This window comes from Campylobacter sp. CNRCH_2016_0050h (assembly GCF_025772605.1).
GTDB classification, from domain to species: Bacteria; Campylobacterota; Campylobacteria; order Campylobacterales; family Campylobacteraceae; genus Campylobacter_D; species Campylobacter_D lari_D.
In genome coordinates, this window is sequence record NZ_JAKMSK010000003.1 from 57,672 (window position 1) to 115,342 (window position 57,671).

The window sequence follows — 57,671 nt, forward strand, 5'->3', positions numbered from 1 at the left end:
TTCTTTACTTAAGACAAAAGATGAGAAAAAATTATCTTTTCCTAAGTGTTTTCCACCATCAATTAAGGTTTTTACATCGCTATAATAGCGTATTGGATAACCATAATCCCACCAAGCAACGACATAATCTTCTCTTTGAGCTTTATTTTTTAAATCATTTAAAATACTAGCTTCATAAGAAGTAAAAACAGTAGAGGATTTATAATAATAAATATGCATTAGAGCAGGACTTATACTAAAAAATGCAATGAGTATGAGCAAGATGTTTTTATTTTTTAGATTAAGTTTGATTTGTTTTTTTTCTAAAAAATTAAAAAATGTATATAAAAAATACCCAAAACCCAAAGCCATCACAGGAACTGCATAAATGGTAAATCTAAGCCCAGCTCTTAAAGCCATAAAACCTAGTGCAAGCATAGGTAGAGCCAAAAGCATACTTTTGTGATCTTTGCAAAGCAAGATAAAACCTATAAAAGAAAGGACAAATACTAAAACACTGGAACTAATTCTTTGCATAAATACTTCAGGATCGATAGTATTTACTTCCATAATAGTTTCATTAACATTAAAATACATAAAGGCAGCATCTTTTAAATTTTGCACATCAGAAGCTTTAAAAACATAAAATTTAAGTTGATATAAAACAGGATCTAAACCACCACTTAAATGTAATATCAAAATGCTAATAAAAATCAAAGCCCAAACCATATAAAAATTAATTTTTTCTTCTTTAAAGGCAAAAATAGCAAATAACAATACAATTAAAGCAAGTTTATATTGCCATGCTAGCATACTTAAAGCTATGATCACTAAAGCAATAGCTAGATAAAAAATCTTTTCTTTTCTATGAAATACTAAAGTATAAAGACCAAAAAGTCCTATCATGGCAAAATTTAAAGAATAACTTGATGGATACCACCACAAATAAATCATGATAAAAACCGGACTTAAAAGTAGGGTAAAAATGTCTTTATTAATAGTTAAGCGTATAAAAGTAAGCAAAACAAGCATTGGTAAAACTAACACTAGCATATCAGTATCATAATACCCGCTCATAGTGCGGTTATAATAACTATTTGCAATGCTTCCAAGTAAGGCTGCTATAAAGCCATAAGTAGTGAGTTTATACTCTCTTGCGATTAATATAATAGGCACAACAATCAAAGAAGCAAAAAAAGTACTCATATATAAAATAATACTTTCAAAGCTAAAAGGTAAAATACTATAAAGCCAATAAGTTAAAGTAGAAAGTGAGCTTCCAAAATAAGATAAGTCATTAGGTTGATGAAAACCTGCTATCATATCTCTTGCACCTTCTGCAAAAGCATAGCCATCATTAGTAGTAATCATGAGTTGATCATTAAAGAAAAACTCATAAAACTCACTTGCCCAAGCCACCCAGTATAACCTACACAAAACACTAAAAGCAAAGGCTATAAGGATTAAAATACAGGTATATTTTATAGAATTATTATCAGTGAAATTTTGTCGTAGTTTCATTTTATGCCTTGTTGAAAAATTCAAATAATTGCTTTGCTACGCTAATTTTATCAAATTCTTTTGCACGCAAAAAAGCCTTTTGTCTATATGAAGCTTTTAATGCTTCATCATTGCACATTTTTTCTAAGCCTTCTTGCATGGCTTTTTCATCATCTACTTTTACTAAAAGTCCAAACTCATCATCTAAAAATAGCTCCCTTGCCCCACTTTTATGATCGGTACAAAGTACGGCAGTATTACAAGCTAGGCATTCGATTAAAACATTGGAAAAGCCTTCAAAACTTGAAGCAAAAGCAAAAAAGTCACATTTGCTCATGTATTTATAAGGATTTTTATCAAAACCTAGTAAAAAGATTTTGTCTTTTAAATTTAAAGTTTCTATTAAAGCTAAAAGCTCATCTTTTAAAATGCCCTCGCCTAAAATGACTAATTTTAAATCAGTTTTAACTTTTGCATAAGCTCTTATAAGCATAGCATGATTTTTACCATGATCAAGCCTACCAACACTTAATATAAAAGGATCTTTAAAGTCTATTTTTTCTTTAGATTTTTCTATAATGTTTTCTAAGTCTATGGCATTGTATAAAATATCGCATTTTTTAGCCTCTATATTGAAATTTTGTATTAAATCTTCTTTGTTTCCTATAGAATTTGCTAAGATTAAATCTGCTTTGTTATAAAGTTTTTTAATAAGAAATTTATTGATAAAAGAATTTAGATTATTATGTTTATAAATCACACTTGGAGTAGTGCATTCATTGATAATAAGGGTTGACTTAAGTCCTAGGGATTTTGCCATTAAAGCAATATAATTAGGTCTATTTAATAATACAAATTGCAAATTGATTTTTAAATCTTCGCAAAGCTTTTTGTATTTCATAGCTAGCAAGGGTAGTTTTAAAAATTTAGCTAAATTACTTTCGCTTGGATTTGATTTTTCAAGGTAGTGGATATTAACTTCAGGAATATCATATGATATTTTGTCATTCATTAAAATTAAATGTATTTCATATTTTAAATTTAATACAGGCAATAGCGTAGATACAACCCTTTCAGCACCACCACTTCCTAAAGAATAAATAAAAATTGCTAGTTTTTTCATTTTAAACCCTTACTTCTTTGATTAAATCAAGCCATTTTTGTGCTACATTGGCCACTTCATAATCTTTACATCGTTGCTGTGCATTAAGCGCTAGTGTTTTTCTTAAATTTTCATCTTGCATTAAAAGTGCGAGTTTTTCGCTTAAAGCTTTTTCATCATCTAAATCTACTAAAAATCCATCTTTTCCATCATCAATTAAATCTTTATGACCGCTTGTGTATTTAGTGCTAATGCGCGCTACTTGATAATATAAACTTTCAAGCAAAACTGTTGGCAAGCCTTCTATGAAAGAGCAAAGGCAGATTATTTTTGCTTTTTTATAAAGATCTTGCATATTTTCAACTTTACCTAGAAAATTAACTTTGATATTTAAATTCTTGGCTTTTTGTTCTAAATCTTGTCTTAATTCTCCGTCACCTGCTATGAAAAAGTTGTATTGTTTTTGTAAATTTGTATCTAGCCTTGCTATGGCTTTTAAAAACATAGAAGCATTTTTATTATGATCAAGTCTGCCTACGAAAATGACATTATTTTCTTTTTCTAAATTTTCTTTAACAGGGCTAAAATGACAAGGATTTGGCATATTGATAACTTTTTTAACAAAGTTTTCATAGTAATTTTTATCATCATTACTTAGCACGGTTAAAGCATTTGCATGAGGAAAACTTATACGGCGTAAAAACTTCCAAATTTTAGATTTTAAATAAGTATAAGAGCTATGTTCGCTAATGATTAAAGGTGTATTTAAACCTTTGTTTGCCCAAATGCAAGCAATATTAGTTGTATCTAAAAATGAGATAAAAACATCGCTTTTGTGGTCTTTAAGTGCTTGTTTTAAGGCTTTGAATTTTTTAATGCGTGAGGCTATTTTATTATAAAGAGTGGAAAAGTCAAACTGCTCTAGGGTAAAAAGTTTGATTTTTGGCTCAAGCTTGTAAAAAGAGTCTTCTTTGTGAAATTTAATAATATTTATTTCATGATTTTTGCAAAGTTCATTAGCTAAAGTGACTAATACTCTTTCAGCACCGCCTGAATTTAAAGTAGCTATGATGAAAGTGATTTTCATACTTGTTCCTTCAAATGCCCATGTTTTACTTCAAATACTCTATCACAACCTTGTATAGTTGAGAGCCTATGGGCTATGATGATGAGGGTTTTATCTTTTGAAATTTTATAGATTTCTTCCATGATTTTTGCTTCACTTTCTTGATCAAGAGCACTAGTTGCTTCATCTAAAACTAAAATTTCAGGTTGTTGGTAAAGCGCTCTTGCTATGGCTATTCTTTGTCTTTGGCCTCCACTTAAAAACGAACCTGAATCACCTACCTTAGTATGCACTCCATCTTCAAGTGAATTTACAAAGCTTTCAAGATTAGCTTGTTTGATTACCTTATGTAAAAGCGCTTCATCTACTTCTTCTCCAAAGCTAATATTTTTAGCAATAGAATCATTAAAAAGATAAATTTGTTGAGGTATGTAGCCAATTTTACTTCTAAAACTTTTTATATTGCTCTCATCAAGCTTAATTCCATCTACAAAAATAGCTCCATCGCTTGGTTTTAAAAGCCCTATGATAAGATCAACTAAAGTACTTTTACCACTTCCACTTTTACCTATAAAAGCGATTTTTTCATTTTTCTTAAGCTCAAAATTTAAATTTTTAAATAAATTTTTCTTGCCCTTATAAGCAAAGAAAAGATTTTTCAAAACGATTTTTTCTTTAAAATCAATACTTTCATCGCCTAGCTTTTCTTCTTTTTCATTGAGCATGTTATAAATAATATCTAAAGAGTTTTTATAATATGTGATTTCATTATAACTTGTGATGATACGATTAGCACTTGGCATAAGCCTATAAAGAGCCACCACAAAAATAGTAATAGTTGCTAAGATAGAGGAAATATCACTTTCATATCTTAAAACTAAATACACCACGATAAAACAAAGCATACAAAAACCTATACCTTCAAGGTAAATTCTAGGAATGCTTGACATGCTTTCATTGCTAATATTTGCTTTGGCAAAAAGCCCACTTTGAATTTCATAAAGCTTTTGTGTGCTTTGTTCTTTGGTTTTGAGTTTGATGATTTTAAGGTTGTTTAAATTTGCATTTAAAATTTCAAAATAATTTTTCATTGCCTCTTCTCTAGCTATGGAAGCTTTTTTTACCAAGGGTGAGAGGATTTTAATCAAAATAAAAGCATTTAAAAGTAAAAAAGCACTTAAAGCTAGGGTGATTTTATAGTTGATAATTAGCAATAAAGTATAAAGTAAAAACACCACAAAGCTTTCACTTAGCATAAGTAAAAAAGCACTAATTAAAGTGCTTAAATGAAATACTTCTTGAGTAATAGTTTTTAAAAGTTCTGATTGATTTTTGTTAGTAAAATTTTCATATTCAAGGTGTAGGTATTTATCAAAAATACGACAAGCAAGGCTGTGGTAACGCCCTTTAGAAAAACGCGCAAGCAAATGAAAATAAAAGGCATTTAAAAAGGCTCTAAAAATATAAAAGGCGATTAATATACAGCCAAAATAAGCAATAATCTTATAACTTGGTAAATTTAAATACTCATATACAGGTTGAAAATAGGAGCTTTTTTCTAAAAGCTCAAAATTACTCGCCACTGATACAAAAGGCATGATCAAAGAAATAGCAAAGCTTTCTATAAATCCTATAAAAATAGAAAAAATTAGCAAAGCAAATAAAAATTTCTTATCATGGGCATTGAGTATGAAAAAAAGTTTTTTTAACACTGTTTTTCCCACTCATAAGCACTTTTACAGATTAATTCTAAATCATCATATTTTGGTTTCCAATTAGTTAGGGTTTTGATTTTATCAGCATTTGAAATAAGCACAGAAGGATCCCCAGCTCTTTTTGGTGCAAGTTCTACTGTGAAATCCACCCCGCTTACTTTTTTCATAGTTTTAATAACTTCTTTTACGCTAAAGCCATGTCCATAGCCTACATTGAAAATATTACTTTCATTATTTTCTAGGTATTCTAAAGCAGCTAAATGCGCACTTGAAATATCATCAACATGGATAAAATCTCTAATACAAGTGCCATCTTTAGTATTATAATCATCGCCAAAAATATAAAGCTTTTCTCTTTTTCCTGTGGCTACTTCAGCAGCAACCTTGATAAGTAAAGTAGCTTTTGGATAGCGTTGACCTATAGGATAACTCATGCAAGCACCTGCTACATTGAAGTATCTTAAAATGCAATATTTAAATTCAGGATTAGCCATATTAGCATCTTGTAAGACTTTTTCGCTCATTAGTTTGCTTTGTCCATAAGGATTAATCGGTGCTAATGGACTTTGCTCATCTACGATAGGAGTTTGTGGCTCTCCATAAGTAGCTGCGGTTGAAGAAAAAATGAATTTTTTCACACCTGTTTCTAAACAAGTTTGGATTAAGTTGCTTGTGTTTGCGGTATTGTTCATATAGTATTTTAAAGGATTTTCCATACTTTCAGGAACTTCAATACTAGCTGCAAAATGCACAATTGCATCAAATTTTTCTTCTTTGAAAAGTTTTTTAATCCCAGCATAATCGCTTAAATCTTGCTCAAAAAACTTAAAAGGTCTGATTTTAGAAAGTTCATCCAAACTTTTTTTGCTACCTTTTGAAAGATTATCTAATACACAAATTTCATGATTTGTTTCTAAAAATTGTTTTAAAGTATGAGAGCCTATGTATCCTGCGCCACCGGTGATTAAAATTTTCATTTTTATCCTTTTTGTGATATTTAATAATAGTTATTTTAATATACTTTTCTTAATTAATTTAAAACTTGCTCTTTTCTTTTTCTATGGCCTCTAAAAATGGCTTTTGATAGCTTTTATCGCTATGTTTTTGCAAAAGTTCTTCTTTGAAATTTTCTAAAATATTAAGATAATCTTCTTGGGTTAAATTACCTTTAATGAGTTCGTATTTTAAAAATAGCATATAGGTGTTTAACACATCACTTTCGCAGTATTCGTGAATTTTTTCTAATTTGTTTTGATAAAAAAGTTCTAATACTTCATTTCCATGCACATCATATTTTCCAGGAAGTCCTGCCATAGCACAAAGCGTGTCAAGTCTTAAGCCTTTTTGACCAAAACTTCCTAAAGATTCTAATAAATCACAATGTTTATTTTCTACAAATTTGCTTTTGTAGTTATTCCATTTATCGCTTGCGTCCAAATAAGCACTTGCGTTGATATTGTATTTTAATGCTCTTATAACAAGCAAAGGCATGTCATAGCTTTTGCCATTAAAACTTACAAGGCGGGGTTGGTGTTTATCTATGAAGTTAAAAAACTCTTCTAGCATTTGTTTTTCATTTTCGCCTTTGATTTTATTGACTTTGATGAAATTTCCAAATTTATCTGCAATCACTGCACAAATGCTTACAACTTTATGAAAAGGTAGGGGTAAAAATTCACTTCCACTTTCTTCTTTTTGTCTTTCTAAAGCTTGCTTGCTAATGCTTAAATCATCGCCATTAAAATCATAAAGATGTTTTATCAATTCTGCATCAGGAATGCTCTCACAATCAAAAACGCAAATATATTCTTGCATGATAAACCTTTTTTTAAAAAAATCTTTGTTAAAATCATAACAGAAAATTTAAAAATAAAGTAGTATATGAAAATAGGTTTGGTTAAATTATCTGCACTTGGAGATATCATCCATGCGGTAATTGTTTTACAATTTATTAAAAAGCATTATCCTAAGGCGAGTATTGATTGGTTTGTAGATGCAAGATTTGCAGGATTATTGCAAGATCATCCAATGATCAATGAAGTTTATGCCCTGCCTTTAAAAGATAGAAAATTCAAAGAAGTTTTTGCTATGCTTTTTGAAGCTAGGCAAAACAAATATGATGTTGTGATTGATTTGCAAGGTTTGATTAAATCCGCTTTAGTGAGTAAATTTTTATGTGCTAATACTTTTGGTTTTGATCAAGAAAGCATAAAAGAAAGCTTTGCGAGCAATTTTTATGCGCATAAATTTGCGTGTAATTATGAAGAAAATATTGTCGTGCGTAATCTTTCTTTGGTGGCTTATGTTTTAAATGAGCATTTTGATCATAGTGATATAGAATTAAAACAAAGTTGCTTTAGTATAGATGATGAGTTAAAGGAAAGCTTAGAGCAAAGATTATCTTTGAATGAAAGTGCGCCTAATATACTCATACATGTAGGATCATCTATGCCAAATAAAATTTACCCAAAAGAGCGTTTGATACTACTTTGTAGAATGCTTTTGGAGCATTTTGCTAGTGCAAAAATCATACTTGGCTGGGGCAATGTAGGGGAATTTAATTTTGCTAAAGATATAGTTTTAAATTTAAAACATTTGAAAATAGAACTTGCGCCAAAATTAAGCTTAAGCGAGCTTTGTGCTTTAACTAAGGCAAGTGATTTGATTATCGGAAATGATAGTGGGCCTACTCATTTGGCCTTTGCACTAAACAAGCCTTCTATAACGATTTTTGGTGCTACTCCTAGTCAAAGAAATACCTATGAAACAAATATCAACAAAACAATCAATGCAGGTAAAAAAATACTGCATTCAAAACATATAGATAAGAGTGATTTTTGCATACAAAATATCGATGAAAAAGATATTTTTAAACTTGCTTGTGAGCTTTTAGAAAAATGATAAATTATGTATATCTAAGCCTTTTTTATATACTAAAAGCTCTTGTGAAGATTTTACCTTCAAAGCTTTTAAACTCTTTTGCAAATTTGGTTGCTTTGATCACTTATAGGCTTAATCACAAACACCGCAAAATCATTGACACAAACTTAAAAATTTGCTTTCCTGAAAAAGATCAAAAATGGCGTGATGAAACTAGTCTTAATATCTATAAAAATTTTGCTAAATTTGGGATTGATTTTATCAAAAATCAAAATGCAAGCAAAGAGGAAATCATCAATAAAATTTGCTTTGATGATGAGGAACAAATTTTAAATATAATGCAAAGTAAAAGACCCTTGATCGTAATTACGGCTCATTATGGTAACTGGGAGCTTTTGGCTTTGTCTTTTGGGGCTAAATTTCAAGGAATTTCCATAGTTGGAAGAGCACTTGATAGCGTGATAATGGATAAAATTTTAAGTAAAAATCGCACGCAATTTAATATAGAGCTTATAGAAAAAAAGGGCGGGCTTAGAAAAATGCTAAAAGCCTTAAAAGAAGGTAGATCGCTTGGAATTTTAACCGATCAAGATGCAGTGGATAGTGAAAGTGTAAAAATACAATATTTTAACCAAGAAGTAAATTTCATAGCAGGTGCAAGTGTACTTGCTAAAAAAACAAATGCTATGATTTTACCTTGTTTTGTGTATCAAAAAGATGAGAAATTTTTTGTAAAAACTTTTAAGGCTTTAGACGCAGGTAAGGCAAGCATAGAAGAGCTTACTAAGTATCAAGCAAAGTGTTGTGAAGAGATGATTAAATTTAAACCTGATGAGTATTTTTTCTTTCATAAGAGATTTAAAAGATATAATCATGAGTTGTATTTATAGGATATAAAATGGATTTAAAGCAAATTAGTGTGATAATGATTGTTAAAAATGCTCAAAAAACCTTAAAGGCTTGCTTGGAATCTTTGCAAGAATTTGGTGAGATTGTTTTAATAGAAAATGATAGTAATGATGATACTTTAAAAATTGCTTATGAGTTTAGTAAAAGCTATAAAAATATCAAGATTTATCAGCATAAATTTATAGGTTTTGGACCTTTGAAAAATTTAGCCATAAGTTATGCTAGCAATGATTGGATTTTTAATATTGACGCAGATGAGCTTGCTAAGAAAGAATTTTTACAAGAATTAGGGCAAATTGAGCCTAATAAAGAAGATATTATAGCCTTACCAAGAGAAAATTTATATAATGGAGAGTGGATTAAAGCTTGTGGGTGGTGGCCTGATCATGTAATGCGGGTGTTTAATAAAACCCATACTAATTTTAATGAAAATTTAGTACATGAGAGTTTGATTTTACATGAAGATAGTAAAAAGATTAAGTTGCAAAATGGTTTGAGACATTTTGCGTTTGATGATATCGATAGTTTGCTAGATAAGCTTCAAAAATACTCTAAGCTTTGGGCTTTGCAAAATTTACACAGAGAAAGTAGTGTTTGCAAGGCATTGCTAAGAGGAATTTGGACTTTTTTTAGAAATTATGTTTTGAAAAAAGGGATTTTTTATGGCTATAAAGGCTTTATCATAAGTACTTGTAATGGTCTTGGGGCCTTTTTTAAATATATGAAATTGTATGAGTTAAAAAAACAAAACCCAAAAACTTGTGCTTTAATCATCACAACCTATAATCAAAAAGAAAGGCTTGCTTTGGTGCTTGATAGCGTTAAAAACTTAGAGCCTTTACCAGATGAGGTTTTAATAGCTGATGATGGAAGCAGGGAAGATACGGCTAAGCTTATACAAGCTTATCAAAAGGATTTTCCTTGTAAGTTAGAGCATATTTGGCAAGAAGATGAGGGATTTCGTGCTGCGGCAAGCCGCAACAAAGCGATTAGAGCTTCAAATAGTGAATATATTGTTTTAATCGATGGTGATATGATTTTAGAAAAAAACTTCATTAGTGATCATTTAAAATTTGCTAGTTTAAAGACTATTTTGCAAGGCTCAAGAACTATTTTAAATGAAAATGAAAGCAAAGAACTTTTAAGCAAAAATGATTTTAGTTTGACATTTAATAAAAAAGGTTTTAAAAATCAAAGAAATATTTTTTTAGCTAAATGTATATATAAATTTTCAAAACTAACTAAGAAATTTTTTAAAAAATCACAGCTTGTTAAAGGTAGTAAAACTTGCAATATGAGTTTTTATAAAAGTGATTTTGAAGCCATTGAAGGTTTTAATGAAAAATTTATAGGTTGGGGCAGGGAAGATAGTGAGTTTGTAGCTAGATTTTTATTTAATGAGGGAGTGTTTAAAAGGCTTAAATTTAATGCTCTGGCTTATCATATCTACCATGAAGAAAATAGCAAAAATATGCTTGAAATCAATCATCAAATTTATCTTGAAACTATAAAAAATGAAAAAACAACTTGGAGATAAGGCATGAAAACCGTAGGCGTAGTAATCCCCATATACAATGTAGAAAAATATCTAAAAGAATGTTTAGATAGTGTAATCAATCAAACCTATACTAACTTAGAAATCATACTCATAAATGATGGTAGTACAGATGAAAACTCACTCAATATTGCAAAAGAATATACTCTAAAAGATAAAAGAATCACTCTTTTTGATAAAAAAAATGGTGGTTTAAGTAGTGCTAGAAATGTAGGTATAGAATTTTTTTATGGTGAATATGAAATACAACATATTGAACAAGAAAATGAATTAAATATTTTTAATATTACTGGTAATAACCCGCAAAATATTTATAAAATTTATAAACATAAAAATGCTTTAGTAGATGATAAATTAGAAATTCCAAAGATTGATTATATTATCTTTTTAGATTCTGATAATTATTGGGAGTTAAACTGCATAGAAGAGTGCGTTGCGAGAATGAAAAATGTAGATGTATTATGGTTTGATCATGCTTGTATTTATGATGATGGCATAGAAGATAAAGGTCAAAAGACAAGGATGAATATATTTAATTTTACTCAAGAATGCACTATCACTCCAAGAGACTATGCTAAACAGGCTATAAAAGTAGGTTCTAGGGATATTTCATTTAGTTGGGGCGGTATGATAGATTTTTCATTTTTAAAACAATTAAAACTTAAATTTATTAACAAAATTATCAATGAAGATATTTATTTTGGCATGGTTTTATTTAGCTGTGCTAGTAATATTTATATTTTTCCTAAAAGATTGTATTTGTGCCGTTTGAGAGCAAATAGTATATCTAATCATGACAAAAAAGTTACAAGGGCAAATGTGTCAGAGTATTTTAAAGACTTATATGAATTTTTTGGAGAAAATGCTAAAGAGGCAAAAAATTATTTAAAAGCAGCAAGTAGGATGATAACAGCTTTAGAATTAATAGAATTTTTTAAAGATCAAAAAAGTGAAAATGTATTGGCTATAAAAGAGACATTTTTGCCTTTTTATGTAAAAAAAGCTTTGATGATTAAAAAATTTAAAAAAGATCCTTTAAATTTAAAGGAAAAATTACCTATAATTAAACCTTTTATCCAAACAAAAATTCCTTATGATCTTTGGAAAATTTGGCAAAAAATAAAAAGTATTTTTAGATAAAATCAACTTTGCATGATGATTTTATCTATCATTGAATCTTTTTTTATAGATTTAAAATGCGTGAGTTTGTGTAAAAAACTTTGCTTTTGAATTTCTTCCCAAAGAGTTGGATTAAATTTTTCTTTGGCGCTAAATTGTAATAAATGGCATTCTATATCGCTCATATTTTTATAGGTATCATTTACAAAGCCATGTTTTTTTAAAAGTTCAAAGATAATTTGAAAAGTAAAATAATAAAAGTTATTAGAGTTTTTCTCATTTAACCAATAATATATAAGTATGTTTTTCATAGCTTGGATATTTTTGTGATGAGATTTTGAGATTATAAAACTATTTAGCATTTTAACTTTAAAATCATCATTCCAGTTAAAATATCCATAAGAAAAATACCCACTTTTGATAAATTTTTTCAATTTTTCTTTACTAGGTTTTGTTTTTGATCTTTCAAAGGTAAAAAAATCTTTATTACAAAGTTCACTAGGAATTTTAGAGCTTAAAAATATACTTGCATCACACCATATACCTCCATAAGTTGTAAGCAAGCATACTCTTAAAAGATCTGAAAAAAAAGTTATAGTTTTTTCTCCAAAAAAATTATTTTCTAATTTTTCTATAACATATGGTGGAAAATCAAGATACTCTTTTATATTATCTTTATCTAAAATGATGATTGTGTAGTCATCTTTCATTTGACTTTGCACTGAATTGAAACATTGTTGTATCATAGGTGAAGCTTGATTTTTACCTTGATACCAAAATTGCCAAATAATTTTATCGTTTTTAAAATGATGTTTTTTTTCAAAATCAAAATGAGGAATTTTTCCTTCTAAAAAAGGATTGACATAGTTGTTTAAAAGATAATTAGCCACTTTAGGGTGTTCTAACTTATATTGAATATGATTTCTTAATTTTCTTCTTATTGATTTTATGGGTATAAAATTACATAAATTATTACATAAATTCATGATTTTAAGTCTTTATGTTATGCTTTCAAAAAATCAATCAAAGGCTCTATATATTCATGGTCTAAATTATAATGTTCTAAACATATGTTTTTTATTCTGTTTCCACAAGCTTGATTATAACTATATATAAGATTTTTATTTAATTCTTTTTTGTTTAAATTTGTATTCCCTTTATTTTTGAGGCAATTAATATATTCTTCAAAGCAGATAATAAAACAAGGATGTTTTGCTATTTTTTTTAATAAATCTTCAAGTTCACCATTATCTTTATTATTTGGTAGTAAAAATATTTTTATTTTTTGTAAATTTATTAATTGCTGTTCTAAATTAGTTTTGGTTTTTTGGTAATCATTATCCGCATCAAAAACTATATAAATCTTTTCAACTCTTTTATCATTTATATCTGATTTAACCAATTCTAAATTAGATAAAGAAAAGTTGTTGCTACCTACAGATATAGTTTCAAATTCATCTATTTTAATTTCTTTGCATAACGCATCTAAGAAAAATTTATCACTTTTTCCTTCTACATAAATTTTAATCATTTGCACTACTTTCTAAGCTCTACACCGTTATCTAGCAATTCTTTTAGCTGCTGGAGTTGGTAATATTTACAATAAACATTTTCTTCGTATTTGTATATATTAAAGATACCTAGATCTGTAAATTCTTTTTCATTTGTTACTTTTTCAACAATAGATAAAAATTCTAAGCTATGGGTAGATATAAAAATCTGAATATTAGTGTTTTTATTAAATTCTATTAAGGATTCTATAAGTTTTTTAGTTGTTTTATAATGTAAACCATTTTCTATTTCGTCTATAAGAATATAATTTGCTTCATTGGAAATTAAAGCACATATATAGTTAAAAAATTTTATAAAACCATAACCAAAGATTTTAATTGGAACTTTTTGATTAAAATTTGAACTTTTTATAAGAATTTCCCCGTTGATTTCTTCTACATCTTTTATGCTTTTATCAAAAATTTGTAAATATTTGACTAATTGTTCTTCTTTATTGTCAGTGCGGATATTTCTTAAGAAGTGAATAGATTCAAAAGAAAATACATTAACAGGAAGATAAATAGAATTATTTTTATTTAGATATTTTTTAGCTTCATATCGTCTTTCAACAACACCAGTTCTTTCTGTATCTTTTATTTCTTTTATTGTTAAAGTATTTTTTTGTTCTTTTGTCTTGTGTTTGTATTCAAAAAGTATTTTTGTATCCTCGTTTTCGTTTAAATTATCTAATATAGAAACTACTAATTCCTTCTCTAGAGAAATTTTCAACGATGATAAGATATCTTTATTTGTTCTCGTGGATATAAATATTTTTTTATTCAAATCAAAATTATTAAATAGATATCTAATATTTTTTTTATTTAACGGAAAATTTCTAAATGTATCATAACTGTAAATTAAATTTTTTATGCAATCTTGTGATAAGGCTAAATAAATAGCTTCTAAAATACTTGATTTACCACAATTGTTTTCACCAGTAAATATATTAATATTTCTAACATTATTAATCTCTAACTCTTTTATAAGTTTATAATTTTCAATTTTAATATTATCTATCATAGTTTATTCCACCTTAGAATCAATATTTTAGATTTTTATTTATTATCTTAACTCATTTCGATGATATAATATCATAAAAATATTAAGGTTTGTATAATGCATGAAACAACTATCATTACAGCTTTTTATAATATTGGTAGAACCACAAGGGGTAATGATCAATATCTATCTTATTTTGATTTTTGGTCAGGACTTAAAAATCATGTGGTTATTTATACTACAGAAGATATGAAAGAATTGATTTTAGAAAAAAGAAAGCAACATCATTTAGAGGGTAAAACTACAATTATTGTAAAAGAATTAAATGAATTTGATCTTCAAACTTTAAATAAAATCAAGGAAACATTTAAGAATTATAATCAAACTTTGCATCGTAAAAATCCTAACAATATAGAGTGTATTTCTCCGCTATATTGCTATCTTATGTACCTAAAACCCTTTTTTGTTTGCGATGCAATAGAAAGAGGTGTTGCGAGTGAAAATATAATGTGGCTTGACTTTGGTTTTAATCATGGAGATAGCTTTTTTATCAACAAAGATCAGTTTAATTTTTTACTTGAAAAACAAGAAAATATAATTAATGATAAAATCAATTTTTTTTCTATAAAAGATCAAGAAACAAACACTATTCCTGAAATTTATTATAATATGGAAATATTTATTATAGGTAGTATTTTTTTTGGAAATAAAAAATCATGGTTCGATTTTAAACAACACTTCCAAGAGTGTATGCAATGTTTTTTGTCGTTTAATATAGTAGATGATGATCAAATTATGCTTTTATGGTGTACAAGAAATTATCCTCAAAATTACAATATAATCAGATGTTATGAATGGTTTGGCTCATTATTTAATTTTATACCAAAAGAAATTAAAAATACTATTTTATTCAAAAGAAAAGATAGCAAGTATTATAAACTAATTAAAGAAGAAATAAAAAATTCTAAAGATAAAAAATTTATGCTAAAAATGAAGATGTATTTTAAATATATATATTACAAATTTATAAATAAAAAAAATGTAGAGCTATAGATTTTTTATTTTGTTGAGGATATTTTTTCTAAAATTTTTTATTTTTTTTCGTTGTAGTCTCAAAATGAATTTATGAATAAAATTTTTGGCTATATTTTTATAATACAAATCATATTTATGAATTTGAAGACAACTGACAATATACTGACAGAATAAATAGTGATGAGTATTGTAATTATAAGCAGAAAGTTTTTGAATGCAGTATTCTAAATCTTTAAGATAGCTTTTTATTTTGTTGATATTTTTTTGGTTTGTAGTCGAGTTGATATTCTCACAATTGTAGTTATATAAGCATTCTGAAATTGTTTTGATTTTTGTTATATTTTTAGTGTAACTTGCAAAAATTAAGGCATCTTCGGCCATTGTAATTTTGTTACTTCTTAAATCAAGATCATTAAAAGCTTTCAACAAAATATCTTTTTTAAATAACTTGCCCCATGCATTCCATATAAAGTTATCTTTATTGATTAGATAAATAAGGTAATCTTTTGTTGAGTAGATGTTAATAGAGTGGTTTTTTATAGGAGTTTTTGTTCCATTTATGATATATGTATTAAAACAAATCATTTCAATATTAGTATTTAAATTTTTAATACATTCTTCACAAGCATTAAGCTCTAAATAATCATCGGGATCTAAAAATATTATATAAGGTGAAGTTGCTACTTTAACACCTTCGCATCTTGCTCTTAAGAGTTTTAAATTCTCTTCATTATGTATGATTTTTATCCTATCATCTTTACTAGCATATTCTTTAGCTATATCTATACTTTTATCATTACCGCAATCATCTACTATAATGATTTCTATATCTTTAAAAGTTTGGTTTATACAACTTTCTAATGCTCTAGCTATATATTTTTCCACATTATATGTTGGTAGTATGATGGAAATTTGACTCATTTTTTACCTTGGAATATTTTTTTAGGATGACGAAGATATAACCTAAAACCTTTGTTTTTCTCATTTTCTTTTTCTTTTTTTGCTTCTAGTAATCCTATAAGTTTTTCAGGGTGTACCATATGCATAGGATTTTGTGTGGATTTTATAGGTAATTCTAATGAGTTAATTTTGTCTTTATGAATATATAAAAAAATATTTTGTCTGTACCAAAAATCAATTTTATCGTTTTCCCAAAATAAATTTCTAATATCAAAACATAAATAATCGTATTTTTCAAATAAATTCGCCCAATATTTTGGTGGTTGTTCATTGATATGTTCTAATCCTCCTTGATTAGGAATAGCTGCAGAGAATAAAATAATATCTGAAGTTAATGTTAGTAATTCTATAAAATTTTGAGCATATTTTTCATCAATATGCTCAGCGACTTCTAAACTTTGAGTCAAATTGAATAATTTTGAATAATTTTTATTAATATCTTTTAACGATTGTTTTATATCATCTAAAATTGTATTTGCGGTGGTTGTTAAGTCAACTTTTTTATAATTATGTTTGTCAATATAAAAAAAGCTTTCCGATATGTCATTTCCATCGACTCCAAAAATTTCTATTAATTTGTTTTGTTCTTGCCATGCTTTAAGCCATGTACCAATACCACAACCAACATCCAATACGCTTTGAATATTTGGGATAAAATTATTTATTATTGGTATAATTTCTTTTGCTGACTGATAACTTCCCTGAGATTGTTGTTTATAAAATTCTTCATCATATATAGACATTTATTATTCCTCTCAATCCTATTTTTATTTTTTTAATTTTGCCATAAAATTGCTTTATTTTTTATATAAATGTTATTATTGCACAAAAAATATATGAGAAGTTATAATGAAGAATATATTAGTCACAGGTGCAGATGGTTTTATAGGTTCGCATTTAGTTGAAATGCTTTATACACAAAGCAAAGACAAGAATTCTTTGTTTTATGGTTATAAGATTAAAGCTTTAAGCCAGTATAATTCTTTTAATTATTGGGGTTGGCTTGAAGATATAGAGTGTTTAAAAGATATTGAAGTAGTTTGTGGAGATATTAGAGATCCACATTTTTGTAAAAATATCACTAAAGATGTAGAAATCATCTTTCATTTAGCAGCTTTAATAGCCATACCTTTTTCTTATGTTGCTCCAGATAGTTATGTAGATGTTAATATAAAGGGTACTTTAAATATCTGCCAAAGTGCATTAGAAAATAATGTAAAGCGTATTATTCATACAAGTACAAGCGAGGTTTATGGTACGGCTTTGTATGTGCCTATTGATGAAAAACATCCTTTGCAAGCACAAAGTCCATATTCAGCAAGCAAAATAGGTGCTGATGCTATGGCAATGAGTTTTTATAATGCTTTCAATCTCCCACTGACCATAGCAAGACCTTTTAATACCTATGGCCCAAGGCAAAGCGCAAGGGCGGTGATCCCAACTATCATCACTCAAATTGCAAATGGAGCTAAACAAATAAAGCTTGGAGATGTAAGTCCTACTAGAGATTTTAATTATGTGAAAGATACTTGTTTAGGGTTTTTAGAGTTAGCTAAATGCCAAAAGGCTATAGGTGAAGTGGTAAATATAGGATCAAATTATGAAATAAGCATAAAAGATACTTTAGAACTCATTAAAAAACTTATGAAATCAAATGTAGAATTTATCACAGAAAATGAACGCGTTAGACCCGAAAATAGTGAAGTATTTAGGCTATGGTGTGACAATAGCAAGATTAAAAGCCTTACTAACTTTTCACCACAATATGATATAGAAAAAGGTTTAGCTCAAACTATAGAGTGGTTTAGTAGTTCTTTAAATTTAAAAAAATATAAAAGTGATATTTATAATATTTAGGATTTTTGTGAAAGAAAAAATAATCATTATTGGAGCTGGAGGACATGCAAGAGCATGTATGGATGTTATAGAGCTTGAAGGTAAATTTGAAATTGCTGGTTTTGTGGATAATGATATAGAAAGTGCGTATTATCCATTGCTTGGGAATGATGATGATTTAAAAAAATTATTTAAAGAATATAAATATGCCTTAATTGGTATTGGACAAATTAAAACTTCATTGCCGAGAGTGCAAATTTATGATAAGTTGAAAACTATAGGTTTTAGATTGCCAACTATTATTTCGCCGCTTGCTCATGTGTCAAAAAGATCTTTTATTGATGAGGCAAGTATAATAATGCATCATGCCTTGGTAAATACAAATGTCAAGATAGGTAAAGGTTGTATAATAAATTCAAAAGCATTAGTTGAACATGATGCTATAATTGAAAATTTTTGTCATATTAGTACAGCTAGTGTTGTTAATGGGGGTTGTTTGATAAAGCAGCATAGTTTTTTGGGGTCAAATAGTCATTTAAAACATGGTAGTATTTTAGGCGAAGATAGTATAGTATATATGAAAGGAGTATAATGATGAAATATTGTGATTATTGCGTAATGCCAGATACGAGACCAGGGATAAAATTTAGTAAAGATAAAAATGGTAAAAATATTTGTTCAGCTTGTGTAAATCATAAAAATAAAGAAAATATTGATTATGAAGCTAGATTTAAAGAATTAGAAAAACTTTGTGATAAATATAGAAGAATGAATGGTAAGTATGAGTATGATTGTGCTATTGCGGTAAGTGGGGGCAAAGATTCTCATTTTCAAGTACATATTATGAAAGAAAAATTAGGAATGAATCCTATTTTATTTAGCGTAGAAGATAATTTTACTATGACTGAAGCTGGGAAGAAAAATTTAAAAAATATTTCTGAAGAATTTGGCTGTCATCTTATAAGCTTAAAACCTGATATAAAAACTCAAAAAAAAGTTATGTTGAAAACCTTTGAAAAGTATGGAAAACCTACCTGGTTTATAGATAGATTAATCTATTCTTACCCTTTTTGCTATGGCTTTGAAATTTAATACACTTTTGCTTGTCTATGGGGAAAATATTTCATATGAATATGGCGGGAATGACAACATTGAAACTCCTGATGCAAGTGGTATTTTTTTAAATGGGGTAGCAAGTGATTTGGATATTAATGAATTTATAGATGATGAAATAAAGGAAGAGAATTTGCAATTGTTTTTTGATCCTAGCAAAGATAATATTGGCAAGTTATATCCTATATATTTAAGTTATTTTGTTAGGCGGAATTCTTATTCTAATTATGTTTTTGCCAAAAATAGAGGCTTTAGTGATTTAAATGGAGAATGGGACAGGAGGCATTGTGCTGAAAATTTTGATCAAGTAGATAGTATTGCTTATATTTTACATGCTTGGATGAAATATCCAAAATTTGGTCATGCTATGGCTAGTGATTATGCTGCTAGATTTGTAAGATATGGACTTTTAAGTAGAGATGAAGCCGTAAAAATAGTAAAACAAAAAGATCACAATTTGGATAATAAATGCATAGAAGATTTTTGTAGTTTTTTAGGTATTTCAAAATCTAAATTTTGGAGTATAGTAGAAAAGCATTATAATAAAGAGTTATTTTATAAGAATGAATTTGGAGAATATAAATTAAAAAATGAAATACAATAAAACCCTTGTTATAGCAGAAGCTGGAGTTAATCATAATGGTGATATAAATTTAGCTAAAAAGCTTATAGAAGTAGCTAGTGAAGCTGGGGCTGATTTTGTAAAATTTCAAACTTTTGTAGCTGAAAATTGTATAAGTAAAAATGCCAAAAAAGCAGAGTATCAACTCCAAGCTACTGATGAAAATCAAAGCCAGCTTGATATGGTTAAAAAACTAGAACTTTCCAAACAAGATCATGAAATTTTAATAGAACATTGTAAAAAATTTAATATTAAATTTCTTTCCACTGCTTTTGATTTAGAAAGTATTGATTTACTTATAAAATTTGATATAGAAATTTTTAAAATTCCAAGTGGAGAATTAACTAACCTTCCTTACTTGAAAAAAATTGCTAGTTTTAATAAAAATATCATCTTATCGACAGGAATGGCCACTTTAGGTGAGATTGAAAAAGCTTTAAATATTTTGGTGCAAAATGGCACTCAAAGAGATAAAATCATCATTTTACATTGTAACACTGAATACCCTACACCTTTTGAAGATGTAAATTTAAGGGCTATGCAAACTTTAAAAAAAGCCTTTTGCTTGCCCGTAGGATATTCTGATCACACTTTGGGTATAACTATACCTATAGCAGCTGTAGCTATGGGAGCTTGTGTGATAGAAAAACACTTTACTTTAGATAAAAGTATGCAAGGGCCTGATCATCAAGCATCCTTAGAACCTGAAGAATTAAAAGCTATGGTGAAAGCTATAAGAGAGTTAGAACAAGCTTTTGGAGATGGTGTTAAAATTCCAAGCAAAAGTGAAAGTAAAAACAAAGCCATTGCTAGAAAATCTCTTGTAGCTAAAAAAGTTATAAAAAAGGGCGAATGTTTTAGTGAAGAAAATCTTACCACAAAGCGACCAGGGGATGGAATTTGTGCTATGAAATATGATAAATATTTAGGTAAAATTGCTAGTAGAGATTATATTGAAGATGAGTTAATTGATGAGTAGAAAAATTTGTGTTATTAGTGGTACTAGGGCTGAGTGGTATTTGTTAAGAAATTTATGCAAATACATTGAACAAGATAATGAATTAACTTTGCAGCTTATTGTTACAGCAGCTCATTTAAGCCAAGATTTTGGTTTTACTTATCAAGAGATTGAAAAAGAATTTAAAGTAAATAAAAAAATTCCCATTTTGCTTAATAACAATGATGGTGTAGGTATTTGTAAAAGTATGGGGCTTTTACAAATTTCACTTTGTGAAGCTTTTGAAGAATTAAAACCTGATATTGTGGTGATATTAGGCGATAGATATGAAATGCTCTCTTGTGCTAGCGCTTGTTTGGTAATGCAAATTCCCTTAGCGCATCTTTGTGGAGGTGAGCTTACTTTGGGAGCTATTGATGATAGCATTAGGCATGCTATTAGTAAAATGGCGCATTTGCATTTTGCTAGTACTCAAACTTATGCAAATAGAATTTTGCAACTTGGAGAAAGTAAAGATAGAGTTTTTAATGTAGGTTCTCTAGGGGGAGAAAATATCAATAATATGAATTTTTTAAACAAGGAAGATTTGCAAAAAGAATTGAATTTGATATTTGATGAAAATATATATTTAATAACTTATCATCCTCAAACGATACAAAAATCAAGCGTTAAAAAAGAAATAAAATTATTGCTTGAACTTTTAGATAGTTTGGAAAATTCTACTTTAATTTTTACGAAAGCAAATGCTGATGAGAATGGCTTATATATTAATGAGCTTTTAAATGAGTATTGTATAAAACAATCTCATAAAGCAAAGTTATTTGATAATTTGGGCTCTAAAAGATACTTAAGTTTAATGAAAATAGCAAATATGCTTATAGGAAATAGCTCAAGTGGAATTTGCGAAAGTCCTTTTTTAAGAATTCCTTGTATCAATATAGGTAACAGGCAAGAAGGAAGAATTTTTGCTGATAATATTATAAATTGTGATATTTATCATTTAAAACAAGCGTTTTTGTATGTTAATACCAAAGAATATCAAGATAAGCTAAAAAATTTCATTAATCCTTTTGAGTGTGAAGGTAAAAATACAAGTCTAATGATAAAGGATATTTTAAAAAATATTTCTTTGGAAAAAATTTTATATAAAAAATTTGTGGATATACAATGAGTATTGAAAAATTAAAACTTGCTAAAAATGCAAGCATACAAGAAGCTTTAAAAATTATAGGTAGCGAGCGTGTTAGAATAGCTTTGGTGGTAGAAAATGATAAATTTTTAGGTGTAATTAGTGATTCTAACATTAGAAGAGCTTTATTAAATGGCAAAAAGCTTGAAGATAGTATAGAAACAATTTATACTAAGAATTCGTTAACCATTAAAGAAAATACAAGTAAAGAAGAGCTTTTAAAATTAGCTAGTCAAACTGATATTTATGATTTTCCTGTCTTAAATAGTGAAAATGAAGTCATAGCTATAAAATCTATTGCTTCAATTCTTAAAGAAAAAAGTTTTGAAAATGAAGTAGTTCTAATGGTTGGAGGTCTTGGAAGTAGATTGGGTGAACTTACCAAAAATACTCCAAAACCTATGTTAAAAATAGGTAAAAAACCAATACTCGAAAATATTGTTTTAAATTTCAAAGAACAAGGTTTTAAAAAGTTTATATTTTGTGTAAATTATAAAAAAGAAGTTATTTGTGATTATTTTCAAGAAGGCAAAAGTTGGGGTGTTGAAATTTCTTATATTAAAGAAAAACAAAAGCTTGGCACTGCCGGGGCTTTGTCTTTGGTAAAAGATATGAAAAAATCATTTATTGTTATGAATGGAGATATTTTAACTAAACTTGATTTTGATCAACTTATTCAAGAGCATAAAAAAAGCAAAGCAGTGATGAGTGTGGTACTTAGAGAATTTGAGCATCAAATTCCTTACGGTGTTGTGAAAATTTCTAACAACGATATAAAAGATATAGAAGAAAAACCTATACAGAAATTTTTAGTTAGTGCTGGAATTTATGTATTAGAACCAGAAGTTTTAAAGTATATCAAAAAAGATGTGTATTTAGATATGCCTAATTTGATTAAGCGATTGTTAGATAAAAAATTAAAAATAAATTCTTATATATTACAAGATTATTGGATTGATATAGGAAGACTTGAAGAATATGAAAAGGCGATTGTGGATTTTCAATGAAAGCTTTGATTATAGGATTTGGTAGTATAGGAAAAAAACACTACTTAGCTTTAAAGCACTTAGGTTATGAAGTTAGCGTAGTTTCAAGAAGTTATAAAAAGAATGATTTGCAATGCTTTAAGAGCTTGCAAGAAGTAAAGTTAGAAGAAATTGATTTATTTGTTATAGCAACTATAACGATAAATCACTATGAAACTTTAGAATCAATCGATAAAAAAGTAAAAGGCAAAACTATTTTAGTTGAAAAGCCTTTATTTGAAAAATATAGAGAGTTTAACTCTATCAATGGTAATTATATTTATGTAGCTTACTTGCTACGCTTTCATCCTTTAGTGGAAAAAATAAAAACTATTATACAAAAAGATCAATATATTTATTTTGTTGAATTTAATTGCTCATCATATTTACCAAACTGGAGAATTTGTAATTATACTCAAAATTATAGTGCAAAAAAAGAATTAGGTGGAGGAGTTTTATTGGATTTATCCCATGAGCTTGATTTAGCGTATTATTTTTTTGAAAAATTAAAATTATTATATGCTCAAAATTTAAAAATTTCTGAACTTGAAATTAATAGTGATGATTTTGCATTTTTATCTTTAAAATCTAAAAAAGAATTAATTCATATCAAACTTGATTATTTTTCTAAATTTACAAAAAGAGAGATTGTTTTGCATTCTCGTGATAAAACTTATAAGGCAGATTTAGTCAATAACAAATTATACATTTTTGGAACAACTACCTCGTTGCAGGTGGAAGAATGCCAAAGTGATACGATAAAAAATTTAATAAGTCTTCATGAAAAAATTATAGAAAAGGATTGTAGCGTGTGCAATCTTTATGAAGCTTTTGATGTTTTAAAATTATGTGATGAAGTCAAAAGGAGATCTAGTGAATAATATTTTATGCACAATATGTGCAAGAGGTGATAGTAAAGGGGTTAAAAATAAAAACATTAGAAAAATTAATGATTTGGAATTAATTGCTTATAGCATAATCCAAGCTAAAAATTCTCAACTTTTTAAACATATTGTAATTAGTACAGATAGTGATGAAATAGCACAAGTTGCTTTAAAATATGGCGGAGAAGTTTTTTTCAAAAGAGATGAAAATTTGGCAAAAGATGATAGTGCTAAATTGCCTGTTATAAAAGATGCTTTGTTAAAAAGCGAAGAATATTTTAATACCAAATTTAACACCATAATAGATCTTGATGCTTCTGCACCTTTGCGAAATAGTAAAGATATTTGCAAAGCATATGAGCTTTTTAAACAAGAAAAAAAGTCAAATTTAATTACAGCTACTCCAGCAAGACGCAACCCGTATTTTAATCTAATAGAAGTAGATAATGATGAGGTAAAAAAGTCTAAAGAAGGAAATTTCACTACGCGTCAAAGTGCTCCAAAATGTTATGATATGAATGCTAGTATTTATATTTTTACTAGGGAAAAATTGTTAAAAAATGATACTTTATTTGGAAAAGATACGAGCTTGTATATAATGGATGAAAAGACAGCTTTTGATATAGATAGTGAGTTTGATTTTGAAATAGTAGAATTTTTAATCAAAAAGGCTAATTTAAAACAGGAAGATTTTTAATGATTAAAGATAAAGTAGTATTTATAATAGGAGCATGTGGCCGTATAGGAAGTGCTTTGAGCAAGGCGTGTTTAGAGCATAATGGAAAAATTATCATTGCAGATATTAACGAGGAAGGATTATTTCACTTAGCATCAAAATTAAATAATAAAGAACGCATTTTAAGCAAAAAAATTGATATAAACGATTATAAAGCAATTGAAGATTGTTTAAAAGAAGCTATTTTAAAATTTGGAAAAATTGATGCTTTTGTTAATTGTGCTTATCCTGTGAGTAAAGATTGGGGGAAAATTGCTTATTATGAAGCAAGTTATGAACAAATTTGTGAAAGTTTGAATTTGCATCTAGCTAGTTTTATTTTTATAGCTAATATAATGGTAAAATTTTTTAAAAAGCAAGGCTTTGGAAATATTATTAATTTAAGTTCGATTATGGGTGTTTATGCACCTAAATTTGAAAATTATAAAGGAACTTCCATGCAAAGTTCTTTAGAATATAGTGTGATTAAAGCTGGCATTAATCATCTTGGTGTTTGGCTTGCTAAGGAGCTTTTTAATACAAATATAAGAGTAAATAGCGTAGCCTTTGGTGGTATAAAAGACAATCAACCCCAAGTGTTTTTAGATGCTTATAGAAAGTGTTGTGCTTCTAAAGGTATGTTAGATGCTAATGATGTGTGCGGGACTTTGATATTTTTAATGTCAGATTATTCTAAATTTATAACAGGACAAACTATAATAGTAGATGATGGATGGGGACTTTGATGAGTATTTTAGAAAATAATATTAATGCAGTGTTTGATCATAATTTAAAAGAGCAATTAAAAAAAAGTAAATCAAACTTATCAAATAGTGCAAGGTGATGATAATTTAGATATAAATATTATAGACGGGGGGGGGGTATAGGCTTTATGATAAGCCGCTAGAAGAATTAAATAAAACATTAAATTTATACAATGATAAATATCTTTTATATCCTATATTATTCTTTTATGGTTTTGGAAATGGAATTTTATACAAAGCTCTTTTGCAAAATCCAAATCATAAGGTTATTTTAGTATTTGAATCTGATGTAAATATAATTTATACTATGTTTAAAGCGATAGATTTTTCTCAAGAATTAAAAGAAAATAGATTATTACTACTAGATCCAAATAATGAAAATATCAATGATTTGAAAAATTTGTTTTTAAGCAATTTGATATTTAAATTTTTAAGGACTTATTTTTTAGAGATACATTGTGATTATTATGATGACAAGTATCAAGAAGAAATTTTGAAATTAAATTCTTTAATACAAGATGCTATAAAAGAAAATATAATTTCTATTGGAGATGATCCATTAGATGCCTTGCGAGGTATAAAACATTTTACACAAAATATTCCTAAAATGATAGCCAATCCAAGCTATAAAGAATTATTAAATAAAAGAAAAAATTTAAGTGATACAGCTATAATAGTCTCAACAGGACCTAGCTTAACTAAACAACTTCCACTTTTAAAACAATACCAAAACAAAGCCAGTATATTTTGTGCTGATAGTGCTTATCCTATACTTGCAAAAGCAAATATTAAACCTGATTATGTTTTTTCACTTGAAAGAACTGATTTTACTAGTGAATTTTTTAACAATGATTTTGGTGAATTTGATAAAGATATATTATTTGTTATTAAATCAGTTACTCATCCAAATACTATTAAGTATTTAGAAAAAAATAAAAGAAAATATATGATAGTTTCAACTCCAGAATATTTTTTTAAATATTGTTCTTTAAATGATTTTGGGTATTTTAACATGGGATGGAGTGTTGCTCATATGGCCTGTTATTTATCGGTTCATTTAAAACATAGTAATATAATATTTATTGGGCAAGATTTAGCTTATAATGATATAGGAGAATCCCATCCAAAAGATTATCAAAATTCATCAACTTTCGAAACTGATACCTATGAACATATAGATGTGTTGGGGTATGGTGGAATAGGCCATGTTAAAACACATAAAACATGGATTTTTTTTAAGAAAGTACTTGAAAATGATATTCTTACTTTTAATAAGATGAATATGAAAATTTACAACTGCACTGAGGGTGGAGCAAGAATAAATGGAGCCATTGAAGAGCCTTTTAAGCAAGTATGTGAAAAATTATTAAAAAAGATTTGAACAAGCCTTTTACAAAACTTGAAAATTTAAATTTAAATAAACAAAATGAATTATTATTAAAAGCATATTATAGAATAAATAAAGATATACAAATTTGTGAAAAATTAAGTAAAAATTTTAATGATGAGTTGGAACTAGTATCAAACGATGTTGATTTAACAGGTTATCAAAATAATAAAGAGTTATTAGAAAACATTATGCATCAAATCAATACGATTAAAACAAAAGTAGAAGGTTTATTAATGCATAGTTTATGTGAAGTACTTAATCCTTTAATCAGACAATTTGAATTAAATTTAGCAAGAATTTATGTGTTAAATCCAAAAACACAAGAAGATAGCTACAATAAATCAATGCTTTGGATAAAAGAACACCTAGATTGGATAAAATTAATCATAGCTCATATAGACTCTCAAAAGGAAGTTTTACAAAGAAGTATAGTTACAACTAAAGATGAGCTTATAGAAAAAGGTTTTCTAAATTTAGTAGAAAAAATCGAACAAAGAGCTTTAAAAAATGTCAATTTTTGATATTTTATAATCTATTTTTTAAATTTATTAAATCGATTTCAAAAATTTCAAGTAATTTTTCATTAAATTTTTTATAATTACACGAGAGCTTTTTTATAAGCTCAAAACTTCTTTTTTTATCTTTGTAATTTCGCCATAAAATTTCTTTATTTTTGTTTTCATATCTACCATTTTCATTAAATTCATAGCGGTATGTACATTCTTTCGATACAAAAAAGCTCTCGCTTAGCATAAAATTTATATAGTTAAAAAGCACATCTTCTCCATAGCAAAGCCTCTCTTTAAAATCGACATGCTCAAAACTTTTTAAAATCAAATTTTTCCTATATACTTTCGCCCAAACACTCCAACAAAAATGCTTTTGTTTAAGTAAAAATTCCAAAAATTCATCTTTTTTAAAAAGTTCATCTTGTTTAAATCTATAAAATTTCTTAAATTTCACCCTATGTACATATGCATCAAACACTACCATATCTACATTTTTGATTTTTTCAAGTCCAACTTCACAAGCGTTAAGCTCTAAATAATCATCAGGATCTAAAAACATAATGTAGGGTGAGCTTGAATTTAATACACCTATATTTCTACTAGCAAAAGTTCCTAAATTCTCTTCATTATGTATGATTTTTATCCTATCATCTTTACTAGCATATTCTTTAGCTATATCTATACTTTTATCATTGCCAAGGTCGTCTACCACAATGATTTCTATATCTTTAAAAGTTTGTTTAATACAACTTTCTAATGCTCTAGCAATATACTTTTCCACATTATAGGTTGGTAGTATGATGGAAATTTGACTCATTTTAGCTCTTTATTTTTTGATATAATTATAGCTTTTATTTTTAAGGAAAATTATGAATATTTTTATCAACCTTCCTACTTGGCTTGGTGATGCGGTGATGGCTAGTGCAGCTATTTATGCTATGAAAGAAAAATACCCTCAAGCTAAATTTACTTTTTATGGTTCTTTTGTAAGCACAGAGCTTTTTAAACGCTTTGAAAATGCTCAAATTTTAGTAGAAAATAAAAAGCAAAGATATAGGCAAATTTTAAAAGCTAGAAAAAACCTTGGTAAATTTGATCTAGCTTTTTCGTTTCGCTCGGCATTTTCAAGCAAGATCATTTTAAATCTAATCAAAGCAAAAAAAAGATTTTATTTTGATAAAAATATTCTAAAAGAAGAACACCAAGTCTTAAAATACTTAAATTTCATAGAAAAAGCCTTAAATTTTAAAGCCACTTCAAATGCTTTAAAACTCCCTATAAAAGCAAAATCAACTCAAAAAATCTTAGGTATAAACCCGGGTGCGCATTTTGGAAGTGCGAAAAGATGGGAAGCGAGCTATTTTGCAAGGGTAGCAAAAGAATTTAGCTCAACTCATCAAATTTTAATCTTTGGAGTAGAAAGTGAGAGAGAAATTTGTGATGAAATTGAGTATTTTTTTCTAAAAGAAGGTATCAAATCAAAAAATCTTTGTGGCAAAACTAGTATTTATGCTTTATGTAAAAATATTTCTATGCTTGATTTGCTCATCACAAACGATAGTGGTCCTATGCATATAGGTGCAGTTTATGGGGTGAAAACGGTGGCTATTTTTGGCTCGACTAAATTTAGTCAAACCTCGCCTTGGCAAGAAAATGCTAAAATAGCACATTTAAATTTAGCTTGTATGCCTTGTATGCAAAAGGTCTGCCCTTTAAAACACCACAAATGCATGAAAGACTTAAAGCCTGAAGTGGTAATAAATTTAGCAAAAACATTTTTTTAGCATATTTTTCTTTGTGATTTGGGTTTAAACCTCTTGCAAAAGCTTGATAAATGTGTTAAACTTAACAATCATTTTTAATCAAGGAGCTTTTTATGACTAAAGCAGATTTTATTTCTCAAGTTGCTCAAACTGCTGGGCTAACTAAAAAAGATGCAACTGCAGCTACTGATGCAGTAATCGCTACTATTACTGATGTATTAGCTAAAGGTGATAGCATTAGCTTTATTGGTTTTGGTACATTTTCTGTAGCTGAAAGAGCTGCTAGAGAAGCTAGAGTACCAAGTACTGGTGCTACTATCAAAGTACCTGCTACTAAAGTTGCTAAATTTAAAGTAGGTAAAAACCTTAAAGACGCAGTTGCTGCTGCTAAAACTGCTAAAAAAGCTAAAAAATAATTCTTTGCGCAAAAGTTAAAAAACTTTTGCGTTTTTCTTCATAGTTAAGTATTAATTTTCTTTTGATATTGTTTTTAAAAATATTAAAGGAAGACAATGTCAGTTTATAATAATATCTTAGATTGTATAGGTAATACCCCGATTATTTCTTTAAAAGAATTTGCTCCAAATCTTTATGCTAAATGCGAGTATTTTAATCCAAGTCATTCTATAAAAGATAGAGCGGCTGTGGAGATGATAAAACAAGCTTTAAATGAAGGTAAAATCAATCAAGAAACAACCATTATAGAAGCTACAAGTGGAAATACCGGCATAGCTTTAGCAATGATTTGTGCAAGCTTAAAGCTTAAACTTATCATAGCTATGCCTGAGTCTATGAGTATTGAGCGTAGAAAAATGATGAGTTTTTTTGGTGCAAAGCTAGAGCTTACTCAAGCAAGTAAAGGCATGCAAGGAGCGCTTGATAGAGCTAATGAGCTTTTGAGTGAAATTCCAAATTCGTTTATGGTAAGTCAATTTGAAAATATCAACAATAAAAACGCACATAGAAAAAATACTGCTTTAGAAATTTTAAAAGCTTTGCCTGATCTTGGTATTTTTTTAGCAGGTTTTGGTACAGGCGGGACTATTAGCGGGGTAGGAGAAATTTTAAAAGAACACAATCCTAATGTCAAAATCATAGCCTTAGAACCCGCATCTTCGCCACTTTTGAGCCAAAATACCGCTGCAAGCCATAAAATTCAAGGTATAGGTGCAAATTTTATCCCTAAAATTTTAAATCAAAAAATTATAGATGAGATAGTTTGTGTAAGTAATGAAGATGCTATAAATACAGCCTTAGAGCTTGGTAAAAACGGCATAATGGCAGGAATTTCAAGTGGCGCAAATGTATATATGGCTAGAAAAATTGCTTTAGAAAACCCTGATAAAAAAGTCTTGACTATGTTAAATGATACAGCCGAGCGATATTTGTCAACTGATTTATTTGCAAATTTATAATTAGGAGCGTGTATGAGTCAAAATAATGAGCATTTTGATTTAGATCTTGAAAGGGCGATTTTAAGTTCTTGTATATATAGTGAAGATTCTTTTTTTAGTGTTTCTTCGGATATTGAGATTAATGATTTTTCGCTCAAAGCTCATCAAGATATTTATAAAGCTATTTTAGCTTGTGTGAATGCAGGCGAGCCTATAAGTGCAAGTTTTATAAGAAAACATAAAAAAGTAGATGAGCAAATTTTAGCTGAAGTTTTAGCTACTACTTCCATAGCAGATGTGAGTAAATACGCTTATGAATTAAGAGAAAAATCCATTAGACGCCAACTTTTAAATTTTGCTTATACTATACCTACAAGGGTAAATGAAGATAAAAGCATTTCTCAAATCTCAGATGAAATAGGCAAAGAAATTTTTAATCTTACAAACCGTGTAAATAGTAATAGTATTAAGGATATGACTATGGTGATGTCTGAGCTTATGGATGAGTTTAAAAAGCAAAAAGAAGCTGAAAATAAAGATATTTTGGGACTTGATACAGGTTTTAGTGAGCTTAATAAAATGACAAAAGGCTTTAAACCTGGCGATCTTGTAATCATCGCAGCACGCCCTGGCATGGGAAAAACTACAATTTGTTTAAATTTTATAGAAAAAACACTAAGGCAAAATAAAGGTGTTGTAATGTTTTCACTAGAAATGCCTGCTACGCAAATCATGCAAAGATTAATCAGTGCAAAAACTTCCATTCCTTTGCAAAAAATTCTAATCGCAGATTTAAACGATGATGAGTGGAGTAGGGTAGGTGATGCTTGTAATGAATATGCGCAAAAAAATCTTTATATTTACGATAGTGGTTATGCTAGCATAGCAGACATTCGTTCAATTTTACGCAAAATCAAGGCTCAAGATGAGAGTATTGAGCTTTGTGTAGTTGATTACATCGGTCTTATGATGAGTAACTCAGCTTTTAATGATAGGCATTTACAAGTGAGTGAAATTTCAAGAGGTTTAAAGCTTTTAGCAAGAGAATTAAATATGCCAGTAGTGGCACTCTCACAGCTTAATCGTTCATTAGAAAGTAGAGCAAATAAACGACCTATGCTTAGTGATTTAAGAGAAAGTGGCGCTATAGAACAAGATGCAGATACGATTTTATTTGTATATAGAGATGAGGTTTATAGAGAGCAAGAAGAAAAAGAAAGAGAAAATAAAGCTAAAAATGAAGGCAAAACTTATGAGAGAAAATTTATGCCAAATCCTGTGCAAGAAAAAGCTGAGCTTATTATAGGTAAAAATAGAAATGGTCCTGTAGGGCATGTGGATTTGCTTTTCTTAAAAGAAAAATCGTGCTTTATTGAAGCTCCAAAAGAAGATTTTATAGTTACCAATTTTGAAGGTTAATTTAAAGAATAGCGATAATCGTTTTGTATAAAAAGCTCTAAATCTTTAAAATCAATTTTTCCCATCAGCTCTTTTACGAGCTGTTTGTATATTATTTTTTCATCTTTAACTATAAAAGCTGATCTTGCCAATAATCCTGCAAATATACTATCATGTATTAATACTCCATAATTAGTGCCAAAATCTTTAAAGGCAAAGTCACTTGCAACTATGATATTATCAATTCCTTCAGTCGCACAAAAACGATCCATAGCAAAAGGTAAGTCCATGCTAATAACAATCACTTCAATGTTTTTTATAGATGCCAATCTTTTGTTAGTTTCTTTAGCTTGTTTGGAACATACTTGAGTGTCTAAGCTAGGAAAAGTTAGTAAAATTTGAGTTTTTCCAGGTGGTGCTATTTCTACTGAGGCAAGATTTTTAGTTTTTAAAGTCACTTTTGGAGCATTATCGCCAATTTGTAGTTGATTTCCTGTGAGTTTTATGTTTTGTTTTTTATATATAATGCTTGACACAATTTTCCTTTTTATAATAAAATCATCTTAGCTAAGAGTAAAAAGCTGAAAAAACCCAAACCATCAGTAATTGCAGTAATCACAACACTTGAACCTACCGCAGGATCAATTTTAAATTTTTTCAAAGTTAATGGCACAAAAGAGCCTACAAAACCGGCTAAGGCTAGATTGATTAGCATTGACAAAGCTATAACAAGTCCTAAAAGGGCTGTTTTAAACCATATAAAAGCTATAATACTCATAACGCTAGCAAATATAAGCCCATTTAATAAAGAAATTCCACTCTCTCTTAATATAACTTTTTTAGCATCTTTGAATTCTACTTCATTGAGTGAGAGTTTTCTAACTGTTACCGCTAAGGCTTGTGAGCCTGTGTTACCTCCCATGGAAGCTACAATAGGCATAAGTACTGCTAGAGCTACAAGTTGTTCTATTTCACCTGAAAAAAGACTGATGATATTAGCTGAAATTAATGAAGTTGTAAGATTAATCATGAGCCAAAAAGCTCTTGCTTTAGCTGCTTTAAAAGCACTTTCTTCTTCAACATCTGCATCAACTCCGGCTAAATTATAAATTTGCTCTGTTGCATTTTCTTGGATTAAATCATGAATATCATCATAAGTAATTCTACCCAAAAGCACTCCATCGTCATTTATAACAGCCAAAACACTTAAATCATAATCTTCTACTATATCAATAGCCTTTTGTATATCTTCATGATCTTTAATGCTATAACATTTATATTTTTCATTGTTGTTTTTAATAATATCTGCAAAACTTAGTTTAAAATCCCAAAGCAAGAGATCGCTTAGGTTGATAGCATTGCAAAGTTTTCCTTGTTTATCTATGATATAAACTTGAAAAATTTGATCTACTTGTCCTGAATGCTTTAAAATTCTATATCTTTTAATGGCCTTTTCTATACTTTCATTAATAGAGGCTGTGAAAATTTCTGTTTGCATATAAGCACCAGCAGTATTTTCATCATAATTTTTAAGGCGTAAAATTTCTTCTTTATCTTCTGAACTTAAGCGGTTTAAAATAGCTAAAGTTTTTTGTGGATTTAGCTCTTCAAAACGCTTAATTAAGTCTGTTGCATCATCACTTTCAAGCTCTTCTACTGCTTTTGCAATCTTTATAATGCTTAAGTTTTCTAAAATATCTTCTAAGATATGTTCAGGCGTTATAGTAGCTACATTTGCAAGTGTGTAAGTATCAAAAGATTTAAGAGTTTTTAAATAAAGCTCTTCATCATGCCTTTTGATAGTTTTTAAGGCTTCATTGATTTCATAGGTACTTTGATCTTTGAAAGTATTTTTTAAAAGTTCTTGTGCTTCTAAAAAATCATTCATCATCTCAAAGCTCCATAGAATTTTCTATATTTTGTTCTTTTGGTGGATTTTTATAATTTTCATCAATGCTTTCCAAGCGGTTTTCATACTCTTTTGCCATTTTTAAAAATTCTTCTTTGTTTTTTCCACTTAAGCTTGATTTTGGAATTTTAACTATAGTTTCAGGATTAATTGCTTTATTATTTAGATAAAGTCCAAAATGCAAATGTGGCCCAGTACTCATACCAGTAGAGCCTACATAAGCAATCACTTGTCCTTGCTTAACTTTTTGTCCGCGTTTGATTTTTGCAAAGCGACTAAGATGAGCATATAAAGTCATATAGCCTGACATGTGTTTTACTTGTACAACCTTACCATAACCACCTTTTGTCCCAACAAAGCTAATCGTTCCATCTCCTGCACTTTTAACTGGAGTACCCGTTGGAGCTGCATAGTCAATACCTAGGTGTGCTCTATAGCGTTTTAATATAGGATGGTATCTTGCTCTAGTAAAACGATCTGAAATCCTTGTATATTTGACAGGTTTAGTTAAAAAGAAATTTTCAAGCTCTTTTCCTTGAGCATTATAATAAGAATCTTTATATAAAAATACAGAATATTCTTTACCTCTAATATTAGCTAAAGCTGCTTGGATATTAATATCGCCAAAAAGTCTTCCTAGTCTTCTTTTTTGCTCATAAATTAATACTACACTATCGCCTTTTCTAACATTTTTAAAATTAACACTATTTTTAAAAGCTCTTACCATAGCTCTTGCTAAGGTTACGCTACCACTTTCATCATAAACATCTTGATAAGCTGAATTGTTAATAGCTACGCGAATAGTTCTTTTTTCTTTGGTATAAGAAATTGGAGTAAAACTTAATACGAATTTATTTTCAGTGTTTTTGTAAATATGAATTTGTAAATCATCACTGATTGGGATTAAAACCTGTTCTAATTCTCCTTGATCATCTTTTAACATTTGGTATTTAATACCACTTGCAATTTCTGCACTTAGTTCTTTATCTTCAGCATCAAGATTATAGTATAAATTTAAAGGTATGGAGTGATCTTGTAAAAAATCAAGTAAAGTTTTGCCATTCTCCCAAGAAAGTTCTTCAACACTTGAAATAGCAAAAAGTTTTATCGATATAAGTAAAGATATGAAAATTTTTTTCATGGTATTTTAAAGCCTTCTAAAATTTAAACATAAATTTGTATTTTACTTAATTTTTCTTACAATTTTGTAAGGAAAATACAATATAATTTAATTTTTACACTTTTTTAAGGAGTATCAGTTGTCAAGAATTATTTTAATGCTTTGTTGTTTTTTAGTATTTTTGCAAGCTAAAAATTTTGATTTAATACAAACAAAACTTGAAAAAGTAGATGATATTTATGGTTATATAAAAGATGATCCTAGAATTTTATTGCACTCAAGTGGTATAGTTGTGCATGAAATTGATACACAAAAATCAATTATTGCAAGAGCTAGTGTGATAGGGCGTGAAAATGGCTTAGTTAAATTACAATTTAAAGTTTTTGATATGCTAGCTCAAGATGCTATGCCTTTACCAAATGTATTGCCACAAGTAGGCGATAAAATAGTTTTAAATTATTTATATGATAGAGCCTTGATTATAGCTCCTGATAAAAATGTGTATGATTTTATAGCTCAAAAATTAAATGGACTTTATTTTTTACACCCTGATTTATTTGGTGCTCATATGATACAAGAATACCGCCAAACTCCAAGAAGATCAGATTTTAGATCTTTTTGTTCAAAAAATGCTGTTGGGCTTTTAGTGGTAGCTTTAGAAAATAAAGCTGAGATAGTTGATTGTCAAGATTTTGGCAAGATAGAAGAATTTAACATACCTCAAGCTCAAAGTTTGCAAATTCCATTTTATTCAAGAATTACAGGTTATAAAAGCGATATTTTTAGCTTAAATGATGAAGCAATTGGAAATTATTATGTATATTATGAAAAATTAATTAGCTTAACTAGAGAAAAATAATGCAAGAAATCCATCAAAAATTTTTTCAAGATCTTTTAGGGGTTGAAAATGCTCATTTTGATCCTATCCACAAAAGAGCGTATAGTTATGATGCTACTAAAAAGCATTATTTACCTGATGGAGTGCTTTTTCCAAGAGATGAAAATGATATTAGTCAAATTTTAAAATATTGTAATGAAAATAAAATCATCGTTATTCCTAGGGGCTCAGGTAGTGGATTTACCGGTGGAAGCTTAGCTATTAATGGTGGAGTAGTGTTAAGCTTTGAAAAACATATGAATAAAATTTTAGAAATTGATCTTGAAAATTTAGTTGCAGTAGTGCAGCCTGGTGTGATAAATATGGCTTTACAAGAAAAAGCAAAAGAATATGGTTTATTTTATCCACCTGATCCTGCTAGTATGGAGTATTCTTCTTTAGGGGGGAATGTAAGCGAAAATGCAGGGGGTATGAGAGCTGCTAAGTATGGTATAACTAAAGATTATGTAATGGCTTTAAGAGCTGTTTTACCTAATGGAGAAATCATTAGAGCAGGTAAAAAAACTATAAAAGATGTAGCTGGTTATAATCTAGCTGGAATTTTAATAGCAAGTGAGGGATCTTTGGCTGTGCTTAGTGAGATTACTTTAAAACTAGTAGCTTTGCCAAAGTTTAAAAAGACAGCTATGGGGATTTTTAACAGCATTGATGAAGCAATGAATGCAGTTTATAAAACTTTAGCTAAAGGTGTGACTCCTGTATCTATGGAATTTTTAGATCAATTAAGCATACAAGCATTAGAACAAAAATTCCAAAAAGGCTTACCTATGGATGCGGGTGCGATTTTAATCGCTGATGTAGATGGCAATGTAGAAGAGGCTATTGAAGCAGATTTAAAAATTTTGCAAGAGAGTTTTTATGAATCTGGCGTAAGAGAGTTTAAAATAGCAAAAGATGAGCAAGAAGCAGCCAATATTTGGTTTGCTAGAAGAAACTGCTCTCAAAGTATAGCAATGTATGGAAATTTAAAGCTTAATGAAGATATTACAGTGCCGCGTTCAAAACTACCTGATCTTTTAAAAGGCATAGCTGAAATTTCTAAAAAATATGGTTTTAAAATCCCTTGTTTTGGTCATACTGGCGATGGTAATGTGCATACTAATGTAATGGTAAGTGATAAAAATAATCCTGAGTTGGTTAAAAAAGGTTACGAAGCTGTAGAAGAGGTGTTTAAGCTTACAGTTTCTTTAGGTGGAACTTTAAGTGGAGAACATGGTATAGGCATTTCAAAAGCTCCTTTTATGAAGCTTGCTTTTAGCGAAGCTGAAATGGACTTGATGAGAAATATCAAAAAGGCATTTGATCCAAATAATATACTTAATCCTTTTAAAATGGGACTTTGATGAATTTTAAAAACTTCATAAAAATTCTTTTAAGCATAAGAGATAAAGAAATTTTAAATTATGCTGCAGCTTTGAGTTTTTATACTATTTTATCTTTAATACCGCTTTTATTTTTATGTTTTTGGGTTTTTACTCAAATTCCAAGTTTTGAAATATATCAAGAAAGAATTAAAAATTTAATTTTTACTTTTTTAATCCCAACTCAACAAGAATTAATAACACAATATATTAACACTTTTTTAAAAAATAGTGTCAATCTTGGTTTAATTGGTCTTTTAGCTATGGCTTTGACTTCTTTAGCATTTTTTTCAGGTTATGATTATGTTATTAATAAGCTTTTAGAAGAAGACTCTAAAAGTCTTTGGCATAGTATAAGTTCTTATTGGACTTTGGCAACATTAACTCCACTTGGACTTGGAGTGAGTTTTTACATTTCAGGTTTTATACAAAAAACCTTAGATGATTTTAATATTGCTTTGAATTTTTTTGAGATTTTACCTTATGTGATTATATGGGCTTTGTTTTTTACATCTTATTCAAGTTCAGTGAGTAAAAAAGGTGATTTAAAAACTTTGCTTATTAGTTCTTTTGGTGCTTCTGTGATTTGGTATATTTCTAAGATGATTTTTGTATATTATGCCGTATATAATAAAACTTATTTAAATGTATATGGTTCTTTTTCTGTGATATTGTTTTTCTTTTTGTGGATTTATATTTCTTGGATTATTTATCTTTTGGGTTTAAGGGTTTATTTGATTTTAAATCAAGAAAATAAAGGGAATAAAACCAAGAGAAATTACAAAAAGAGCTAAATAACGATGAAAAATAGCCATGAAGGATAAAAATATATAAATAAGATAAATTTCTAATGGTATATGTAACAATATACTATTTAATTTAAAATCAAATAATGCTAATAATATTTCATCTAATACATCTCCATAAGATAATAAATGCAGTAATAAACTTATAGGGTAAAATAAAGCAAATAATATGCTTAAAGGTATACCTAAAAATTGTTGAAAACTAATAAGTGGAAAAAAATATAATACAGGAATTATCATTGCTAAAAAAGTCCAAAAATTTATAAAAATAATATGAATATAATTTTTTGAAAAATTATCTTTAAAATGATGTAAATATAAATAAATATAAAATACTCCTAAACTTGAAAACAAAAAGCCAACGCTAAATAATAAATTTGGAAATAAGCTTATACATAAAATTACACTTAAGAATAAAAATTTAAAACTCAAAATTTTAATATTTTTGCTAAATAGATAAAAAGCAAAAATACTCATACATAAAGCTCTTATATAAGAAGGGCTAAAGTCTATTAAAAATATATACAAAATTAAAAGCAAGAAAGCAAAAATACTAATATCAAGTTTTAAACTTCTATAAGGAAAATATCGTTTGTGAAAAAAGGTATATAAAGGAGCAAAAATCAAAAAGCAAAAGCTAAATAACAAGCCCAAATGATATCCACTAATAGCAATTAAATGCGCGATATTGTAAAAATTTACATCATTTCTAAGCTCACTTGATACATTTTTTGCAAAAAATAAAGCCCCGTAAAATTCTTTGATTTTTTCATTTTGATGTTGATTTAAAAAATACTCCACTAAGATATTTTCTTTTTGAGTATTGGTTTTATGAAAATCATAACTTGGCACAAAAAAATTTTTACTAAGATAATCTTTAAAGTTAATATTTTTAGTAATAATCCTAAGATTTATAATATCATTTTTACTTAAATTTAGATCTTTAAAACTAGTAGTGTAAAAAACAAAATCAGAATTTTTAATTTTAAAAACTTGGTATTTTTTACCTTTTTTATTAGTTTTTTGATAGCTAGATATAATGATATTATTTTTAAGCAATAAATGTTTTGTGAGTTTAAAATTTTGGTATTTTTTATACTCATAAATGATATTTAGGCTAAAAATTGCTAAAAAACATAATAATAAAATTAAAAATTCTCTATAAGAATCTTTTATAGAGAATTTTAAATTCATTTTTTCTTAGAAAAGCGTGATAAGTATAGCCATATAATAAAAATTAAAGTGATTATAAAGGCAGGTGCTATATAAGGATGATTTGAAAAAATTTCAAAAGCCTCCTTTAAGGTGTTTCCAAAAATAAATCCAACATAACCAAGTATTATAGCCCAAATTAAACTAGCTAGGGTATTGATGATAAAAAATCTTACAAAGCTAAATTTGCAAAGACCTGCTGCTATAGGAATGATAGTTTTTACCCCGTAAATAAATTTTTGCACTACTAAAAGTAAATCTCCATATTTTTTGATTTTTATCATAGCAAGCGCGATTTTTCTTCTATGATTTTTAAAATAAGGCATTATGTCTTTTTTATAATATTTTCCTAGAATAAATAATAGGGTTGAACCTATGGTATTAGCCAAAAAGGCTAAAAATATACATAAATGCAAATCAAGTTTAGTTGAACTTGCACAAAGTACCCCGGCAGCAAGTATGGCCATCATTCCTCCACCAAAAGAATAAAAAAATAAAATCAAATAACCATAAGTGCTAAGATTATCAATCATTTCTTGCATGAAAAACCCTATCTTGCAAAATCAACAGCTCTAAGCTCTCTGATGACATTAACTTTTATTTCACCAGGGTATTGAACTTTTTCTTGAATTTCTTCAGCTATTTCTTTAGCTAAAAGTACAGATTCATCATCATTGACTAATTTTGCATTAACAATAACTCTAATTTCTCTACCAGCATTAATAGCATAAGCTTTTTTAACCCCTTCTTTACTTTTTGCTATATCTTCAAGTTCGCTAACTCGTTTCAAGAAGGCCTCAAGCACCTCACGCCTTGCTCCAGGGCGTGCAGCGCTTAGTGTATCTGCTGTACAAACTGCAGCTGATTCTATACTTGTAGCCTCTTCATGTCCATGGTGAGCATAAATTGCATTAATCACTATAGGATGTTCTTTGTATCTTTTGCAAAGTTCAGCTCCTAAATCTACATGAGAACCTTCAAATTCATGCGTTAAAGCCTTGCCTATATCGTGTAAAATTCCAGCTCTTCTTGCCAGTTTTTCATCGCCACCACACTCAGCTGCTATGATTCCAGCTAAATGCGCTACTTCCAAAGAGTGTGCTAGAGCATTTTGTCCATAACTTGCTCTATATCTTAATTTTCCTATTAATTTAACAATTTCAGGATGGATATTATTAAGTCCTAAATCCATTACTATAGTTTGACCTTCTTCTAAGATATTATCCTCAAATTCTTTGCAAACTTTTTCATGAATTTCTTCTATTTTTGCAGGTTGTATTCTACCGTCTTCAACTAAAAGTTCAATCACCTTTGTAGCAATGGCGCGTCTATAAAGATTAAAACAACTTACTATAATTGCTCCAGGCGTATCATCTATGATAATATCAACACCCAAAACCATTTCTAAGGTTTTAACATTCCTCCCTTCTTTACCTATAATGCGTCCTTTTAGCTCATCATTTTTGATATTTACTACATTGATCAACCTTTCAGCAGCGAATTCTCCTGCAAATCTTGAAGTAGCTTGTGCTAAGATAAAATTAGCCTTTCTTTTGGCTTCATTTCTAGCCTCTTCTTCGTATTTTCTAACAATATGAGCAATTTCAGCTCTTGAGGTTTCTTCTACTTTTTGCAAGACTATACTTTTTGCCTCTTCTTGTGTGAGACCAGCTGAATGTTCAAGAATTTTTAAAACATCATTTAACTTTGTTTCGTAGCTTTGTTTTAAATTTTCATTCTCTTCATGCAAAGCTTTTATAGTTTGCTGCTCTTTTGCTAATTTGTTTTTGTTTTCTTCATGAAGCTTTTCTTGATAATGAAGGTTTTGTTCTTTTTTGTTGAGTTCTTCTAGCTTAATAGAATGCTCTTTTTGTAGTTTTTGAATTTTTTCATCAAATTTTTTCTTTGCTGCAAATTCAGCCTCAGCAACTGAATTTTTAGCATCTTTAAGTGTTAACTCAGCTTCATATTCAATGGCTTTTGCTTTTGCTTTTGCTTGCTCTAAAAAGATATTGAAATTTGCATCATTAATCTTTTTGGTGACTATATATCCAATCCCTCCGCCTATGAAAACGGCTATTAATGCGACTAATATTTCTATCATTGTTTTTAACTTTCCTAAAATATTTTTTATAAGGGTTTATATAAAAATTTCCTTTTATATCATGGTCTTGACTAAAAATTTGATGAGATTTTGCATCCATCATTTGTGTGAAAATAACTAAAGGTTTTTTATAAGAAATATTTTCAAAAAACCTATCGTAAAATCCTTGGCCATGACCAACTCTTCCTAATTTTGCATCTACTCCTATAACAGGGATGATTGCAACATCTATACGAGTTTGCAAAAAAGAATCTTTTGGTTCATATACCCCAAAACTCTTTTTATCAAGAGCTAACCTTAATTTTACTACCTTTAAACTTTTATCTTGCATAAATGGAACAAAAATTCGGTATTTTTTTGTTAAAAAATGTCTAAATTTATAAAGATTAATTTCATATTTTAAAGGAATATATATAAGGATATTTTTGTAATTTTTACAAGATTTTAAAATTTTATTTACTTCTTGAAAAACTAAAAAATCTCTTTTGTATTGAAATTTTAGTTTCGATTTCATTTTAAATTTCTGTTTTATTCTAAAGTCATTTTTTATCAAAGCTTTCCTTGGTTTTTTAACTTTTTATGTTATACTTTTAAGCTTAAAAAATCATAAGGATATGACTTGAAATTTAAAATTTTTTTAGCAATTTTTGCTATGATTTTTTTTACTTCATGCTCAAGTGATAAAGAAAATTCTAGTAATGAAAATACTGATAATGCAAGTTTAAGTCAAAGTGAAAATACTGATTTTACTTTGAAATTTTTAGATGGTAGAAAAATGTATGTGAAATACCATGAACAAGAATTTAATTTTGATGATACAGCAAAAGCTAAGTTGTTTGTATTTTTTACAAGTTGGTGTGAGCCATGCAAAGCTGAAATTCCACATTTAAATAATTTAAATAAAAAATATCAAGATAGATTTGAAGTCATAGCGCTTTTTTTAGAAGAAGATAAAAAACAAGAATTATTGGAGTTTATACAAAAAGAAAAGATGAATTTTTCTTCGGTTTTAGGAGAGAATAGTTTTATTTTTTCTAAAGTTTTAAATATCAGCTCTATTCCAACAATGGTTTTATTTAATGCAAAGGGCGAAAAAGTTAAAGAGTATTTAGGTTTAATTCCTGAAGAAATGTTAGATATAGATATACAAAAAGCGATAATGTAATGTTTGGATTTTTAAAAAATGGTTTGAAAAAAACCTTAGAAAGTATTCATTTAGTTAAGGCTTCAAATAAAATCATTACTAAAGATTTGCTTGAAGAAATGCTTTTAGAAGCTGATGTGGCGTATGAGATAGTTGAAGAGATTATTTACTATCTTCCTCCAAGTGATGAGGTTAAAAAGGCTGATTTAGAGCGTGTTATGGGGACTTATTTTATTTATGATAAGCCAGAACTTGCTAATGCTAAGCCTTTTGTGGATTTGATTTTAGGTGTAAATGGGGTAGGTAAGACCACAAGCATTGCTAAAATGGCACATTTGCATAAAGAAAATGGTGAAAAAGTCATACTTGGAGCATGTGATACTTTTAGAGCAGGAGCTATAGAGCAACTTAAACTTTGGGCTCAAAAACTTGATATGGATATCATTGCTACTTCTCAAGGACATGATCCTTCAGCTGTTGCTTATGATGCTATATCAAAAGCTTTAACAAAAGGATATGATAGAGTTTTGCTTGATACTGCAGGGCGCTTACAAAATCAAAAAAATTTAGCAAATGAATTAGAAAAAATTGTTCGTATTAGCGCTAAAGCGATGCAAGGAGCTCCTCATAGAAAAATCCTTGTGCTTGATGGCACTCAAGGTGTAGCAGGAATTTTGCAGGCAAAAGCTTTTAATGATTTAGTAAAACTTGATGGAGTGATTATTACAAAACTTGATGGAACTGCCAAAGGTGGAGCTTTATTTAGTATAGCAAGAGAGCTTGAACTTCCTATTTTATATGTAGGAGTAGGGGAACAATTAGGACAAATTCATGAGTTTAACCCTAGTGAATATGTTAAAACTTTAGCTGAAGAGATTTTTGCTTAATTTATGGCTAAAAAACACATTTTATTTGAATGTCAAGCTTGTGGAAATCAACAAAGTAAATGGCTAGGCAAATGTCCTGAATGTGGTTCTTGGGATAGTTTTGTTGAGCTAAAGCAAGAGCAAATTAAGGTTTTAAAAGAGTTAAATTCACTCTCAAATACTCCAAGTTCTGCAGTATGTATAAATGATGTTATAGCAGAAAATTTCACACGCATTAGCACTGATGATAATGAGCTTGATTTAGTTTTAGGTGGTGGGCTTGTTGTGGGTTCTTTGGTGTTAATTGGGGGTTCACCTGGGGTTGGAAAATCCACACTTTTATTAAAAATTGCTTCGAATTTGGCTAAAAGTGGTAAAAAAGTGCTTTATGTAAGTGGCGAGGAGAGTAAATCTCAAATCAAACTGCGTGCGGATCGTTTAAATGCAAATTGTGAGAATTTATTTTTACTTACTGAACTTTGCTTAGAAGATATTTTAAGTGAGCTTTCTAAAAAAGATTATGAAATTTTAATTATTGATTCTATTCAAACTTTATATTCTAATAAAATTACTTCAGCAGCAGGTAGTATCACTCAAGTTAGAGAAATTACTTTTGAATTAATGCGCTATTCTAAGGCTAATAATATTAGCACTTTTATTATAGGTCATATTACTAAAGATGGAGCTATAGCTGGACCTAGAATTTTAGAGCATATGGTAGATGTAGTGCTTTATTTTGAAGGCGATGCCAATAAAGAAATAAGAATTTTAAGAGGCTTTAAAAATCGTTTTGGAAATATTTCCGAAGTTGGTATTTTTGAAATGACTTCCAAAGGCTTGATTAGTGCTAAAGATATAGCTAATAGATTTTTTACGCGTGGTAAAGCAGTAAGTGGTAGCGCTTTGAGTGTAGTGATGGAAGGAAGCAGAGCTTTAGTGCTAGAAATTCAAGCCTTAGTTTGTGAGAGTGCTTATCCAAAGCGTAGTGCAACAGGCTATGAAAAAAATCGTTTAGATATGCTCATAGCTTTACTAGAGAGAAAGCTTGAAATTCCCTTGGGACATTATGATGTTTTTATTAATGTAAGTGGTGGGGTAAAAATTAGTGAAACTGCAGCAGATTTAGCGGTGGTTGCAGCAATTATTTCAAGTTTTAAAAACCGCCCTTTGAGTAAAGATAGTGTTTTTGTGGGTGAGCTTAGTTTAAATGGTGAAATCAAAGAAGTATTTTCACTTGATGTGCGTTTAAAAGAAGCTAAAATGCAAAAATTTAAAAATGCCATAGTACCTGTAAAACCTATGGAGGAACTTGGCTTAAAATGTTTTGTAGCTAAAGAATTGCGTGAGGTTTTAGAATGGATGTAAAATTTGATGTAATCATTATAGGTTCAGGTCTTGGAGGCTTAAGTGCAGGCGCTTTTTTAGCTAAAAATGGAAAAAGGGTTTTAGTTTTAGAACAGCATTCTTTAATTGGTGGTTGTGCTACTTGTTTTAAAAGAAAAGGCGCTTTGATTGATGCGGGACTTCATGAGATGGACCTAGGTGAAGCAAAAACTGATATGAAGCATTTGGTTTTTGAAAAACTTGGTATAAAGGATAAAATTGAAATTTTACCTTTACCAAGTGCATGGAGTATTAAAAGTAAAAATTATAATCTAACTTTACCTCATGGTATAGAAAAAGTAAAAGAAGTTTTGAAAAAAGAATTTCCGCAAGAGTGTAAAGGTATAGATAAATATTTTAAAGCTATAAAAACGCAAGCTTATGCTATTCGAAGATTTCCTTGGGATTTAAAATTAAGTGAGTTGTTGTTGTTTCCTTTTGACACTGCTTGGATATTTATTAAAAATAGATTGTTTAATAAAAAAGTTTATGATGTTTTAAATGCTTATATTAAAAATGATAAGCTAAAAAAGATTTTAAATGCAAATATGAGTTATTATCATCATGATAGTAAAGAATTTATTTTCAGTTTTCATGGCATTGCTCAAAAGCATTATTATGATGGTGGGGTGTATATTAAAGGTGGCTCGCAAGCTTTAAGTGATGCTTTGGCTGAGGTTATCAAAGAAAATCAAGGGCAGGTTTTAGCTAAGGCTGAAGTTGTTAAAATACTCACAAAAGAACAAAAAGCTTATGGAGTAGAATACATTCAAAATAATCAAAAATATACCATCCATGCGCAAAATATCATCGCAAATTGCGATCCTTTAATCGTATATAAAGACTTGCTTAAAGAGTTAAGTTTAACCCAAGAAATCAAAGCAATAGAATCTAAAAAGCGTGCTTGTTCTTTAGTGAGCGCTTATTTTATTTATGATAAAGATATTTCTAAAATTTATGAAAATATGGATTATTGTAATTTTATATTTGAAGATGATTTTTTAAATAGTTCATATGAAAACACTAATATTTTAAAACTAGATATTAAACAAAGGCCTATGGCTTTTGTGAATTATTCTAAGGTTGATAGCGGCTTAGCTAGTGATAAATACATAGGTGTTGTAGCTTTTAGTTCAAATTATCAAGAGTGGGATTTAAATAAGCAAGATTATAAAGCTAAAAAAGAAGAAGTATTAAAAGCCATAGTGCAAAGGCTTGATGAGATTTTTCCAAATTTAAGTTCACACTTAATCCATCAAGAATTAGCCACGCCAAAAACTATACAAAGATATACTAAAGCTTACGAGGGTACAATTTATGGATTTTCTCAAGATCAAGAAGGGGTTAAATATAGATTGCATTATAAAAGTAAAAGTATAGAAAATTTATATTTTGCTAATGCTTTTATATTTCCTGGAGGTGGTTTTACAGGTGCGATTTTGGGTGGATATTTTTGCGCTAATAAAATGAATTTTCATTAAAATATAAGCAATTTTTTTTTATAATATTAGCTTTGAAATATTTATTCTGCTAAGGATTTTTAATGAAAGATTTATTTTTGTTTAGTTCTTTTATAGATTCTAGTCACACTTTTGCATACTTTTTTCATTTGGGTATAGTGGTTGTGATTTCTTTGATTTTAGCAAAACTTGCTACAAGATCTATGCAAATTGTCCCAAGAGGTAGTCAGAATTTGGCTGAAGCTTATATGGAAGGCATTTTAAGCATGGGTAGGGATACTATGGGTAGCGATGAAGCTGCTAGAAAATATTTACCTTTAGTTGCAACTATAGGTTTTATGGTATTTTTTAGCAATATTATAGGAATCATCCCTGGTTTTGAAGCTCCAACAGCAAGTTTAAATTTTAGTGCTTCTTTGGCTATTATAGTATTTGTGTATTATCATTTTGAAGGTATTAGAACTCAAGGATTTTTTAAGTATTTTGCACATTTCATGGGACCTGTGAAAATTCTAGCACCTTTGATGTTTCCTATAGAAGTGGTTTCTCATTTTTCAAGAGTTATTTCTTTATCTTTCCGTTTATTTGGTAATATCAAGGGAGATGATTTATTCTTAGCAGTTATTTTAGCTCTTGTGCCTTGGGTTGCGCCATTGCCTGCTTATATGCTTTTAACTTTTATGGCATTTTTACAATCTTTTATTTTTATGATTTTAACTTATGTTTATTTAGCAGGTGCAACTGTAGTTGATGAGCATCATTAATTTTTAAAAAGCAAAAAATATTTTTTGCTTTTTTCTTTTTTAATCTTCTTCTTTTATTCTTTTTTAAACTCTTTTTGAAATAAAAAACGCTAGAATAAACAAAAAATTCTAAGGAAAATTTTAATGTTTGAAGTTGTTATAGGACTTGAAGTTCATGCACAATTAAATACAAAAACAAAAATCTTTTGTTCATGTGCAACTTCTTTTGGAGAAAAATCAAATACTAATGTATGCCCAACATGTTTAGCTTTACCAGGTGCTTTACCTGTATTAAATCAAGAAGCAGCGAAAAAAGCCATAGCATTTGGAAAAGCAGTTAATGCAACTATAAATAAAAAAAGTATTTTTAATAGAAAAAATTATTTTTATCCTGATTTACCAAAAGCTTATCAAATTTCGCAATTTGATATTCCTATAGTGGAAAATGGTGAGTTATTTATCAATGTAAATGGAGAAAATAAACGCATAGGTATCACTAGGGCTCATTTAGAAGAAGATGCAGGAAAAAATATACATGAGAGTAATTTTTCAAAAGTAGATTTAAATAGAGCAGGCACGCCTTTGCTTGAAATTGTCAGTGAACCTGAACTTAGAAGTTCCGATGAAGCAGTGGCTTATTTGAAAAAATTACATTCTATTATAAGATTTTTAGATATTTCAGATGCAAATATGCAAGAAGGTAGTTTTAGATGTGATGCTAATGTTAGTATTCGTCCAAAGGGTGATGATAAGCTTTATACTAGAGTGGAGATTAAAAATTTAAATTCATTCCGTTTTATTCAAAAGGCGATTGAGTATGAAGTAAAACGCCAAAGTGAAGCTTGGGAAGATGGAAAATACGATCAAGAAGTTGTGCAAGAAACAAGATTATTTGATACGGTTAATTTAGTTACTAGAAGTATGAGAGGTAAGGAAGATTCTGCTGAATATAGATATTTCCCTGATCCTGATCTTTTACCTGTAATTTTAGATGATGAAATGCTAAATCAAGATATACCTGAACTTCCTGATGAGAAAAAAGCTAGATTTGTGAGTGAATTGGGTATTAAAGAAAGTGATAGTGAAGTGATTGTTTCTTCATTAGAGCTTTGTAGATATTTTGAGTATCTAATTAATCAAAAATTAAATCCAAAACTTTGTGTTACTTGGCTTACGACAGAGTTAATGGGGCTTCTAAAAGGCGAATTGACTATAGAAAACTCACCTATAAAACAAGAAAAATTAGCTGTTTTGATCAAACGTATAGAAGAAGGTGTTATTAGCGCTAAAGCAGGTAAGGATATTTTAGCTTATGTATTTGAAAATACAGAAGTTGAAATTGATGATGCTATTGAAAAACTTGGTTTAAAACAAGTAAGTGATGATGGTGCTATTGAAAAGATTATTGATGAAATTTTAGCAAACAATGAAGATAAAGTAGCTGAATATAAAAGTGGTAAAGATAAACTTTTTGGTTTCTTTGTCGGTCAGGCAATGAAAGCAGGTAAGGGTGCATTTAATCCTGCTAAGGTAAATGAAATTTTAAAAGCAAAACTTGGTTAAATTATGAAAATAGCAGTTGTTGGTGCAGGAAAATGGGGAAGTGCTTTATATGATGCATTGAGCGTTAAAAATGAATGCGTAATAACTTCTTTTCACGAAAAAGATCTTTCTTATTTTGTTAGCACCAAAGAAGCTCTAGAATATGAATATTTAGTTTTTGCTTTATATGCTCAAGGAATACATGAATGGCTTGCAAATAATTTTAAAGATTTAAATCAAAAAATTCTTGTAGCTTCTAAGGGTATTGATTGCAAAAGTTTAAAATTTATGGATGAGGTTTTTAGTGAGTTCATAAGTAGTGATAGACTTTGTTTTTTAAGTGGTCCTTCTTTTGCAAGTGAAGTTTTAGAAAAAAAACCTTGTGCTTTGGTTGTTAGTGGTAAAAATCAAGAGCTTTGTAATCAATTTGCAAGTTTTTTTCCAAATTATATTAAAACCTATACAAGTTCTGATGTTAAAGGCGCTGAAATTTGTGGTGCATATAAGAATGTTTTAGCAATTGCAAGTGGAGTTTGCGATGGTTTAAATTTAGGCAATAACGCAAGAGCTTCTTTAGTTTCAAGAGGTTTAGTGGAAATGCACCGCTTTGGACAATTTTTTAATGCTAAAGAAGAAACATTTTTAGGGCTTAGTGGGGCTGGAGATTTATTTTTAACAGCTTCAAGCAACTTATCAAGAAATTATAGAGTAGGTTTGAGTTTGGCTAGTGACAAAAATATAAAAGATATTTTAATGGAACTTGGCGAGGTAGCTGAAGGAGTGCAAACCGCTTATGCTATACATTCTTTATCGAAACAATTTCAAATTTATACCCCGATTGTTAACGAAGTAGTCTTAATGCTAGAGGGTAAGAATGCTTGGGAATCTTTAAAAGATTTGATGTCATCAAAGGAGGAAATATTATGATCATCAAAAATGCAAAAATTTATGGCGAGCAAAAGCTTGATCTTAAAATAGAAGATGGGAAAATTACTCAAATTGCTAATGATTTAAATGATGATGAGTATATTGTTGATATAGAAGGCAAAACTTTACTTCCTTCGTTTATTGATTTAAATGTTGGTTTGCTTGATAATGAATTTAGTATAGATAAATTATATGATCTTGAAAAAGCATGCTTAAAAGGTGGGGTAGGGACTATTGTTTTAAAAGATAGTTTAGAAGCTAATACTCAAGGTTATGCGCTTTATTTTGATAAATTAAAATCTTTAGATATTAATGTTTTACCTACTATTAATGTATTAGATAAAACAGAAAAATTAAAAAATATTGCTACCTTAATTGATATGGGCGCAAAAGGCTTAGAGCTTTCAAGTACTTTAGGAGCAAATTATTTAAGACAATGTATGCAATATGCCAATATGAAATCAACCCCTGTATTTTTAAAGTGTTTTGATGAGAGTTTTGACGATCATGGAGTAATGAACGATGGACAAATAAGTTTTGAATTAGGACTTATAGGAATTAGTAATATAGCTGAAACTAGTGAAGTGGCAAAAATGAAAGAACTAGTGAAATTTTATAAAAACAAAGCTTGTTTTAGCTCTTTAGCAATTGCAAGATCGTTTGAATTATTGCATGATCAATATAGTGAAATTTCAATCCATCATTTAATCAAAGATGAAAGTACTTGTGAAAATTTTAACACTCAAGCAAAAATTTTACCTCCATTAAGAACAAAAGATGAAGTAGCAAATCTTAAAAAGTTGCTTCAAGATAAGAAAATTACTTTCTTAAGTTCTTTGCATACTCCTAACACTAAAAAAGATTTGGCTTTTGATGGAGCAGATTTTGGAGTTAATGCCATAGCTATATATATGAGTTTATGTTTTACATATTTAGTAAAAGAAGGTATCTTAACTTGGAAAGAATTATGTGGTTTTACAAGCTATAATCAAGCGCAATTTTTAGGATTAAATAAAGGTAAAATAGAACTTGGTTTTGATGCTGATTTAGTTGTATTTGATGAAAAACTTTCTTTTAATGGAGAAGGTTTATATGCAAATGATATCTTGCAAGGTAAGGTAGAAAAAAGTTTTATAGCAGGAAAAGTTTTTAGCCTTTAAGCTAAAAACTTTTATTTATCTTGCATAGCTTGAGCTACTTGAGCTGAACTATTTCTAATTTTTTCCATACATTCTCTAGCTTCTTTGGCTAAATCCACGCTTTGATTTACGCCACTTAAGCCATCTTTAATGCTTTGTACAACTTCAGCTGTTACATTTCTGATAGAATTAATGGTAGTAGTGATTTCATTTACTGAATGTCCAGTTCTTTCAGCTAGATTTCTAACTTCATCAGCAACAACAGCAAAACCTCTACCATGCTCACCTGCACGTGCTGCCTCAATAGCCGCATTTAGAGCTAAAAGATTGGTTTGATCGGCTATATCGCTAATGGTTTGAATAATATTTTTAATTTCTTCTGATTGCTCATTTAATGATGATACGAGATTGCTACTATTGTTCATCATATCAGCAATGCCTTGAATATTTTGAACCGTATTTTCTATAACACTATCGCCCTCTTGAGTGAGATTGTCATTTTGTTCAGCTAATTCACTAATGAGCTTTAATTTTTCCTCATCTCTTACAACTTGTTCGGTAATATCTGTTGCAAATTTAATAACTTTGTAAATTTCTCCATCATCATTTTTGATAGGATTATAACTTGCTTCTAAATGGATTAGTTTGTTGTTTTTACCAAAGCGTATGAATTTTCCTGATTGAAATTTACCACTTCTTAGCTCTTCCCAAAAAATTGTATATTCTTTGGAATTTCTAAATTTTTCCTCGCAGAACATACTATGGTGTTTTCCTTTGATTTCACTTAGTGAATAACCCATGGTTTGAGTGAAGTTTTCATTAGCATTTAAAATCTCTCCATAAGGATTAAATTCAATAATAGCCATAGAACGATTAGCAGCATCTATGGTGTTTTTTAGATCAAGCATTTCATAGTTTCTTTGAGTAATGTCATTTGCAAATTTAATAACCTTATACACTTCATTATTTTGATCTAAAATAGGAAGATAATTGGCTTCAAGATAAATATCTTTCCCGCCTTTTGCAATACGTCTAAAAAGCCCATTTCTTGATATACCACTTTTTAAATCTCTCCAAAAATCAACATAGCGTTGCGACTTTACAACCTCTGGTAAACAAAACATACTATGGTGTTTACCTTTGATTTCATTTAAAGAGTAATTCATAGTTTTTAGAAAATTTTCATTAGCATTAATAATAGTTCCATCTGTTTGAAATTCTATCATGGCCATAGTTTTGCTAATAGCATTAAGTATATCTTGAAAAGCTTGATTAGATTGCTCTAATTGAGTAATTTGTTCATTAATTTTTTTCTTGTTGATAAACATAAAACCCCTTTATAAAATAATTCGGAATTATATAGTGCTTTTTAAAATAAATAATTTATTTATATTAGCTTTTTGTTAAATTATAAAATTTTTCTTGGAGAGAATTTCTTATTTCATCGTTAATTTTCTCATTGTCATTTAGATATTGTTTGTTAAGTTCTTCAAGCTCTTTTAAAAATCCAAAAAGTGTTTCTTCCCACAAAGCATTATTTCTTTTACTTAAATTCATTGTTTGGATATGATTAAGTTTTCTACTCATATTGCTTAAATTCTCTAAAAATTCATCTTTATAATTTTCATCTTGGAGTGTAAAGGTATTTTGCAAAAGATTATTTTTTATATTTCTTATCTCTTCGTTAATTAGATCACAAAATTCAGGATAAATATCATTTTTAATAGGTTCAAGTAAGGCTTGTTCATCTAGTTTTAGAGTATATTTTTTTATGGCAAAAAAAAGAATTAAAAAAGCTATTGCACTGACTAAAATGTAGAAAGTCATTTTGTTTTGATAATCCTTAAAAAATAAAAATGGTGCGGTTAGCGAGATTTGAACTCGCACACGCTGAGCGCACCACCCCCTCAAGATGGCGTGTCTACCAATTCCACCATAACCGCATAAGCCCCACAAGAGGGCTTTGAAAATTTTAAGCTGCTACTAATGCTTGGAATGGATTAGCATAAAGAGCGATAAGAGCAATAACAAGTGCATAAATAACTTGAGCTTCAATCATCGCTAAAGCAATAAACATAGTAGTCATTAATTTACCACCAAGACCAGGGTTTCTAGCAGTACCTGCTATAGTTGCTGCTGCAGTATTACCCATACCGATAGCTCCACCTAAAGCTGCAACACCAAGTCCTAAACCTGCTGCTAAGATAGAAAAAGAAGCTAACCATTGATTCATAGAACCTTCAGCTGCAAATGCAAAACCGCTTAAAGCTAGCATTAAAAATACGATTTTTTTCATAGTTTTTCCTTGTAAAAATTTAAATCCTTTCGGCTTGCGTATCCCTACTCGTGATTTATAAAAGCGAAATTATATACAAATATAACTTTAAAATTATTGAAATTTAAATTAATATTATATATTTTAAAATAAATTAAAGTTTTTTTTAGCTACATTAAAAATTTTTATAGTTTTATAAATTTAAGGTTATCTTTATGAATGAAAAATTTTCTAAAATAGGCTTTGTATTAGCGGTAGCAGGTTCAGCTGTTGGACTTGGAAATGCTTGGAAATTTCCAACTTTGGTAGGACAAAATGGAGGTTCAGCTTTTGTACTTTTATATTTGCTTTTGACTTTGGGGGTAGGGTTTGTAATATTTTTGGCTGAACTTAGCATAGGAAAACTTAGTGAAAAAGATCCTGTAAATGCCTATTATACTTTAGCTCCAAAACATAAAAGAGCTTGGTCTATAGTTGGTTTTTCTTTAATAGGTGCTATTTTGATTGTTTCTTTTTATAGCGTGATAATAGGATGGATTGTTAAGTATGCTTATTTTGGGTTTTTTCCTTTACCAAAAAGTATAGAAGAAAGTGGCGCTATTTTTGGAAATTTACTTTCTAATGATGTTTTATCTCAATTTATATGTTTTACTTTTGTGTTTATGGTAATTTTTTATGTAGTATCAAAAGGTGTTAAAAGTGGTATAGAAAAACTCAATGTTTGGATGATGCCAAGCTTATTTATACTGCTTATTTTAATGCTTGGATATTCTTTTAGTATGGATGGTTTTTCTAAAGCAAGTGAGTTTTTATTTTCTCCGGACTTTTCTAAGCTTAGTGTAGGAGCATTTTTAAGTGCATTAGGACTTGCTTGTTTTTCTTTATCTATTGGAGTTGGTTCGATTATAACTTATTCTGCAAGTTTATCTGATAAAACAAATTTTATTACAAGCACTATTAACATTATCATTATTAATATTATTATTGGTATTATGATGGGACTTATTGTATTTACTTTCATATTTGAATTTAATGGAGATCCAGCTCAACAAGGCCCAGGCTTGATTTTTGTATCTTTGATGAGTTTGTTTTCAAATATTGACCCAATTGGCTTTTTACCTTTAGGAAATATTTTAGCTGTGGCTTTTTTTATAGCTTTGTTTTTTGCAGGGATTACTTCAGCAGTTTCCATGGTAGAACCTTTAACCTTTTATTTAATCAATTCTTATAATTTTACAAGAAAAAAAGCTTTGATTTTTATAGCTTTCATTGTGTATTTTTTGGGAAGTTTGTGTATTTTATCAGGAATTGAGTGGAGTAAAGATTCTTTAGAATTTTTTGGAAAAAGTTTTTTTGATATATTAGATTTTATTGCTTCAAATTTAATGATGCCTTTAGGTGGATTATTTGGTGCAATCTTTGTAGGTTTTGTGCTTAAAAAAGAAGCTTTACAAACTTTATTTTATCCTTATATGAGGGGTAAATACTTTGAGTGTTGGTATTTTTTTGTAAGATATATCTCGCCTTTAGCTGTGATTTTAATCATGGCAAAACAATTATTTTTTTAAGGTTAAAAGATGAATGAAAAATTTTCTAAAATAGGCTTTGTATTAGCGGTAGCAGGTTCAGCTGTTGGACTTGGAAATGCTTGGAAATTTCCAACTTTAGTGGGTAACAATGGCGGTTCAGCTTTTGTGGTGGTATATTTACTTTTAACCTTGGGTGTGGCTTTTGTGATATTTTTGGCTGAACTTAGCATAGGAAAACTTAGTGAAAAAGATCCTGTAAATGCTTATTATACTTTAGCGCCAAAAAATAAAAAGGCATGGTCATTTGCGGGATTTTTTATGCTTGGTGCTATTATTTTAGTGTCTTTTTATAGTGTTGTTATAGGTTGGATAGCAAAATATGCTTATTTTGGGTTTTTTGAATTACCTAAAGATACAAAAGAAGCAGGCGCTATTTTTGGAAATTTACTTTCTAATGATGTTTTATCTCAATTTATATGTTTTACTTTTGTGTTTATGGTAATTTTTTATGTAGTATCAAAAGGTGTTAAAAGTGGTATAGAAAAACTCAATGTTTGGATGATGCCAAGCTTATTTATACTGCTTATTTTAATGCTTGGATATTCTTTTAGTATGGATGGTTTTTCTAAAGCAAGTGAGTTTTTATTTGTACCTGATTTTTCAAAATTAAGTGTTAATTCTATATTAGACGCACTAGGGCTTGCATTTTTTAGTATGTCTTTGGGTGTATGTGTGATTTTAACTTATGCAGCAAGCTTGCCTGATAAAACAAATTTTATAAGCAGTGCTTTAAATATTATCATTATTAATACTATCATTGGTTTGATGATGGGACTTATTGTATTTACTTTTATATTTGAATTCGGAGCCGATCCTACTCAACAAGGTCCAGGACTTATATTTATATCATTAACAACGCTTTTTGCAAAGTTAGGGTTTTTGGGAAATGTTTTAGCCATAGCCTTTTTTATAGCTTTATTTTTTGCAGGGATTACTTCGGCTATTTCTATGATAGAACCTTTTACTTTTTATCTTATAAATCGTTATCAAATTTCAAGAAAAAAAGCTTTGGTTTTTGTGGGTATGATTGTTTATTTTCTTGGAAGTTTATCTATACTTTCTTTTTATCATGTAAGCGCACCAAGTTTAAATTTCTTTGGGAAAAGTTTTTTTGATATTTTAGACTTTTTCATACAAAATTTATTAATGCCAATTTCTGCTTTAATTACAGCATTTTTTGTGGGTTTTGTGCTTAAAAAAGAAGCTTTACAAACTTTATTTTACCCATTTATGCGTGGGATATATTTTGAAATTTGGTATATCTTTTTAAGATACATTTCTCCATTAGCGGTTATTTTAATCATGGCTAGACAGCTTTTTTTCTAAGGTATTAAAATGAATGATAAATTTTCTAAAATAGGTTTTGTGTTAGCAGTAGCAGGTGGAGCTATAGGGCTTGGAAATGCTTGGAAATTTCCAACCTTAGTAGGCCAAAATGGTGGTTTTGCTTTTGTACTTTTGTATTTACTTTTGACTATTAGTATAGGATTTTGTGTATTTTTGGCTGAAATTGCTATGGGAAGATTAAGTCAGAGTGATCTTGTAAATGCTTATAAAAGCTTAGCAACTAAATATGCTCAAAAATGGAAATTTGCTGGATTTTTTATGCTCGGTGGAATTTTTGTATTATCTTTTTATCTTGTTATTATGGGTTGGGTTTTAAAATATATGATAACTTCGATTTATTATCTACCTAGTAATACTCAAGAAGCAGGAGCTTTATTTGGAAATTTAATACAAAATAGTATTTTAGAAAGTAGTTTGTATTTTTTAATTGCTTTTTTTCTTACCTTGTTTGTTGTTTCAAGAGGGGTTAAAAGCGGTATAGAAAAACTTAATGTTTGGATTATGCCAAGTTTGTTTATTATGCTTGTTTTAATGCTAGTATATTGTTTTTTTCAAGATGGTTTTAAGGAAGCTTTTGTTTATTTGTTTTATCCTGATTTTACCAAGCTTAGTTTAAACTCTGTTTTAACAGCTTTAGGTCTTGCTTTTTTTACTTTATGTTTAGGTATAGGTTGTATTACCACTTATGCAGCCTCTTTAAAAGACGATACAAATTTAATTACAAGTTCGGCCATAATTGTGCTTTTAAATATCAGTATAGGTTTGATGATGGGACTTATTGTATTTACTTTTATATTTAAATTTAATGCTAATCCTGCAGAAGGAGCTGGGCTTGTATTTATATCTTTAACAACTTTATTTTCTAATTTAGGTGCTATCTTTGGACATTTTTTAGCTTTTTATTTTTTCTTAGCTTTATTTTTTGCAGGGATTACTTCAGCAGTTTCTATGATAGAACCTTTTACTTTTTATCTTGTAAATGAATATAAAATTTCAAGAAAAAAAGCTTTGGTTTTTATAGGCTTTGTAGTCTTTCTTTTGGGAATGAGTTGTATTTTATCTTTTAGTGCTAATTATGGGGCTAGCTTTAGTTTTTTTGGTTTAAGTTTTTTTGATATTTTAGATAAATTAACTTCTAATTTTATGCTCCCACTTGGAGCTATTGCAAGTGCTATTTTCGTAGGATTTTTTGTGGAAAAAATAAAAATTTACAATTTATTTTCTAAGTTTATGAGTAGAAGTATTTTTGAAGTATGGTATTTTTTACTTAGATTTGTTGCACCTATTGCGATTATTATCATTATGTTAAATCAAATTTTATAAATTTATTTTTTAAGAAAGTAGAGTTATAATTGCAAAGATGTAAAAATAAGGAAAAATTATGGCTAAAAAGTTAATTGATGTGATGGATACCACATTTAGGGATGGTTTTCAATCTGTTTATGGTGCTAGAGTTTTAATGAATGATTTTTTTCCTGCCCTAGAAGCAGCTAAAGAAGCAGATATTAAGCATTTTGAATTTGGTGGTGGAGCTAGATTCCAAAGTTTATTTTTTTATTTGAACGAAAATGCTTTTGAAATGATGGACAAATTTAGAGCCATCGTTGGAAAAGATGCAAATTTACAAACTCTTGCAAGAGGGGTTAATACCGTAGCACTTGATACAGGTAGTAAAGAAATTATCAATTTGCATGCAAAAATGTTTGCAAAACACGGCACAACTACAATAAGAAATTTTGATGCATTAAATGATGTAAATAATTTAAAATTTAGTGGAGAATGTATAGTTAAACATGGTTTAAAACATGAAATTACCATTACTTTAATGGATTTACCTCCAAAATGTAAAGGTGCGCATGATGTGCCATTTTATGAAAGAATTTTAAAAGAAATTCTACAAGCTCAAATTCCTTTTG

General features: G+C 28.7%; 53 protein-coding genes, 1 tRNA gene and 3 pseudogenes (2 of these 57 cut by a window edge). 34 read left to right on the forward strand and 23 right to left on the reverse strand.

Annotated elements, in window-relative coordinates; translation table 11 throughout:
- The 6 genes in view from L8X28_RS02290 to L8X28_RS02315 are tightly spaced (at most 58 nt apart) and all read right to left on the reverse strand, a layout consistent with a single transcriptional unit that may run on beyond the window.
- Positions 1-1,500 carry the 5' portion of an STT3 domain-containing protein gene (locus L8X28_RS02290; protein WP_263665405.1) on the reverse strand. The gene continues 639 nt to the left of window position 1, outside the view, so the window shows 1,500 of its 2,139 coding nt (coding positions 1-1,500); the start codon lies at positions 1,498-1,500; its stop codon lies off the left edge, out of view.
- 1 nt (position 1,501) lies between these two features.
- Positions 1,502-2,602 carry a glycosyltransferase gene (locus tag L8X28_RS02295; RefSeq protein ID WP_263665406.1) on the reverse strand — a complete coding sequence of 367 codons (1,101 nt, stop codon included), beginning with the start codon at positions 2,600-2,602 and terminating at the stop codon, positions 1,502-1,504.
- A 1-nt stretch (position 2,603) separates the two neighbouring features.
- Entirely contained in the window at positions 2,604-3,668 is a 1,065-nt protein-coding gene (locus L8X28_RS02300) for a glycosyltransferase (RefSeq protein ID WP_263665407.1), read from the reverse strand.
- Positions 3,665-5,359, reverse strand: coding sequence for an ABC transporter ATP-binding protein (locus L8X28_RS02305; RefSeq protein WP_263665408.1), 1,695 nt, complete (start codon positions 5,357-5,359; stop codon positions 3,665-3,667). Before L8X28_RS02305 ends, L8X28_RS02300 begins: the two co-directional genes overlap by 4 nt.
- A complete protein-coding gene (galE, locus tag L8X28_RS02310; RefSeq protein WP_263665409.1) occupies positions 5,353-6,339 on the reverse strand; it encodes a UDP-glucose 4-epimerase GalE in 987 nt (328 codons plus the stop codon). The genes L8X28_RS02305 and galE overlap by 7 nt, the downstream gene beginning before the upstream one ends.
- Positions 6,340-6,397: 58 nt before the next feature.
- The gene (locus L8X28_RS02315; RefSeq protein WP_263659287.1) at positions 6,398-7,177 is read right to left on the reverse strand and encodes a 3'-5' exonuclease; all 780 of its coding nucleotides are present in this window, start codon (positions 7,175-7,177) and stop codon (positions 6,398-6,400) included.
- Positions 7,178-7,243: 66 nt separating this feature from the next.
- On the opposite strand from L8X28_RS02315, the gene waaC reads away from it, so the two are divergent.
- The 4 genes and pseudogenes from waaC (at position 7,244) to L8X28_RS02335 (ending at position 11,862) form a co-directional block, all read left to right on the forward strand.
- Complete coding sequence (gene waaC / locus L8X28_RS02320; RefSeq protein WP_263665410.1) at positions 7,244-8,263, forward strand: lipopolysaccharide heptosyltransferase I; 1,020 nt, start codon at positions 7,244-7,246, stop codon at positions 8,261-8,263.
- Positions 8,260-9,132 carry a lipid A biosynthesis lauroyl acyltransferase gene (locus L8X28_RS02325; protein WP_263665411.1) on the forward strand — a complete coding sequence of 291 codons (873 nt, stop codon included), beginning with the start codon at positions 8,260-8,262 and terminating at the stop codon, positions 9,130-9,132. Before waaC ends, L8X28_RS02325 begins: the two co-directional genes overlap by 4 nt.
- Positions 9,133-9,140: 8 nt before the next feature.
- A complete protein-coding gene (locus L8X28_RS02330; protein ID WP_263665412.1) occupies positions 9,141-10,688 on the forward strand; it encodes a glycosyltransferase family 2 protein in 1,548 nt (515 codons plus the stop codon).
- Positions 10,689-10,691: 3 nt separating this feature from the next.
- A pseudogene (locus L8X28_RS02335) lies at positions 10,692-11,862 on the forward strand (glycosyltransferase family 2 protein).
- On the opposite strand, the gene L8X28_RS02340 reads toward L8X28_RS02335, so the two are convergent.
- The 3 genes from L8X28_RS02340 to L8X28_RS02350 are packed head-to-tail and all read right to left on the reverse strand — an operon-like array spanning position 11,849 to position 14,396.
- Positions 11,849-12,811: a capsular polysaccharide synthesis protein gene (locus L8X28_RS02340; protein ID WP_263665413.1), complete on the reverse strand. Its 963-nt coding sequence runs from the start codon at positions 12,809-12,811 to the stop codon at positions 11,849-11,851. The pseudogene L8X28_RS02335 and the gene L8X28_RS02340 overlap by 14 nt on opposite strands.
- 17 nt (positions 12,812-12,828) lie before the next feature.
- The gene (locus tag L8X28_RS02345; protein WP_263665414.1) at positions 12,829-13,356 is read right to left on the reverse strand and encodes a DUF3226 domain-containing protein; all 528 of its coding nucleotides are present in this window, start codon (positions 13,354-13,356) and stop codon (positions 12,829-12,831) included.
- Between the two features lie 5 nt (positions 13,357-13,361).
- The gene (locus tag L8X28_RS02350) at positions 13,362-14,396 is read right to left on the reverse strand and encodes an AAA family ATPase (protein ID WP_263665415.1); all 1,035 of its coding nucleotides are present in this window, start codon (positions 14,394-14,396) and stop codon (positions 13,362-13,364) included.
- Between the two features lie 96 nt (positions 14,397-14,492).
- Between L8X28_RS02350 and yibB the strand changes: the two genes are divergently transcribed.
- Positions 14,493-15,428: a protein YibB gene (gene yibB / locus L8X28_RS02355; RefSeq protein ID WP_263665416.1), complete on the forward strand. Its 936-nt coding sequence runs from the start codon at positions 14,493-14,495 to the stop codon at positions 15,426-15,428.
- On the opposite strand, the gene L8X28_RS02360 is transcribed toward yibB, so the two are convergent.
- Together L8X28_RS02360 and L8X28_RS02365 are read right to left on the reverse strand one after the other, a co-directional pair.
- A complete protein-coding gene (locus tag L8X28_RS02360; RefSeq protein WP_318529627.1) occupies positions 15,423-16,331 on the reverse strand; it encodes a glycosyltransferase family 2 protein in 909 nt (302 codons plus the stop codon). The two genes, yibB and L8X28_RS02360, sit on opposite strands and share 6 nt — an antisense overlap.
- Positions 16,328-17,113, reverse strand: a complete 786-nt coding sequence (locus L8X28_RS02365; protein ID WP_263665417.1) for a class I SAM-dependent methyltransferase — start codon at positions 17,111-17,113, stop codon at positions 16,328-16,330. The genes L8X28_RS02360 and L8X28_RS02365 overlap by 4 nt, the downstream gene beginning before the upstream one ends.
- Positions 17,114-17,219: 106 nt before the next feature.
- Here L8X28_RS02365 and L8X28_RS02370 point away from each other — a divergent pair, with 106 nt between their 5' ends.
- The 10 genes and pseudogenes from L8X28_RS02370 to L8X28_RS08400 all read left to right on the forward strand — a co-directional run bounded on the left by L8X28_RS02370 (position 17,220) and on the right by L8X28_RS08400 (position 27,387).
- Positions 17,220-18,227, forward strand: a complete 1,008-nt coding sequence (locus tag L8X28_RS02370; protein WP_263665418.1) for an NAD-dependent 4,6-dehydratase LegB — start codon at positions 17,220-17,222, stop codon at positions 18,225-18,227.
- Between the two features lie 7 nt (positions 18,228-18,234).
- Positions 18,235-18,798 (forward strand): NeuD/PglB/VioB family sugar acetyltransferase, encoded by a 564-nt coding sequence (locus L8X28_RS02375; RefSeq protein WP_263665419.1) that lies wholly within the window; start codon positions 18,235-18,237, stop codon positions 18,796-18,798.
- 2 nt (positions 18,799-18,800) lie between these two features.
- Positions 18,801-19,923 (forward strand): annotated as a pseudogene (locus L8X28_RS02380) (N-acetyl sugar amidotransferase).
- On the forward strand, positions 19,910-20,920 hold the full coding sequence (gene neuB, locus L8X28_RS02385; protein WP_263665420.1) for an N-acetylneuraminate synthase: 1,011 nt from the start codon (positions 19,910-19,912) through the stop codon (positions 20,918-20,920). Before L8X28_RS02380 ends, neuB begins: the two are co-directional and overlap by 14 nt.
- Positions 20,910-22,070 (forward strand): UDP-N-acetylglucosamine 2-epimerase, encoded by a 1,161-nt coding sequence (gene neuC / locus L8X28_RS02390; protein WP_263665421.1) that lies wholly within the window; start codon positions 20,910-20,912, stop codon positions 22,068-22,070. Before neuB ends, neuC begins: the two co-directional genes overlap by 11 nt.
- Entirely contained in the window at positions 22,067-23,095 is a 1,029-nt protein-coding gene (locus tag L8X28_RS02395) for a nucleotidyltransferase family protein (protein WP_263665422.1), read from the forward strand. The genes neuC and L8X28_RS02395 overlap by 4 nt, the downstream gene beginning before the upstream one ends.
- Entirely contained in the window at positions 23,092-23,994 is a 903-nt protein-coding gene (locus L8X28_RS02400; protein ID WP_263665423.1) for a Gfo/Idh/MocA family protein, read from the forward strand. The genes L8X28_RS02395 and L8X28_RS02400 overlap by 4 nt, the downstream gene beginning before the upstream one ends.
- Entirely contained in the window at positions 23,987-24,694 is a 708-nt protein-coding gene (locus tag L8X28_RS02405; RefSeq protein ID WP_263659304.1) for an acylneuraminate cytidylyltransferase family protein, read from the forward strand. The genes L8X28_RS02400 and L8X28_RS02405 overlap by 8 nt, the downstream gene beginning before the upstream one ends.
- Positions 24,694-25,458 (forward strand): oxidoreductase, encoded by a 765-nt coding sequence (locus L8X28_RS02410; RefSeq protein ID WP_263665424.1) that lies wholly within the window; start codon positions 24,694-24,696, stop codon positions 25,456-25,458. The genes L8X28_RS02405 and L8X28_RS02410 overlap by 1 nt, the downstream gene beginning before the upstream one ends.
- Positions 25,446-27,387, forward strand: a pseudogene (locus L8X28_RS08400) (motility associated factor glycosyltransferase family protein). Before L8X28_RS02410 ends, L8X28_RS08400 begins: the two are co-directional and overlap by 13 nt.
- 4 nt (positions 27,388-27,391) lie before the next feature.
- On the opposite strand, the gene L8X28_RS02425 reads toward L8X28_RS08400, so the two are convergent.
- Positions 27,392-28,192: a glycosyltransferase family 2 protein gene (locus L8X28_RS02425; protein WP_263665427.1), complete on the reverse strand. Its 801-nt coding sequence runs from the start codon at positions 28,190-28,192 to the stop codon at positions 27,392-27,394.
- A 52-nt stretch (positions 28,193-28,244) separates the two neighbouring features.
- On the opposite strand from L8X28_RS02425, the gene waaF reads away from it, so the two are divergent.
- From waaF to L8X28_RS02445, 4 genes are all read left to right on the forward strand, one after another.
- On the forward strand, positions 28,245-29,159 hold the full coding sequence (gene waaF / locus L8X28_RS02430; protein ID WP_263665428.1) for a lipopolysaccharide heptosyltransferase II: 915 nt from the start codon (positions 28,245-28,247) through the stop codon (positions 29,157-29,159).
- Positions 29,160-29,251: 92 nt separating this feature from the next.
- On the forward strand, positions 29,252-29,554 hold the full coding sequence (locus L8X28_RS02435; RefSeq protein WP_039619003.1) for an HU family DNA-binding protein: 303 nt from the start codon (positions 29,252-29,254) through the stop codon (positions 29,552-29,554).
- A 96-nt stretch (positions 29,555-29,650) separates the two neighbouring features.
- A complete protein-coding gene (gene cysK, locus L8X28_RS02440) occupies positions 29,651-30,553 on the forward strand; it encodes a cysteine synthase A (protein WP_263664830.1) in 903 nt (300 codons plus the stop codon).
- 12 nt (positions 30,554-30,565) lie between these two features.
- Positions 30,566-31,951, forward strand: a complete 1,386-nt coding sequence (locus L8X28_RS02445; RefSeq protein WP_257938844.1) for a replicative DNA helicase — start codon at positions 30,566-30,568, stop codon at positions 31,949-31,951.
- Here L8X28_RS02445 and tpx read toward each other — a convergent pair.
- From tpx to L8X28_RS02460, 3 genes are read right to left on the reverse strand one after another with little or no spacing between them, the layout of a single operon-like run.
- A complete protein-coding gene (tpx, locus tag L8X28_RS02450; protein WP_263661219.1) occupies positions 31,948-32,466 on the reverse strand; it encodes a thiol peroxidase in 519 nt (172 codons plus the stop codon). The genes L8X28_RS02445 and tpx overlap by 4 nt on opposite strands.
- An 11-nt stretch (positions 32,467-32,477) precedes the next feature.
- Positions 32,478-33,821, reverse strand: a complete 1,344-nt coding sequence (mgtE, locus tag L8X28_RS02455; protein ID WP_133319709.1) for a magnesium transporter — start codon at positions 33,819-33,821, stop codon at positions 32,478-32,480.
- 1 nt (position 33,822) lies between these two features.
- Positions 33,823-34,980 (reverse strand): M23 family metallopeptidase, encoded by a 1,158-nt coding sequence (locus tag L8X28_RS02460; protein ID WP_263665429.1) that lies wholly within the window; start codon positions 34,978-34,980, stop codon positions 33,823-33,825.
- Between the two features lie 127 nt (positions 34,981-35,107).
- On the opposite strand from L8X28_RS02460, the gene L8X28_RS02465 reads away from it, so the two are divergent.
- From L8X28_RS02465 to L8X28_RS02475, 3 genes are read left to right on the forward strand one after another with little or no spacing between them, the layout of a single operon-like run.
- Positions 35,108-35,818 carry a plasminogen-binding N-terminal domain-containing protein gene (locus L8X28_RS02465; protein ID WP_412175521.1) on the forward strand — a complete coding sequence of 237 codons (711 nt, stop codon included), beginning with the start codon at positions 35,108-35,110 and terminating at the stop codon, positions 35,816-35,818.
- Entirely contained in the window at positions 35,818-37,200 is a 1,383-nt protein-coding gene (locus L8X28_RS02470; protein WP_133319706.1) for an FAD-linked oxidase C-terminal domain-containing protein, read from the forward strand. The genes L8X28_RS02465 and L8X28_RS02470 overlap by 1 nt, the downstream gene beginning before the upstream one ends.
- Complete coding sequence (locus L8X28_RS02475) at positions 37,200-38,012, forward strand: YihY/virulence factor BrkB family protein (RefSeq protein ID WP_220566327.1); 813 nt, start codon at positions 37,200-37,202, stop codon at positions 38,010-38,012. The genes L8X28_RS02470 and L8X28_RS02475 overlap by 1 nt, the downstream gene beginning before the upstream one ends.
- Here L8X28_RS02475 and L8X28_RS02480 read toward each other — a convergent pair.
- The 4 genes from L8X28_RS02480 to L8X28_RS02495 are packed head-to-tail and all read right to left on the reverse strand — an operon-like array spanning position 37,959 to position 41,893.
- Complete coding sequence (locus L8X28_RS02480) at positions 37,959-39,218, reverse strand: ComEC/Rec2 family competence protein (protein WP_263665430.1); 1,260 nt, start codon at positions 39,216-39,218, stop codon at positions 37,959-37,961. The two genes, L8X28_RS02475 and L8X28_RS02480, sit on opposite strands and share 54 nt — an antisense overlap.
- Positions 39,215-39,778 carry a DedA family protein gene (locus L8X28_RS02485; RefSeq protein WP_263665431.1) on the reverse strand — a complete coding sequence of 188 codons (564 nt, stop codon included), beginning with the start codon at positions 39,776-39,778 and terminating at the stop codon, positions 39,215-39,217. The genes L8X28_RS02480 and L8X28_RS02485 overlap by 4 nt, the downstream gene beginning before the upstream one ends.
- An 8-nt stretch (positions 39,779-39,786) precedes the next feature.
- The gene (gene rny / locus L8X28_RS02490; RefSeq protein ID WP_263665432.1) at positions 39,787-41,340 is read right to left on the reverse strand and encodes a ribonuclease Y; all 1,554 of its coding nucleotides are present in this window, start codon (positions 41,338-41,340) and stop codon (positions 39,787-39,789) included.
- Positions 41,264-41,893, reverse strand: coding sequence for a 5-formyltetrahydrofolate cyclo-ligase (locus tag L8X28_RS02495; RefSeq protein ID WP_263665433.1), 630 nt, complete (start codon positions 41,891-41,893; stop codon positions 41,264-41,266). Before L8X28_RS02495 ends, rny begins: the two co-directional genes overlap by 77 nt.
- A gap of 66 nt (positions 41,894-41,959) precedes the next feature.
- Between L8X28_RS02495 and L8X28_RS02500 the strand changes: the two genes are divergently transcribed.
- From L8X28_RS02500 to L8X28_RS02535, 8 genes are all read left to right on the forward strand, one after another.
- The gene (locus L8X28_RS02500; RefSeq protein WP_133319700.1) at positions 41,960-42,505 is read left to right on the forward strand and encodes a TlpA family protein disulfide reductase; all 546 of its coding nucleotides are present in this window, start codon (positions 41,960-41,962) and stop codon (positions 42,503-42,505) included.
- Positions 42,505-43,371 (forward strand): signal recognition particle-docking protein FtsY, encoded by an 867-nt coding sequence (gene ftsY / locus L8X28_RS02505; RefSeq protein WP_263665434.1) that lies wholly within the window; start codon positions 42,505-42,507, stop codon positions 43,369-43,371. Before L8X28_RS02500 ends, ftsY begins: the two co-directional genes overlap by 1 nt.
- Positions 43,372-43,374: 3 nt before the next feature.
- Positions 43,375-44,715: a DNA repair protein RadA gene (gene radA, locus L8X28_RS02510; protein ID WP_258108000.1), complete on the forward strand. Its 1,341-nt coding sequence runs from the start codon at positions 43,375-43,377 to the stop codon at positions 44,713-44,715.
- Positions 44,706-46,214, forward strand: coding sequence for a phytoene desaturase family protein (locus tag L8X28_RS02515; RefSeq protein ID WP_263665435.1), 1,509 nt, complete (start codon positions 44,706-44,708; stop codon positions 46,212-46,214). Before radA ends, L8X28_RS02515 begins: the two co-directional genes overlap by 10 nt.
- Positions 46,215-46,276: 62 nt before the next feature.
- Positions 46,277-46,957: a F0F1 ATP synthase subunit A gene (locus L8X28_RS02520; RefSeq protein WP_133319696.1), complete on the forward strand. Its 681-nt coding sequence runs from the start codon at positions 46,277-46,279 to the stop codon at positions 46,955-46,957.
- 123 nt (positions 46,958-47,080) lie between these two features.
- Entirely contained in the window at positions 47,081-48,499 is a 1,419-nt protein-coding gene (gene gatB, locus L8X28_RS02525) for an Asp-tRNA(Asn)/Glu-tRNA(Gln) amidotransferase subunit GatB (protein ID WP_263665436.1), read from the forward strand.
- A 3-nt stretch (positions 48,500-48,502) separates the two neighbouring features.
- Positions 48,503-49,405: an NAD(P)H-dependent glycerol-3-phosphate dehydrogenase gene (locus tag L8X28_RS02530; protein WP_263665437.1), complete on the forward strand. Its 903-nt coding sequence runs from the start codon at positions 48,503-48,505 to the stop codon at positions 49,403-49,405.
- Positions 49,402-50,565: a metal-dependent hydrolase gene (locus tag L8X28_RS02535; protein ID WP_263665438.1), complete on the forward strand. Its 1,164-nt coding sequence runs from the start codon at positions 49,402-49,404 to the stop codon at positions 50,563-50,565. The genes L8X28_RS02530 and L8X28_RS02535 overlap by 4 nt, the downstream gene beginning before the upstream one ends.
- Positions 50,566-50,576: 11 nt before the next feature.
- On the opposite strand, the gene L8X28_RS02540 is transcribed toward L8X28_RS02535, so the two are convergent.
- The 4 genes from L8X28_RS02540 to L8X28_RS02555 all read right to left on the reverse strand — a co-directional run bounded on the left by L8X28_RS02540 (position 50,577) and on the right by L8X28_RS02555 (position 52,840).
- Positions 50,577-51,872, reverse strand: coding sequence for a methyl-accepting chemotaxis protein (locus L8X28_RS02540; RefSeq protein WP_263659758.1), 1,296 nt, complete (start codon positions 51,870-51,872; stop codon positions 50,577-50,579).
- Between the two features lie 64 nt (positions 51,873-51,936).
- Positions 51,937-52,371, reverse strand: coding sequence for a hypothetical protein (locus tag L8X28_RS02545; RefSeq protein WP_263659757.1), 435 nt, complete (start codon positions 52,369-52,371; stop codon positions 51,937-51,939).
- Between the two features lie 30 nt (positions 52,372-52,401).
- Positions 52,402-52,487, reverse strand: a tRNA-Leu gene (locus L8X28_RS02550).
- Between the two features lie 29 nt (positions 52,488-52,516).
- Entirely contained in the window at positions 52,517-52,840 is a 324-nt protein-coding gene (locus L8X28_RS02555; RefSeq protein WP_012661906.1) for a F0F1 ATP synthase subunit C, read from the reverse strand.
- Positions 52,841-53,034: 194 nt separating this feature from the next.
- Here L8X28_RS02555 and L8X28_RS02560 point away from each other — a divergent pair, with 194 nt between their 5' ends.
- The 4 genes in view from L8X28_RS02560 to L8X28_RS02575 are tightly spaced (at most 58 nt apart) and all read left to right on the forward strand, a layout consistent with a single transcriptional unit that may run on beyond the window.
- Complete coding sequence (locus L8X28_RS02560) at positions 53,035-54,387, forward strand: sodium-dependent transporter (protein ID WP_263659756.1); 1,353 nt, start codon at positions 53,035-53,037, stop codon at positions 54,385-54,387.
- A 9-nt stretch (positions 54,388-54,396) separates the two neighbouring features.
- The gene (locus L8X28_RS02565; protein ID WP_263665439.1) at positions 54,397-55,734 is read left to right on the forward strand and encodes a sodium-dependent transporter; all 1,338 of its coding nucleotides are present in this window, start codon (positions 54,397-54,399) and stop codon (positions 55,732-55,734) included.
- A 9-nt stretch (positions 55,735-55,743) separates the two neighbouring features.
- A complete protein-coding gene (locus tag L8X28_RS02570; protein WP_263665440.1) occupies positions 55,744-57,078 on the forward strand; it encodes a sodium-dependent transporter in 1,335 nt (444 codons plus the stop codon).
- Between the two features lie 58 nt (positions 57,079-57,136).
- On the forward strand, positions 57,137-57,671 hold the 5' portion of the coding sequence (locus L8X28_RS02575; protein WP_263665441.1) for a biotin/lipoyl-containing protein. It continues 1,244 nt past the right edge of the window; only the first 535 of its 1,779 coding nucleotides appear in the window; its start codon is at positions 57,137-57,139; its stop codon lies beyond the right edge, outside the window.

Bases quoted from the DNA above. Each gene is read 5' to 3' on its own strand.
- L8X28_RS02340 (WP_263665413.1), bottom strand. From the start codon at position 12,811: ATGAATTTATGTAATAATTTATGTAATTTTATACCCATAAAATCAATA.
- L8X28_RS02435 (WP_039619003.1), top strand. From the start codon at position 29,252: ATGACTAAAGCAGATTTTATTTCTCAAGTTGCTCAAACTGCTGGGCTA.
- L8X28_RS02475 (WP_220566327.1), top strand. From the start codon at position 37,200: ATGAATTTTAAAAACTTCATAAAAATTCTTTTAAGCATAAGAGATAAA.
- L8X28_RS02360 (WP_318529627.1), bottom strand. From the start codon at position 16,331: ATGAGTCAAATTTCCATCATACTACCAACATATAATGTGGAAAAATAT.
- L8X28_RS02445 (WP_257938844.1), top strand. From the start codon at position 30,566: ATGAGTCAAAATAATGAGCATTTTGATTTAGATCTTGAAAGGGCGATT.
- L8X28_RS02530 (WP_263665437.1), top strand. From the start codon at position 48,503: ATGAAAATAGCAGTTGTTGGTGCAGGAAAATGGGGAAGTGCTTTATAT.
- L8X28_RS02540 (WP_263659758.1), bottom strand. From the start codon at position 51,872: ATGTTTATCAACAAGAAAAAAATTAATGAACAAATTACTCAATTAGAG.
- waaC (WP_263665410.1), top strand. From the start codon at position 7,244: ATGAAAATAGGTTTGGTTAAATTATCTGCACTTGGAGATATCATCCAT.
- L8X28_RS02350 (WP_263665415.1), bottom strand. From the start codon at position 14,396: ATGATAGATAATATTAAAATTGAAAATTATAAACTTATAAAAGAGTTA.
- L8X28_RS02325 (WP_263665411.1), top strand. From the start codon at position 8,260: ATGATAAATTATGTATATCTAAGCCTTTTTTATATACTAAAAGCTCTT.
- L8X28_RS02300 (WP_263665407.1), bottom strand. From the start codon at position 3,668: ATGAAAATCACTTTCATCATAGCTACTTTAAATTCAGGCGGTGCTGAA.
- yibB (WP_263665416.1), top strand. From the start codon at position 14,493: ATGCATGAAACAACTATCATTACAGCTTTTTATAATATTGGTAGAACC.
- L8X28_RS02395 (WP_263665422.1), top strand. From the start codon at position 22,067: ATGAGTATTGAAAAATTAAAACTTGCTAAAAATGCAAGCATACAAGAA.
- ftsY (WP_263665434.1), top strand. From the start codon at position 42,505: ATGTTTGGATTTTTAAAAAATGGTTTGAAAAAAACCTTAGAAAGTATT.
- L8X28_RS02570 (WP_263665440.1), top strand. From the start codon at position 55,744: ATGAATGATAAATTTTCTAAAATAGGTTTTGTGTTAGCAGTAGCAGGT.
- L8X28_RS02545 (WP_263659757.1), bottom strand. From the start codon at position 52,371: ATGACTTTCTACATTTTAGTCAGTGCAATAGCTTTTTTAATTCTTTTT.
- L8X28_RS02470 (WP_133319706.1), top strand. From the start codon at position 35,818: ATGCAAGAAATCCATCAAAAATTTTTTCAAGATCTTTTAGGGGTTGAA.
- L8X28_RS02565 (WP_263665439.1), top strand. From the start codon at position 54,397: ATGAATGAAAAATTTTCTAAAATAGGCTTTGTATTAGCGGTAGCAGGT.
- L8X28_RS02560 (WP_263659756.1), top strand. From the start codon at position 53,035: ATGAATGAAAAATTTTCTAAAATAGGCTTTGTATTAGCGGTAGCAGGT.
- galE (WP_263665409.1), bottom strand. From the start codon at position 6,339: ATGAAAATTTTAATCACCGGTGGCGCAGGATACATAGGCTCTCATACT.
- L8X28_RS02480 (WP_263665430.1), bottom strand. From the start codon at position 39,218: ATGAATTTAAAATTCTCTATAAAAGATTCTTATAGAGAATTTTTAATT.
- neuB (WP_263665420.1), top strand. From the start codon at position 19,910: ATGAAATACAATAAAACCCTTGTTATAGCAGAAGCTGGAGTTAATCAT.
- L8X28_RS02410 (WP_263665424.1), top strand. From the start codon at position 24,694: ATGATTAAAGATAAAGTAGTATTTATAATAGGAGCATGTGGCCGTATA.
- L8X28_RS02485 (WP_263665431.1), bottom strand. From the start codon at position 39,778: ATGCAAGAAATGATTGATAATCTTAGCACTTATGGTTATTTGATTTTA.
- L8X28_RS02555 (WP_012661906.1), bottom strand. From the start codon at position 52,840: ATGAAAAAAATCGTATTTTTAATGCTAGCTTTAAGCGGTTTTGCATTT.
- L8X28_RS02370 (WP_263665418.1), top strand. From the start codon at position 17,220: ATGAAGAATATATTAGTCACAGGTGCAGATGGTTTTATAGGTTCGCAT.
- L8X28_RS02535 (WP_263665438.1), top strand. From the start codon at position 49,402: ATGATCATCAAAAATGCAAAAATTTATGGCGAGCAAAAGCTTGATCTT.
- cysK (WP_263664830.1), top strand. From the start codon at position 29,651: ATGTCAGTTTATAATAATATCTTAGATTGTATAGGTAATACCCCGATT.
- L8X28_RS02295 (WP_263665406.1), bottom strand. From the start codon at position 2,602: ATGAAAAAACTAGCAATTTTTATTTATTCTTTAGGAAGTGGTGGTGCT.
- L8X28_RS02460 (WP_263665429.1), bottom strand. From the start codon at position 34,980: ATGAAAAAAATTTTCATATCTTTACTTATATCGATAAAACTTTTTGCT.
- radA (WP_258108000.1), top strand. From the start codon at position 43,375: ATGGCTAAAAAACACATTTTATTTGAATGTCAAGCTTGTGGAAATCAA.
- L8X28_RS02315 (WP_263659287.1), bottom strand. From the start codon at position 7,177: ATGCAAGAATATATTTGCGTTTTTGATTGTGAGAGCATTCCTGATGCA.
- L8X28_RS02515 (WP_263665435.1), top strand. From the start codon at position 44,706: ATGGATGTAAAATTTGATGTAATCATTATAGGTTCAGGTCTTGGAGGC.
- L8X28_RS02520 (WP_133319696.1), top strand. From the start codon at position 46,277: ATGAAAGATTTATTTTTGTTTAGTTCTTTTATAGATTCTAGTCACACT.
- L8X28_RS02365 (WP_263665417.1), bottom strand. From the start codon at position 17,113: ATGTCTATATATGATGAAGAATTTTATAAACAACAATCTCAGGGAAGT.
- L8X28_RS02330 (WP_263665412.1), top strand. From the start codon at position 9,141: ATGGATTTAAAGCAAATTAGTGTGATAATGATTGTTAAAAATGCTCAA.
- L8X28_RS02425 (WP_263665427.1), bottom strand. From the start codon at position 28,192: ATGAGTCAAATTTCCATCATACTACCAACCTATAATGTGGAAAAGTAT.
- L8X28_RS02400 (WP_263665423.1), top strand. From the start codon at position 23,092: ATGAAAGCTTTGATTATAGGATTTGGTAGTATAGGAAAAAAACACTAC.
- rny (WP_263665432.1), bottom strand. From the start codon at position 41,340: ATGATAGAAATATTAGTCGCATTAATAGCCGTTTTCATAGGCGGAGGG.
- waaF (WP_263665428.1), top strand. From the start codon at position 28,245: ATGAATATTTTTATCAACCTTCCTACTTGGCTTGGTGATGCGGTGATG.
- mgtE (WP_133319709.1), bottom strand. From the start codon at position 33,821: ATGATGAATGATTTTTTAGAAGCACAAGAACTTTTAAAAAATACTTTC.
- L8X28_RS02345 (WP_263665414.1), bottom strand. From the start codon at position 13,356: ATGATTAAAATTTATGTAGAAGGAAAAAGTGATAAATTTTTCTTAGAT.
- gatB (WP_263665436.1), top strand. From the start codon at position 47,081: ATGTTTGAAGTTGTTATAGGACTTGAAGTTCATGCACAATTAAATACA.